This window comes from Mesorhizobium silamurunense (genome assembly GCF_014843905.1).
Taxonomy (GTDB): Bacteria; Pseudomonadota; Alphaproteobacteria; order Rhizobiales; family Rhizobiaceae; genus Mesorhizobium; species Mesorhizobium silamurunense.
On the sequence record NZ_LPVS01000023.1, the window covers coordinates 1 to 53,544 of the forward strand.

The 53,544-nt window shown below is 63.2% G+C and carries 67 protein-coding genes and 2 pseudogenes (1 of these 69 only partly in view); 35 read left to right on the forward strand and 34 right to left on the reverse strand.

The annotated features are described in order from the left end of the window. Window positions 1-989: 989 nt before the first annotated feature. Window positions 990-1,529 carry an imm11 family protein gene (locus tag AU465_RS05185; protein WP_192244614.1) on the forward strand — a complete coding sequence of 180 codons (540 nt, stop codon included), beginning with the start codon at window positions 990-992 and terminating at the stop codon, window positions 1,527-1,529. Window positions 1,530-1,578: 49 nt separating this feature from the next. On the opposite strand, the gene AU465_RS05190 is transcribed toward AU465_RS05185, so the two are convergent. The 6 genes from AU465_RS05190 to AU465_RS05210 form a co-directional block, all read right to left on the reverse strand. Continuing rightward, the gene (locus tag AU465_RS05190) at window positions 1,579-2,538 is read right to left on the reverse strand and encodes a DMT family transporter (RefSeq protein WP_192244616.1); all 960 of its coding nucleotides are present in this window, start codon (window positions 2,536-2,538) and stop codon (window positions 1,579-1,581) included. Between the two features lie 141 nt (window positions 2,539-2,679). Continuing rightward, entirely contained in the window at window positions 2,680-3,024 is a 345-nt protein-coding gene (locus AU465_RS05195) for an EF-hand domain-containing protein (protein ID WP_246505882.1), read from the reverse strand. A 40-nt stretch (window positions 3,025-3,064) separates the two neighbouring features. Next, window positions 3,065-3,253, reverse strand: a complete 189-nt coding sequence (locus tag AU465_RS36305) for a hypothetical protein (RefSeq protein ID WP_246505883.1) — start codon at window positions 3,251-3,253, stop codon at window positions 3,065-3,067. Window positions 3,254-3,400: 147 nt separating this feature from the next. Next, window positions 3,401-4,504 (reverse strand): NAD(P)/FAD-dependent oxidoreductase, encoded by a 1,104-nt coding sequence (locus AU465_RS05200; RefSeq protein WP_192244618.1) that lies wholly within the window; start codon window positions 4,502-4,504, stop codon window positions 3,401-3,403. A gap of 24 nt (window positions 4,505-4,528) precedes the next feature. Beyond that, window positions 4,529-5,848, reverse strand: a complete 1,320-nt coding sequence (locus AU465_RS05205; RefSeq protein ID WP_192244620.1) for an aspartate aminotransferase family protein — start codon at window positions 5,846-5,848, stop codon at window positions 4,529-4,531. Between the two features lie 170 nt (window positions 5,849-6,018). Continuing rightward, a complete protein-coding gene (locus AU465_RS05210; protein ID WP_192244622.1) occupies window positions 6,019-6,693 on the reverse strand; it encodes a hypothetical protein in 675 nt (224 codons plus the stop codon). A 248-nt stretch (window positions 6,694-6,941) separates the two neighbouring features. Here AU465_RS05210 and AU465_RS05215 point away from each other — a divergent pair, with 248 nt between their 5' ends. The 3 genes from AU465_RS05215 (at window position 6,942) to AU465_RS05225 (ending at window position 9,379) form a co-directional block, all read left to right on the forward strand. Beyond that, on the forward strand, window positions 6,942-7,667 hold the full coding sequence (locus AU465_RS05215) for a hypothetical protein (protein ID WP_192244625.1): 726 nt from the start codon (window positions 6,942-6,944) through the stop codon (window positions 7,665-7,667). Between the two features lie 117 nt (window positions 7,668-7,784). After that, a complete protein-coding gene (locus tag AU465_RS05220; RefSeq protein WP_192244627.1) occupies window positions 7,785-8,204 on the forward strand; it encodes a hypothetical protein in 420 nt (139 codons plus the stop codon). A 26-nt stretch (window positions 8,205-8,230) separates the two neighbouring features. Then, window positions 8,231-9,379, forward strand: a complete 1,149-nt coding sequence (locus tag AU465_RS05225) for an amidohydrolase (protein WP_192244630.1) — start codon at window positions 8,231-8,233, stop codon at window positions 9,377-9,379. 25 nt (window positions 9,380-9,404) lie between these two features. On the opposite strand, the gene AU465_RS05230 is transcribed toward AU465_RS05225, so the two are convergent. Next, complete coding sequence (locus tag AU465_RS05230) at window positions 9,405-9,572, reverse strand: hypothetical protein (protein WP_192244632.1); 168 nt, start codon at window positions 9,570-9,572, stop codon at window positions 9,405-9,407. A 103-nt stretch (window positions 9,573-9,675) separates the two neighbouring features. Here AU465_RS05230 and AU465_RS05235 point away from each other — a divergent pair, with 103 nt between their 5' ends. Both AU465_RS05235 and AU465_RS05240 read left to right on the forward strand, forming a co-directional pair. Beyond that, the gene (locus AU465_RS05235) at window positions 9,676-10,062 is read left to right on the forward strand and encodes a VanZ family protein (RefSeq protein WP_192244634.1); all 387 of its coding nucleotides are present in this window, start codon (window positions 9,676-9,678) and stop codon (window positions 10,060-10,062) included. An 82-nt stretch (window positions 10,063-10,144) separates the two neighbouring features. Further along, on the forward strand, window positions 10,145-10,714 hold the full coding sequence (locus AU465_RS05240) for a DNA-3-methyladenine glycosylase (protein ID WP_192244755.1): 570 nt from the start codon (window positions 10,145-10,147) through the stop codon (window positions 10,712-10,714). A gap of 84 nt (window positions 10,715-10,798) precedes the next feature. On the opposite strand, the gene AU465_RS05245 is transcribed toward AU465_RS05240, so the two are convergent. Next, window positions 10,799-12,283 (reverse strand): winged helix-turn-helix domain-containing protein, encoded by a 1,485-nt coding sequence (locus AU465_RS05245; protein WP_192244636.1) that lies wholly within the window; start codon window positions 12,281-12,283, stop codon window positions 10,799-10,801. Next, window positions 12,231-12,524: a hypothetical protein gene (locus AU465_RS05250; RefSeq protein WP_192244638.1), complete on the reverse strand. Its 294-nt coding sequence runs from the start codon at window positions 12,522-12,524 to the stop codon at window positions 12,231-12,233. The genes AU465_RS05245 and AU465_RS05250 overlap by 53 nt, the downstream gene beginning before the upstream one ends. A gap of 125 nt (window positions 12,525-12,649) precedes the next feature. Between AU465_RS05250 and AU465_RS05255 the strand changes: the two genes are divergently transcribed. From AU465_RS05255 to AU465_RS05285, 6 genes are all read left to right on the forward strand, one after another. Continuing rightward, on the forward strand, window positions 12,650-12,940 hold the full coding sequence (locus AU465_RS05255; RefSeq protein WP_376774822.1) for a DNA-3-methyladenine glycosylase: 291 nt from the start codon (window positions 12,650-12,652) through the stop codon (window positions 12,938-12,940). Window positions 12,941-13,619: 679 nt separating this feature from the next. Then, complete coding sequence (locus tag AU465_RS05260) at window positions 13,620-13,937, forward strand: hypothetical protein (protein WP_192244642.1); 318 nt, start codon at window positions 13,620-13,622, stop codon at window positions 13,935-13,937. A gap of 133 nt (window positions 13,938-14,070) precedes the next feature. Then, the gene (locus AU465_RS37390) at window positions 14,071-14,607 is read left to right on the forward strand and encodes a hypothetical protein (protein WP_312891209.1); all 537 of its coding nucleotides are present in this window, start codon (window positions 14,071-14,073) and stop codon (window positions 14,605-14,607) included. 2 nt (window positions 14,608-14,609) lie between these two features. After that, window positions 14,610-14,879 (forward strand): DUF1488 family protein, encoded by a 270-nt coding sequence (locus tag AU465_RS05275; protein ID WP_192244644.1) that lies wholly within the window; start codon window positions 14,610-14,612, stop codon window positions 14,877-14,879. A gap of 147 nt (window positions 14,880-15,026) precedes the next feature. After that, window positions 15,027-15,299, forward strand: coding sequence for a 30S ribosomal protein S21 (gene rpsU, locus AU465_RS05280; protein ID WP_192244759.1), 273 nt, complete (start codon window positions 15,027-15,029; stop codon window positions 15,297-15,299). Window positions 15,300-15,399: 100 nt separating this feature from the next. Next, window positions 15,400-16,425: an IS110 family RNA-guided transposase gene (locus tag AU465_RS05285; protein WP_192244761.1), complete on the forward strand. Its 1,026-nt coding sequence runs from the start codon at window positions 15,400-15,402 to the stop codon at window positions 16,423-16,425. Between the two features lie 317 nt (window positions 16,426-16,742). Here AU465_RS05285 and AU465_RS05290 read toward each other — a convergent pair whose 3' ends face one another. Beyond that, window positions 16,743-16,946, reverse strand: coding sequence for a hypothetical protein (locus AU465_RS05290; RefSeq protein WP_192244646.1), 204 nt, complete (start codon window positions 16,944-16,946; stop codon window positions 16,743-16,745). Between the two features lie 11 nt (window positions 16,947-16,957). Next, window positions 16,958-17,296, reverse strand: coding sequence for a hypothetical protein (locus AU465_RS05295; protein ID WP_192244648.1), 339 nt, complete (start codon window positions 17,294-17,296; stop codon window positions 16,958-16,960). A 222-nt stretch (window positions 17,297-17,518) separates the two neighbouring features. Between AU465_RS05295 and AU465_RS05300 the strand changes: the two genes are divergently transcribed. Continuing rightward, complete coding sequence (locus AU465_RS05300) at window positions 17,519-17,860, forward strand: hypothetical protein (protein ID WP_376774823.1); 342 nt, start codon at window positions 17,519-17,521, stop codon at window positions 17,858-17,860. Window positions 17,861-17,863: 3 nt separating this feature from the next. On the opposite strand, the gene AU465_RS05305 is transcribed toward AU465_RS05300, so the two are convergent. From AU465_RS05305 to AU465_RS05340, 8 genes are all read right to left on the reverse strand, one after another. Next, complete coding sequence (locus AU465_RS05305) at window positions 17,864-18,259, reverse strand: dihydrofolate reductase family protein (RefSeq protein ID WP_192244652.1); 396 nt, start codon at window positions 18,257-18,259, stop codon at window positions 17,864-17,866. A 210-nt stretch (window positions 18,260-18,469) separates the two neighbouring features. After that, the gene (locus tag AU465_RS05310; RefSeq protein ID WP_192244654.1) at window positions 18,470-19,018 is read right to left on the reverse strand and encodes a cupin; all 549 of its coding nucleotides are present in this window, start codon (window positions 19,016-19,018) and stop codon (window positions 18,470-18,472) included. A 59-nt stretch (window positions 19,019-19,077) separates the two neighbouring features. After that, window positions 19,078-20,289, reverse strand: a complete 1,212-nt coding sequence (locus AU465_RS05315; protein WP_192244656.1) for an arabinose transporter — start codon at window positions 20,287-20,289, stop codon at window positions 19,078-19,080. Window positions 20,290-20,329: 40 nt separating this feature from the next. After that, window positions 20,330-20,668 carry a lipocalin-like domain-containing protein gene (locus AU465_RS05320; protein ID WP_246505885.1) on the reverse strand — a complete coding sequence of 113 codons (339 nt, stop codon included), beginning with the start codon at window positions 20,666-20,668 and terminating at the stop codon, window positions 20,330-20,332. Between the two features lie 155 nt (window positions 20,669-20,823). Beyond that, window positions 20,824-21,840 carry a zinc-dependent alcohol dehydrogenase family protein gene (locus AU465_RS05325; protein WP_192244658.1) on the reverse strand — a complete coding sequence of 339 codons (1,017 nt, stop codon included), beginning with the start codon at window positions 21,838-21,840 and terminating at the stop codon, window positions 20,824-20,826. 27 nt (window positions 21,841-21,867) lie between these two features. After that, entirely contained in the window at window positions 21,868-22,263 is a 396-nt protein-coding gene (locus AU465_RS05330) for a (R)-mandelonitrile lyase (protein ID WP_192244660.1), read from the reverse strand. Between the two features lie 19 nt (window positions 22,264-22,282). Continuing rightward, the gene (locus AU465_RS05335) at window positions 22,283-22,753 is read right to left on the reverse strand and encodes a cyclophilin-like fold protein (RefSeq protein WP_192244662.1); all 471 of its coding nucleotides are present in this window, start codon (window positions 22,751-22,753) and stop codon (window positions 22,283-22,285) included. Continuing rightward, window positions 22,750-23,940, reverse strand: coding sequence for an MFS transporter (locus tag AU465_RS05340; protein ID WP_192244664.1), 1,191 nt, complete (start codon window positions 23,938-23,940; stop codon window positions 22,750-22,752). The genes AU465_RS05335 and AU465_RS05340 overlap by 4 nt, the downstream gene beginning before the upstream one ends. A 158-nt stretch (window positions 23,941-24,098) precedes the next feature. Here AU465_RS05340 and AU465_RS05345 point away from each other — a divergent pair, with 158 nt between their 5' ends. Beyond that, a complete protein-coding gene (locus AU465_RS05345) occupies window positions 24,099-24,992 on the forward strand; it encodes a LysR family transcriptional regulator (RefSeq protein WP_192244666.1) in 894 nt (297 codons plus the stop codon). Between the two features lie 93 nt (window positions 24,993-25,085). Here AU465_RS05345 and AU465_RS05350 read toward each other — a convergent pair whose 3' ends face one another. After that, window positions 25,086-25,556, reverse strand: coding sequence for a hypothetical protein (locus AU465_RS05350; protein WP_192244668.1), 471 nt, complete (start codon window positions 25,554-25,556; stop codon window positions 25,086-25,088). 295 nt (window positions 25,557-25,851) lie between these two features. On the opposite strand from AU465_RS05350, the gene AU465_RS05355 reads away from it, so the two are divergent. The 3 genes from AU465_RS05355 (at window position 25,852) to AU465_RS05365 (ending at window position 28,647) form a co-directional block, all read left to right on the forward strand. Then, window positions 25,852-26,430 (forward strand): TetR/AcrR family transcriptional regulator, encoded by a 579-nt coding sequence (locus tag AU465_RS05355; RefSeq protein ID WP_192244670.1) that lies wholly within the window; start codon window positions 25,852-25,854, stop codon window positions 26,428-26,430. A gap of 39 nt (window positions 26,431-26,469) precedes the next feature. Next, window positions 26,470-27,768 (forward strand): beta-ketoacyl-ACP synthase II, encoded by a 1,299-nt coding sequence (gene fabF / locus AU465_RS05360; RefSeq protein WP_192244672.1) that lies wholly within the window; start codon window positions 26,470-26,472, stop codon window positions 27,766-27,768. Window positions 27,769-27,831: 63 nt separating this feature from the next. Beyond that, entirely contained in the window at window positions 27,832-28,647 is an 816-nt protein-coding gene (locus tag AU465_RS05365) for an oxidoreductase (RefSeq protein ID WP_192244674.1), read from the forward strand. Between the two features lie 77 nt (window positions 28,648-28,724). On the opposite strand, the gene AU465_RS05370 is transcribed toward AU465_RS05365, so the two are convergent. Next, a complete protein-coding gene (locus AU465_RS05370; RefSeq protein WP_312891211.1) occupies window positions 28,725-30,668 on the reverse strand; it encodes a putative bifunctional diguanylate cyclase/phosphodiesterase in 1,944 nt (647 codons plus the stop codon). Window positions 30,669-31,241: 573 nt separating this feature from the next. On the opposite strand from AU465_RS05370, the gene AU465_RS05375 reads away from it, so the two are divergent. Continuing rightward, window positions 31,242-32,777: an FAD-dependent oxidoreductase gene (locus AU465_RS05375; protein ID WP_192244678.1), complete on the forward strand. Its 1,536-nt coding sequence runs from the start codon at window positions 31,242-31,244 to the stop codon at window positions 32,775-32,777. A 104-nt stretch (window positions 32,778-32,881) separates the two neighbouring features. Here the strand turns inward: AU465_RS05375 and AU465_RS05380 are convergent, their stop codons facing one another. Then, window positions 32,882-33,220 carry a hypothetical protein gene (locus AU465_RS05380; protein ID WP_192244680.1) on the reverse strand — a complete coding sequence of 113 codons (339 nt, stop codon included), beginning with the start codon at window positions 33,218-33,220 and terminating at the stop codon, window positions 32,882-32,884. Window positions 33,221-33,375: 155 nt separating this feature from the next. Next, on the reverse strand, window positions 33,376-33,576 hold the full coding sequence (locus AU465_RS05385) for an SDR family oxidoreductase (RefSeq protein WP_192244682.1): 201 nt from the start codon (window positions 33,574-33,576) through the stop codon (window positions 33,376-33,378). Between the two features lie 127 nt (window positions 33,577-33,703). Between AU465_RS05385 and AU465_RS05390 the strand changes: the two genes are divergently transcribed. From AU465_RS05390 to AU465_RS05400, 3 genes and pseudogenes are all read left to right on the forward strand, one after another. Continuing rightward, entirely contained in the window at window positions 33,704-33,979 is a 276-nt protein-coding gene (locus AU465_RS05390) for a nuclear transport factor 2 family protein (RefSeq protein WP_246505886.1), read from the forward strand. Between the two features lie 164 nt (window positions 33,980-34,143). Then, a complete protein-coding gene (locus tag AU465_RS05395) occupies window positions 34,144-35,076 on the forward strand; it encodes an NAD(P)-dependent alcohol dehydrogenase (protein WP_192244684.1) in 933 nt (310 codons plus the stop codon). Between the two features lie 44 nt (window positions 35,077-35,120). Next, a pseudogene (locus tag AU465_RS05400) lies at window positions 35,121-35,820 on the forward strand (helix-turn-helix transcriptional regulator). A 51-nt stretch (window positions 35,821-35,871) separates the two neighbouring features. On the opposite strand, the gene AU465_RS05405 reads toward AU465_RS05400, so the two are convergent. Beyond that, a complete protein-coding gene (locus tag AU465_RS05405; RefSeq protein WP_192244686.1) occupies window positions 35,872-36,603 on the reverse strand; it encodes an SDR family oxidoreductase in 732 nt (243 codons plus the stop codon). A gap of 36 nt (window positions 36,604-36,639) precedes the next feature. Next, window positions 36,640-37,125: a VOC family protein gene (locus AU465_RS05410; RefSeq protein WP_192244688.1), complete on the reverse strand. Its 486-nt coding sequence runs from the start codon at window positions 37,123-37,125 to the stop codon at window positions 36,640-36,642. Window positions 37,126-37,260: 135 nt separating this feature from the next. Between AU465_RS05410 and AU465_RS05415 the strand changes: the two genes are divergently transcribed. The 12 genes from AU465_RS05415 to AU465_RS05470 all read left to right on the forward strand — a co-directional run bounded on the left by AU465_RS05415 (window position 37,261) and on the right by AU465_RS05470 (window position 47,378). Beyond that, a complete protein-coding gene (locus AU465_RS05415) occupies window positions 37,261-38,148 on the forward strand; it encodes a transcriptional regulator GcvA (RefSeq protein ID WP_192244691.1) in 888 nt (295 codons plus the stop codon). A 54-nt stretch (window positions 38,149-38,202) separates the two neighbouring features. Next, window positions 38,203-38,433: a hypothetical protein gene (locus AU465_RS05420; RefSeq protein WP_192244693.1), complete on the forward strand. Its 231-nt coding sequence runs from the start codon at window positions 38,203-38,205 to the stop codon at window positions 38,431-38,433. 91 nt (window positions 38,434-38,524) lie between these two features. Next, complete coding sequence (locus tag AU465_RS05425) at window positions 38,525-38,686, forward strand: hypothetical protein (RefSeq protein ID WP_192244695.1); 162 nt, start codon at window positions 38,525-38,527, stop codon at window positions 38,684-38,686. A 116-nt stretch (window positions 38,687-38,802) separates the two neighbouring features. Beyond that, window positions 38,803-39,108 carry a hypothetical protein gene (locus tag AU465_RS05430; protein WP_192244697.1) on the forward strand — a complete coding sequence of 102 codons (306 nt, stop codon included), beginning with the start codon at window positions 38,803-38,805 and terminating at the stop codon, window positions 39,106-39,108. A gap of 349 nt (window positions 39,109-39,457) precedes the next feature. Next, window positions 39,458-39,763, forward strand: a complete 306-nt coding sequence (locus AU465_RS05435) for a DUF982 domain-containing protein (protein ID WP_192244699.1) — start codon at window positions 39,458-39,460, stop codon at window positions 39,761-39,763. A 25-nt stretch (window positions 39,764-39,788) separates the two neighbouring features. Next, window positions 39,789-40,073: a DUF982 domain-containing protein gene (locus tag AU465_RS05440; protein ID WP_192244701.1), complete on the forward strand. Its 285-nt coding sequence runs from the start codon at window positions 39,789-39,791 to the stop codon at window positions 40,071-40,073. Window positions 40,074-40,426: 353 nt separating this feature from the next. Next, complete coding sequence (locus tag AU465_RS05445) at window positions 40,427-41,425, forward strand: L,D-transpeptidase (protein WP_192244703.1); 999 nt, start codon at window positions 40,427-40,429, stop codon at window positions 41,423-41,425. Between the two features lie 147 nt (window positions 41,426-41,572). Beyond that, entirely contained in the window at window positions 41,573-44,011 is a 2,439-nt protein-coding gene (locus tag AU465_RS05450; RefSeq protein WP_192244705.1) for a GcvT family protein, read from the forward strand. A gap of 45 nt (window positions 44,012-44,056) precedes the next feature. Then, window positions 44,057-45,142, forward strand: a complete 1,086-nt coding sequence (locus AU465_RS05455) for an alcohol dehydrogenase family protein (protein ID WP_192244707.1) — start codon at window positions 44,057-44,059, stop codon at window positions 45,140-45,142. Window positions 45,143-45,246: 104 nt separating this feature from the next. Then, a complete protein-coding gene (locus tag AU465_RS05460) occupies window positions 45,247-45,570 on the forward strand; it encodes a DUF2934 domain-containing protein (RefSeq protein WP_192244709.1) in 324 nt (107 codons plus the stop codon). A gap of 218 nt (window positions 45,571-45,788) precedes the next feature. Beyond that, window positions 45,789-46,739, forward strand: coding sequence for a S1/P1 nuclease (locus AU465_RS05465; RefSeq protein ID WP_192244712.1), 951 nt, complete (start codon window positions 45,789-45,791; stop codon window positions 46,737-46,739). Window positions 46,740-46,910: 171 nt separating this feature from the next. Beyond that, window positions 46,911-47,378, forward strand: coding sequence for a methyltransferase family protein (locus AU465_RS05470; protein ID WP_192244714.1), 468 nt, complete (start codon window positions 46,911-46,913; stop codon window positions 47,376-47,378). A gap of 58 nt (window positions 47,379-47,436) precedes the next feature. On the opposite strand, the gene AU465_RS05475 is transcribed toward AU465_RS05470, so the two are convergent. The 4 genes from AU465_RS05475 to AU465_RS05490 all read right to left on the reverse strand — a co-directional run bounded on the left by AU465_RS05475 (window position 47,437) and on the right by AU465_RS05490 (window position 49,736). Continuing rightward, window positions 47,437-47,709, reverse strand: coding sequence for a PilZ domain-containing protein (locus AU465_RS05475; protein ID WP_192244716.1), 273 nt, complete (start codon window positions 47,707-47,709; stop codon window positions 47,437-47,439). 186 nt (window positions 47,710-47,895) lie between these two features. Further along, window positions 47,896-49,221, reverse strand: coding sequence for a cation diffusion facilitator family transporter (locus AU465_RS05480; protein ID WP_192244718.1), 1,326 nt, complete (start codon window positions 49,219-49,221; stop codon window positions 47,896-47,898). 7 nt (window positions 49,222-49,228) lie between these two features. Next, window positions 49,229-49,486 (reverse strand): metal-sensing transcriptional repressor, encoded by a 258-nt coding sequence (locus AU465_RS05485; RefSeq protein WP_040973109.1) that lies wholly within the window; start codon window positions 49,484-49,486, stop codon window positions 49,229-49,231. A 100-nt stretch (window positions 49,487-49,586) separates the two neighbouring features. Further along, entirely contained in the window at window positions 49,587-49,736 is a 150-nt protein-coding gene (locus AU465_RS05490; protein WP_095770090.1) for a hypothetical protein, read from the reverse strand. A gap of 421 nt (window positions 49,737-50,157) precedes the next feature. Between AU465_RS05490 and AU465_RS05495 the strand changes: the two genes are divergently transcribed. Beyond that, window positions 50,158-50,340 (forward strand): hypothetical protein, encoded by a 183-nt coding sequence (locus AU465_RS05495; RefSeq protein WP_210324999.1) that lies wholly within the window; start codon window positions 50,158-50,160, stop codon window positions 50,338-50,340. 59 nt (window positions 50,341-50,399) lie between these two features. Here AU465_RS05495 and AU465_RS38125 read toward each other — a convergent pair. The 5 genes and pseudogenes from AU465_RS38125 to AU465_RS05515 all read right to left on the reverse strand — a co-directional run. Further along, a pseudogene (locus AU465_RS38125) lies at window positions 50,400-50,576 on the reverse strand (sulfite exporter TauE/SafE family protein); the annotation flags it as partial. An 8-nt stretch (window positions 50,577-50,584) separates the two neighbouring features. After that, window positions 50,585-50,992, reverse strand: a complete 408-nt coding sequence (arsC, locus tag AU465_RS05500) for an arsenate reductase (glutaredoxin) (protein ID WP_192244720.1) — start codon at window positions 50,990-50,992, stop codon at window positions 50,585-50,587. Beyond that, a complete protein-coding gene (locus tag AU465_RS05505) occupies window positions 50,989-51,702 on the reverse strand; it encodes an aquaporin (RefSeq protein ID WP_192244722.1) in 714 nt (237 codons plus the stop codon). The genes arsC and AU465_RS05505 overlap by 4 nt, the downstream gene beginning before the upstream one ends. Further along, window positions 51,699-52,049, reverse strand: a complete 351-nt coding sequence (locus AU465_RS05510; protein ID WP_192244724.1) for an ArsR/SmtB family transcription factor — start codon at window positions 52,047-52,049, stop codon at window positions 51,699-51,701. The genes AU465_RS05505 and AU465_RS05510 overlap by 4 nt, the downstream gene beginning before the upstream one ends. A 511-nt stretch (window positions 52,050-52,560) precedes the next feature. Next, complete coding sequence (locus tag AU465_RS05515) at window positions 52,561-52,779, reverse strand: hypothetical protein (RefSeq protein WP_192244726.1); 219 nt, start codon at window positions 52,777-52,779, stop codon at window positions 52,561-52,563. Between the two features lie 247 nt (window positions 52,780-53,026). Here AU465_RS05515 and AU465_RS05520 point away from each other — a divergent pair, with 247 nt between their 5' ends. Further along, window positions 53,027-53,544, forward strand: partial view of a sensor histidine kinase gene (locus AU465_RS05520; RefSeq protein WP_192244729.1) — the 5' end (the start) only. Its footprint extends 883 nt past the window's final position; 518 of the gene's 1,401 nt are visible here — the first part of the coding sequence; the start codon lies at window positions 53,027-53,029; the stop codon falls past the right edge of the window.

Here is a 53,544-nt window from a genome sequence, read left to right on the forward strand (position 1 = left end):
ATGGGCCAGAACGAACTTCAAACCGGATTAGATCAAAGGGGCAAGGTCACCAGGACCCGACACTACCTACCTAAGGTGGCCCGCTTCGTCCTTAGGGATGCGTTCCAATTGTATTAGCAGAAGCGCATATTTCTATCAGCCGGTGCCCTCTTAGCGAAGTCCCCGTACTAGGTCCCGCCGGTCAGGCCCGGTGGCCCTTGCCCACGCCACCAAACCCAACAAGGGCTCCGGGCCGCTCCCGTGTCAGGGATGTCGACAGGCCGTAAGGCACCGCCTAGTGGCTCTGCGCGATAGAGCCCGTGCTCATAGGCGCAAAGAAGCACATCCACCTCATCCTGTATCTGCCGACGCGAGCTGTTGGGATCAAAGTCTCGCAGATGTGATACCGTTCATCCGGTGCAGCCTGGACGCGTCCTCTGGGGATAAACCACATTCCTGTAGGGGGATCATTCCGATAGTAGGGCTGAGGTTGCCTTACGAGATAGCCGTCTCTAGTAGGACTAACATTGCTGGAATCGATCGGTTGACAATCTTTGTTGCCGCAGCACTTAAGATGAAAAACCGGGTCAGTCTTGTTTGAGTACCAGTCGTGAGCGTCCGCATTGCTGGCTAAGACCAGCCAAGCCAACGCGATACGTCTTCGCGGCTGACACATGGAAATCGCCTCATGCCCCTGCACATCATATTAGAGATGTCTAAATATTGGAAGTCGTGTTGCGGGCCGCAAAGGGCCCAGTGCTGGAACTTGCCTCGTGACGGCGGCGCGGACTGGGCACCGGCGGCTGCTTCATGGCATGCAGCTGGCAAGAGGCCGCCGGCGCGAAGCCCATGCTGGTCGCCTGCCGCGGCGCCGGCGCACCCAGCCACCCGCAACATGTATTACGGCGTCGTTTTTCGCGCGTTGACCCGCGACCTGCCGCGGATCAAGGTCGCGCGATAGCACGCGGGCCACAGTCGAACGCCTCGGTCAAAATGAGGAACATCGAGCGATGACGACCATCTATGAGTTCGCTGTCGTGGAGGGGCAGGAATGGGTGCTCCCGGTCGATGACAGCTATTTCGAGGTTTTCTTCAGTCTGGATGGAACGCCCCTGGGCAGTTGGGAGCCGCCGGTCATGCAGCGCGTGTCGGACGGTGACCCCGTCTATTCCGACTTCCCCTGGCTCGGCGAGCACGTGCCGCTTCTGCGCAAGCCGGCCGTCGACGCGCTGGCGGCGTCGCTGGCTCCCTATGGCGAGCTGATCCCGCTGCGCGGCGAGAAGGTCTGGCTCTTCAACGTCACCAATGTGATCGATGCGCTGGACCGGGAGCGGTCCGAGATCGTCTATTTCGACGACGGCGACATTCTTGCGATCGAGCGCTACGCGTTCGACGCGGACAAAATCGGCACCGCCGAGGTGTTCAAGCTGCCGATGCGAGCGTCGCCGGTGTTCGTCAACGACATGTTCGTTGGTCGGGTTCGCACGGCGGTGCTGCGGACCGTCTCGTTCAAGCCTCGATGGACATCGGACGGAAGCCTCCGCGATTGAACGGCCGTCGGCATATACCGACGCGCCGCCGCTGCCGGAGAGCCGCAGCCTATGCCGCGCGCACGGCACTCGGCTTGGGCTTCAGCGCCGTGGCGAGCACGATGCCGGCGACGATGAAGGCGGCGCCGAGCAAATCGTAATCGTGCAGGCTCTCGCCGAGCAGCAGATAGGCGAGGATGGCGACGAACAGCGTCTGCAGGTAAAGCAGCATGCTCGCCCGGCTGGCGCCCAGCGTCTCCACGCTGCGGTTGTAGAGATAATACATCAGCGCGCCGCCCGGGCCCGCCAGATAGGCGAGCGCAAGCCAGCCATGCACATTCATGGCCGAGCGTTCGTCGTTGAACAGTTCCCACAAATGGAAAGGCAGCGCGACCAGCGCGCCGGCGCCGAGCAGGAGCACGACCAGCGGCAGGAGCTCGATGCCGAATTTGGAACGGCGCACCAGCACGGTGTAGAGCGCCCAGCAGAAGGCGCTGCCGACGATCCACAATTCGCCGAGGTTGAAGCGCAGTTGCACGAGCGCCGTCAGGTCGCCATGCGCGACGATGACCAGCATTCCGGCGAGAGCCGCCAGCGCGCCGAGCGCCTGCCAAAGCCCGAGTGGCTCGCCGAGCGCGAAACGGGCGAGCACCATCGTCATGACCGGCGACAGCGCCATGATGATGCCGGCCGTGGTCGCGTCGGTGTCGGCGAGGCCGCGGTAGATCATGCCCTGGCAAAGCGTCAGGCCGATCGCTCCCACGGCGGCGATCTCCAGGGGCCGGGATTTGAGAAGCGCTACCATCGCGCCGTGATGGCGATGCACGATCGGCAGCAGGATGGCGCAGGCCAGCGCAAGCCGCCAGAAGCAGAGCCCCCAGGGCGGCATTTCCGGCGCCACCCATTTGGCCGCGATATAGACGCCGGCCGACAGAAGCCAGCACAGCACGGCGGCCGGATAGCCGGAGAGTGAAGGTATCGAGGCGACGGCGGACTGTTCCGCCGGATGAGCTATCGGCACCGCCTGCATGTCATGCCCCCTCGCGCAAAACGCCAGCCCAAGGCCGTAGCCGCAATATATCTCAACCCATGGCCGTCACATATGCCTTTGGCTTGTAGGCGCGAAGGCGCTTGCCGCAGGGTTGGGACGTCCGGGTTGCTTGGGGGGTTGCTACCGCATGCGCCCGCCCCCAGAACCGTGCATGAAGGACTGGATCTCATCCAGATCGACGCTGCCGTCGCCATCCTCGTCGGCAGCATTGAAGATCCTGCCGACCAGATCCTGAACTTCGCTCTGCGACAGTGCGCCATCGCCATCGGCATCCATGATCGCGAACATGATCTGCATCCTGGCGCCGTGCATCATGCGCGGTCCCATCCGATCGGGCCTTCCAGCCATTCTGTCGCCAGCGTGCCGGCCCTCTTCGTCTTGGCGATGCCAACGTCCGCCGTGCCGGGGTCCTTGTTCAGCCGCACGATCCTCCTGCAGCTTTTCCTGGAGCGCCTCGTCGACCATCCGGCGGATCATATCGCGCGTCGGAACTGCGGGTTGAGCGTCAGTCTCCGATGTTGCGATCGGTCCAGGCTTTTGCGGCATCGGCGTGGGCTCCGGCGTAGGGCTTGTCTGGGCCAGGGCCGGGAAGTTCATGAATATCAAAGCAGCGGCAACGGCTGCCGTTCGGTGTGGAAACTTCATCGGTTTCTCCCTTGAGCTGTGCTTCAAACTGAGATGCACAGCTCAACATGCTCTCGGTCCTATGGTTCCGGCCCGAGTGCCGACGGCCTCGAAAAACGTTTCAAGTATTCGGCTCGGCAATAGGTGTTGGCGCAAAAGGAGGTCGCGGCGCTGCTACGCCCGTGACGCGGACACCCTGCGGAGTTCCATCGCTCAATTACTTGAGCGCAACGCTTCGCCCTGCCGACGGCGACAGGCTCTCCGTGCCGGGCGCGGAAACCGGCGCGCCGTGAAGAACCCAGTCGGCCGCGATCTGCCCGATCACAGGAGCCAACTGGATGCCGTAGCCTCCGGCGCCGGCGGCAGTCACCAAGGTCGGCTCGGAAGCATCGATCGGCCCCACGAAAGGCCGATGGTCGGCGGTCACAGGATAAAGACCCGCCCAACCCCGGCCGAGCCGCGCGTCGGGCAGATCGGGCAGCCGCTCGAGGAGGAGTTCCGCGAGTCTGACCTTCGATTGTTCCACCTTGTGGATCTCGGCAATCAGTTCGGTGCGCTTCTCGTGGCGGAAATTGAGGCCGCTTCCCTCGCCGTTCACGAGATCCATGACCATCGGCATTGTGTAGTCTAGCGGCTGGTCGAGATGCACGACGACCGCCTCATGGCGCTCGGGCCAAATATGCAGGCGCTGATCGAAAAGTTCGGCCACCTGAGGCGCCCAGGCTCCGCCGGCATTGACCACGACATCGCAATCGATCGAATCGCCGCCGGTCTCCAGCGTATAGCCGCCGGACCGCCGCTTTACCCCAAGCAGCTTGCGATACTGGCGGATTTCGCCACCCTGGGCGCGGACCATCCGCGCCAGGAAATTGCACATCTCGTGAGGATCGAGAAAGCCATTGTCAGGCCCGAACAGCCCGCCCTCCAGCCCATCCGGGCTGATGTGAGGAATGAGTTGCCTCAGTTCGTCCGCACGATAGAGGCGCGACCGCAGGCCGGCCTCCTCTTGGATTTCCGCCGACTTCGCAAACAGCTCCATCTGCTTTTGCGTCCGTGCCAACCGCAGGTAGCCGATATGATTGAAGCCAAGCCCCTGGCTCTCCCATTGGCGGAAGCGGCGCAGCGAATGAACACGAAGCATGATCTCGAATGGATCGGTGAATTGCGATCCGACCACGCCGACCGCCCTGCCGCTCGACCCGGAGGCGATTGACTGGGCTTCAAGCACCGTCACGCGCGCGCCCTGTTCGACCAGGGTAAGCGCCGAGCACAATCCCAACGTGCCGGCGCCGATCACCACGACATGAGGCGAGGCTGTCATTCTTAGTCCTCCTGGCTGGTTGTCTCAGGACTGCCCGGCGATATCGCCCAAGGTCTCGTCGATCGCCTGCAGAATGTTTCGGGCGTCCTCCTCAGTCATGGGCGTCGATAGCGCGAACAGGCCATAGCTGGCGGACAGGACGCCACGGCCGAGCAGGCCCTTGTGGAAGGCGTCGAGCTTCCTGCGCTCAGCCTGGCCGGGATAGACGGACCTGTAATCCGTGACGGGATGCGACGTGAAATGGACCTTGAAGAGCGAGCCCAGGCCGACGCACTGGCCGGCAAGACCATGCCTGCCGAGCGAGGTGGCGACCCCGTCGCGCAGCAGCGTCCCAAGGTGATCGAGATGGGCAAAGCTTTCCTTGGTCAGCACCCGCATCGCGGCAAGTCCGGCGCGCATCGTCACCGGATTGGCGGTGAATGTGCCGCCGTGCGGAAGAGCGGGCTTGCCCCGGGTCGGATCGAACACCGCCATGATGTCGGCGCGGCCGCCCACGGCGCCCACGGGGAAGCCCCCGCCGATGATCTTGCCCAGGGCGGTCAGGTCGGGCGTGATGTCCCACAGCCCCTGCGCGCCCGAATAGCCGAGGCGAAACGAGATCACCTCGTCGAAGATGACCAGGGCACCCGCTGCGTGGGCGATCCCGACCATGGCGCGCAGATAGTCCTGCCGCGCCGGGATCAGTCCGGCACGGTTCGGCATGGGATCGATCAGCACGCCGGCGATGGTGTCGCCGTGAGCGGCGAAGACCGCGCGCAACGCCTCAATGTCGTTGAAGGGCACGGCGATCACGTCGTCCAGCACCCCGCGCGGCGTGCCCCTGGCGTAGGGCGTCGAGTTCGGCAGGTCGCCCCAGTTGGCGGGAGAACTGTCCAGGCTGACCTCGGCGAAGTCGTAGGAGCCATGGTAGGCGCCCTCGATCTTGACGATCTTTGGCCGTTCGGTAAAGGCGCGCGCGGCCTTTATGGCCATCATCACGCCCTCGGTACCGGAGTTGGCGAAGCGGATCTGGTCGACCGAGGGCAGCCGCTCGACAAGCAGTTCGGCAAGCTCGATCTCGCTGACCGTCGGAGCGCCAAAGGCGGTGCCGAACGGCAGCTGGTCAACCACGGCGGCGGCCACATCGGGTTGCCTGTAGCCATGGATCATCGCGGTGAAATTGTTGATGCAGTCGTAGTAGACGTTGCCGTCCACATCCCACACCCTGCAGCCCTCGCCTTTCGAGGCATAAATCGGAAAAGGGTCGACAAAGACCGTGGTGCGCGTATTGCCGCCCGGCATCACCCTCCTGGCGCGCTCGAACAGGGTCTTCGACAGAGGCATTGCGTCTGGATAATGCGGCATGGCTCGATCGTATGGCTTTGTCGCGCAGCTGCGCAATCGGCCAGGCGGGGCATGCAACGTGACCACATTCGTGCTGTCCGCGCGATCGAGCGCCAGGGCAAGGCCTCAAGGCGAGTTACGGGTAATAGGCTCGCGCTCCAGCCCGGACCAAGTGCAGTTGCAAAGCGCGATCAGGCATTGATGGGACCAGGAGAGGCCTGCTGAACGCGTCGGGAATTTCGATCTCGCAATGATCCGAGCCGTCGTCGTAGACAAAGCGTCCCTCGCGAAATCCGTAACACAATATTCGAACCGCGCTGTGGTTCATCGGACCACCTATCCAGAGCGGCTATGCTGTCCGGCATGGCAAACCCTTGAAACGCTTGGATCTCCGGAATGATGTGCTTGGCTCCCAGCGTTGCATCCCAAATCCAATGAGGAAGGTGCGTGATAGAAAAATAATCCTTGTTTTCCAGGGCTTTGACATGACCCGCCACTCGCTGAAGCCAGGTCATGTGACTGCGCAGAGCGCGATGGAAATTTGGGAGCCATGGCGAGAAAATGAGGTGGCCAGGCAGCTTGAAGCGCATATTGCCCCTTTTTGTTCGGGCCCATGGCCAAGGGTACTCCTGACCTGTGTCAGTCGATCGAACGAGAAGCAGGCCTTTTGTCTCGCGGATTACCGGCCAGAAATTCCTCGCAGCCGAGCGACGAATTGCTTCGTGAAGCTGCGCGATGGCCAGAGCAACTGGAACGCCGTTGGCCAACACTTCGATGGCTGAGGACACGTGATGGCTTTTCTTGCGTATATATTCTTCCGCCAGAGGGCGGTTTATACTTCGAAGATAGTCGCGATAGTCCCACATATGCGCGTCATATGTGTCGGATGTCCGATTAGGCACCAATCACCCACCTTCCAGCTAAACGTCACTTAACCAATTGTGCGATTACTCGACCGCACACGCGAATACAGATAGTCCATTTTCAATTCGTCAAGCGGACTCTCCGAAGCGAAGATGCGCGAACGTCGGCGATCTCGGAAGACTAGCGTCCGCGGCCAGGAACGAATTTGTCGCCAAACGATTGATGGGCGCGAGCTAGCCGAGGGCGTCGCATGCCAAGGTTCAATGACAAGTGGAAGGTTGGGCCGCACGGCCAGCTGGAAAAGCTGGACGAGGGTCTGCTGACTGTCGCGGGCGAAATCCATATGCCGCTCGGTTATTTTCCCCGTCGAATGACCGTGGTCGGACTGAGCGGTCAACGAACGGCGATCTGGAGCGCCATCCCGTTGGCGGAGCCTCAGATGCGAGAAATCGAAGCGCTCGGCGCGCCCAGCTTCCTCATAGTCCCCGGTCCCGGTCACCGCCTCGACATAAGGCCATGGAAGGCTCGCTATCCAGAGGCGAAGGTCATCTGTGTGCCGGGTGCGCGGGATGCAGTGGAGAAAGCCGTGAAAGTCGATGCCACGAGCGCCATCTGGGCCGATCCCTCCGTCGAGCTGGAGACCGTGCCGGGTATAGAAGGCAAGGAAGCTGCGCTTCTCATCCGCCGCGAGAGTGGCATCACGCTTGTCATCAACGACCTTCTCGCAAACGTACGGCACCCTCATGGGATCGGCGCTCACATAATGGCGCGTCTGCTTGGGTTTGGCGTGTCGCAACCCCAGATACCGCGCGTCGTCAGATGGATGTTTGTCAAAGACAAAAAGGCGCTGGCGACGGCGTTCCGGAAATGGGCCGATGAACCGGATCTCAAGCGGGTCATCGTCAGCCACGGCGATGTCATTGCCGATGAGCCGCGCAAAGTGCTTCAGCGCGTTGCGGCCGACTTGGATGGTTGAGCCGATTGAGAAGCGGTAGCAGAAATTCCGGGTGCCCGCTTTCCGCCCAAATCGAGACCCGACGGACATTGACTTGCTTCTCCGCTTGATGACTTTTGCTTTCCTCGGAGGATCGACATGGGTCTCGACGTAGCGGTTTTCAAAGGTGTCTCGGCGATGGAACGGGAATTCCCCGGGTATCGCTTTCAGCGGGAGCCGATAACGGGCGAATGTTGGGTTATCCATCCCGAGGGCGTGAATCTCGACTGGGACGGTGTTACGGCGCGCTCGTGGCGAGTTGGAAATATCCTCCACGTCGCCGCGCTTCGCGACACGATTGCCAGCCACCGCGGCGAAGGGTTGAGCCTAGAACGGATCGTCCTTTTTTCAAACAGCGGTGTCGGAGACGTGATCGAGGAGTCGAGCTTCGGTGAGCTCGAACGCGAATTGAAGTTCATCGAATCCAGCTCCGATGCATGGGTTGGGGAATTCGCCGATGGACTAACGGAAATGATCCGCATGGCACGGCGCGAGAAAAATCCTATCGTGTTCGTGTGACTTACAGCGCCAGCGGAGCCCCATCCATGACCCTCACCAACCGAGACCTCATCGAGTTGACGGCATGGCGCCGCAAGCTGCACCGGCAGCCGGAAATCTCCAACGAGGAGGAGAAGACGGCCAAGGAGGTCGTCGATTTCCTCGCCGATACGGGGCCGGACAAGGTGCTGACCGGACTGGGCGGCCATGGCGTGGCGGCGGTCTATGACAGCGGGCAAGCTGGGCCGACGGTGCTGTTCCGCTCGGAGCTCGACGCACTGCCGATCCACGAGCTTTCCGGCGTCGAGCATTCATCGCAAGTGCCCGGCAAGTCGCATATGTGCGGCCATGACGGGCACACGGCGATCCTGGCCGCGCTTGGCCGCCAGCTCGGGCGCCAGAGGCCGGCGCGCGGCCGCGTCGTTTTGATGTTCCAGCCGGCGGAAGAGACCGGCAATGGCGCGGCCGGCGTCGTCGCCGATCCGCGCTTTTTCGAGATCCAGCCTGATTTCGCCTTCTCGCTGCACAATCTGCCGGGCGTGCCGTTCGGCGAGGTAAGGCTCAAGGCCGGCGTGGTGAACTGCGCCTCGCGCGGCATGCGGATCATCTTGGAGGGCAAGACCGCGCATTCCTCCATGCCCGAAACCGGCGTGTCGCCGATGCTGGCGGTGAGCCAGCTGATGCCGCAACTGCCGGCGCTCGGGCGCGGCGCCTTCGCCGACGACGATTTCGGCATGGTGACCGTCACCCATTGCTCGATGGGCGAAGCGGTGTTCGGCATCGCGCCCGGCTACGCCGAGGTGTGGGCGACGCTGCGTACCCGCCGCGACGAGCGGATGGCGGAGCTGGTCGCCGCAGCGGAGGCGCTGGCGGCGAAGATTGGGGCCGAGCATGGTCTTTCCGTGCGCTGCGACTACCACGAGATTTTCGTCGCCAGCGTCAACGCGCCGGACGCAGTGGAGCATCTGAACCGGGCGCTGGACGAGGAAGGTGTTTCGCGCGGCGAGGAGGCGCTGCCGATGCGCGCCTCGGAGGACTTCGGCATCTTCGGCCACAATGCCAAATCGGCGATGTTCTTCCTCGGCGCCGGCGATCGCTACCCGGCGCTCCACAACCCCGATTACGACTTTCCGGACGACCTGATTCCGATCGGCTCGCGGATCTTCATGCGCACGGCGCGCAATCTGCTCGGCTGAGGCCCCCGAAGGAAGGGCGCGATCCTCACTTCTCACTCGTATCCTTGCCGCTGTTCGGAGCCCCCTTCTTGCGCGGCCTGCGGAGATTGTCGAAACCCATATAGTGGTCGGCATCCGACGTATTCCATCTGCCGGCGAGAACGATGATCGCGATGACCGCGACGAACAGCAGCAAGGCAAAGAGCGTATCCATGCCTGCTATCTAGTGCGCAGGGGCGGCCGGACACCCTTTCGTCGGCGCGCGCGCCATAACGCGCCTGTATTGTTATGCCGGCTCAGCGCTTGTATGAGCGGGGATGACCTTGATCTCCCGTTTTGCCGCGCTCGTGCTGTTTGCGGCCATCACGTTCGCCACGCTCTCACCTATTCAACTGCGGCCGCACCTGGGTGACGCGAATACGGAACGCGCCCTCGCCTATGCTCTGTTCGGCCTTGCCTTGGCCTTCGGATTCCGCGCCCGCCTGGCGCAAGCAATGCTGTTTGTCTGCGCCGTGGCCGGCGTATTGGAACTGCTCCAGGCGTTCGATCCCGGCCGGCATGCCCGGCTCCAGGATGCCCTCTTGAAAGCGGCGGCCGGCCTCATAGGCATCGCCCTCGGACGGATTATCCTTGCAGTCGCGACCGCGGTGGTCGCGCGCCGCAAGCGGGAAAACAGCGATCGCCCGCTAGGCTCGAAGGTTTAGGGCCTTCCAATGATTGGCTTTTGGCGGCGAGGCGCCTGCAACAATCGAACAGGCTCGGTGTCTCGGCGATGCGGTGGCGCTCGTGCCGCCTAGCGCCGGCTCCGGTACGGCGCGCGATTTCTTCGCCCGCGACGCCCTTGCGGTCGCGCGCGAGCTGATCGGCGCGCGGCTCGGTCTCGCCGGCATCGGCGGCGTCATCGTCGAGACCGAGGCCTATCGCCCCGACGATCCGGCTTCGCACAGCTATCGCGGCCGCACGCCGCGCAACGCGCCGATGTATGGCGCTCCCGGCAGCGCCTATGTCTACCGCTCCTACGGCCTGCACTGGTGCCTGAACGCAGTGTGCCTGCCGGGCAGCGCCGTGCTGATCCGGGCGATCCAGCCGCAATCCGGCATCGCCGCCATGCGCGGCAGGCGAGGAACCGACGACGGCAGGCTGCTTTGCTCCGGTCCGGGAAAGCTCTGCCAGGCGCTCGGCATCGACGGCTTGCACAACGGCCTGTCGCTCACCGCCCCGCCCTTCGAGTTTGCCCGCTCCGAAACCGACGAGGCCGCTATCTTGACCGGACGCAGGATCGGCATCACAAAGGGCGTGGAGGCAGAATGGCGGTTCGGCCTCGGCGGATCGCCTTATCTTAGCCGCAGGTTTTGAGCGCGGCGCGCACCGCGCGATAGCGTCGTCATCCGACCTTTCAAAACCTCGGTTTGATCAAGTGGCCGAAAAACCATCTCTCATTCAGCAATTGCGGCGGCGATTTCGAAGCCCTCGACGAGATGATCGCTGTCTTCCGGCTTCTCGAATTCGATACTCGCGCGCAAGTGGCTTACCGGCGAGAAGCCAGGGTCCGATTTGCGGATGTGCATGACGCATTCCCGCGCGCCGGCCCTGTCGCCGGAGCGCGCCAGCGCAGCCGCAAGCAGTGACCACCGTCGAGGCCCGTAAGGCAGGCGCTGTATCGCCGTTGCGGCGCCGCCATAGTCGCGGGCAGCGTAAAGCGCGAGGGCTCGATCGCAATGATACCATTCGGCATGGAGAGGATTTACCGCGAAACTCCAACCCGTCGCGCGGTCGTCCGCGCAAAGACAGCACATGACCCATCTGCATCATCGTGTCGGCGTCGTAGGGGTTGATGTCGAGCGCGCGTCGCATGTGGTGCTCGGCCGCCTTGTGGTCGCGCGCGGCAAGCCGCGCCTGTGACAGGATGCGATGGCAACGGGGTTCGTCCGGCGCCAGCGCCACGGCAAGCGAGGCACGCTCGATGCAGCTTGCGATCACATCCTCCGGCGCGCTTCCGTAATCGGCAATCGCCAGTTCCACCAACGCGATATAGGCGTGGGCTAGCCCATAGTCCGGGTCGCGTGAAATCGCTGCCTTGAGCAGGTTCAAGGCTTCGCTATTGTCGTCGGGACGATAGCCGCGGAAGCGCACGATCGCTCGCGTCACCAGTTCATAGGCCGCAAGGTCCTGCGTCGGCTTGCCGGCGGTTCGCCGCAACGCCGCCGCCTCCAGATTTGACACCAGCCGGTTCACGACACGGTAGGCAATCTCATCCTGAATCGCGAACAGGTCAGGCGCGACCGCCGTGTAGCTCTCGCCCCAGACCAGCGTTCCGGCTTGCGCGTCGACCAGCTTGGCACTGATCTTCAACTGGTCGGCGCTGCGAATGACGGAGCCTCGCACAAAATAATCCGGCCGCACCGCGATCGGCAGGCCATGGCCTTGCGCCTGGCGGAAGGCGGCGAGCGCCGTCTCCCGGTTCAGGATCGTCACCGTGTGGAAGCGGGCAAGCCTGTCGGCCACGTCGTCCGCGAAGGCGCCGATCACTGGATCCGAAGTCTCGCCGGGCGCCCGGCCGTCCTCGAACGGCACGACCGCGACGACCGGTTGTGAAGCCGAAGGCTTATGACAGGGAGCCGAAAGCACATAGCCGCGCTTGGGCACGGCCTTCAGGATCGCCTGGTTGTTGTCGTCGAGGGCCTTCCTTATGTCCCGCACCGCCTGGGTGAGGGAATCTTCGGTGACGGCTATGTTGCCCCAGACCGCGGAGATCAGATCGGATTTGGTGACGACCTTGCCGTCGTTTCGAGCCAGATAAGAAAGCAGGCTGAACGCCTTTGATCGCAGCGGCACCGCTGCCCCATCCCGCAGCAGCAGGCCGCGCTCCAGATCAAGCTGGCAGTCGCCGAGTTGCAAGACCCCCTGCGATGCGGATTCCGCCATGGAACAGCGACCTGCCCTTGCACAACATCCAATGACCTATTCGGCTATCATTCTGCGCCGTCAAGATATCCGTTGGACTGGGCTGCTGCTGCGCGGCGCGATCGCCCTTCAGGTCCGTGGCGGCGATCTCGAGCATCTCAATCAGCGCGCCGGGCGGCGCATAGCCGGGGTTGACGATTCCACTGGCGACGATCTCGAAGAGTTCCTGGCGTGCGCGGGTGCGGGCTTGATCGTCGAACATGGCTGCCTCCGTCTATTGGATCAGCATGCCTGAGATTGCCCGCGCCGTACCGACGGAGTTCTGAAATTCTGCTGAAATCCGCATTTCACTGGTGCCTGAACGCGGTGTGCCTGCCGGGCAGCGCTGTGCTGATCCGCGCGATCCAGCCGCAATTCGGCATCGCGGCGATGCGCGTCAATCGGGGAACGGACGACGGCAGGCTGCTTTGCTCCGGTCCGGGAAAGCTCTGCCAGGCGCTCGGCATCGACGGATTGCACAACGGCCTGTCGCTCACCGCCCCGCCCTTCGAGTTTGCCCGCTCCGAAACCGACGAGGCCGCTATCTTGATCGGACGCAGGATCGGCATCACAAAGGGCGTGGAGGCAGAATGGCGGTTCGGCCTCGGCGGACCGCCTTATCTTAGCCGGAAGTTCTAAGCGATGCGCGGTACCCACCAGAGCCGGCTATGCCGGCTCCGCCTGACCTGGCCTCGAAGGTGACGCGGGCCGTTCGACATCATGTTCGCCGGCAAGCGCCGTCTGTCAAAAAGGGCGAGCACACCCACCTTGTAGAGCTGCGGCTACCGGTCCACTCGCCGATGAACTGGTCCGGCGCCCAGAGGTGGCGCGTTTAGACATCATGTTGCGACGTTATTGACTGACCAGCGGCAAGAAAATCCCGCGGAAGGCAAAAATAAAAACCGGAATAAGCCTTGTTTAACAGGCAATTCGGGTCTAGATATAAAACCCGTCGATTTGGCCGATTTGGCTTGAGCGGTGTCAGAGACCCGCCATTTTACTCCGAATTCTCGATGAGAGTGCATCGCCCGGCCGGCACAACCGCTCGCACGTCTCGACCTCGGAACAAATCCCTGCTGACCAAGGTCGGGCGGAATGACTTGGCGCACGCTTTCCGGTTTCGGGAGGACCATGCGCACGAATACCCGCACCGCACAGAGGCTGGCGCGTTGTTTTATTGAGTTTGCTGCCGGCGGACTCGGGTGCTGCTACCTTGGCAATGACGTCTCGTCGATTACGACTACCCGATCGAAGGGGCTCGAAGCTGATCGATCCGGCTTCCCCAGGAGCGCAGTGGAACAGTGGAGGAACAACAGCCATGATCTCGATACGCTCTGAAAGGCTCAATAGCCGTCCGACGCGCCGCGAGGCCGCAACCCATCGCTATTCCTTGGGGCAAAGCGTCCGGCTGAAGCGCAGCTTCAATACGATTCAGCAATCCCACGAAATCTATCAGATCACCGCAAGGCTGCCGCCTCGGGGAGACTCCCTCCAGTATCGCATTCGAAGTGAGGCCGAAAACCACGAGCGCATGGCGACAGAGGACAGCCTCGAACCTGTGCACGCGTCGCGGGATGATGAAGATGCAGCTCTTCTCAAAAGGACATTCGGCAATGGCCAAGGGACAAAAGCGTAGCAATCGCGAGATCCGATAACCGAAACAGGCCAAGGCATCACCGAAGGCCGACAGCCCGTTCGGCAACCTGGTCAAGCTTGCGGCGAATACCAATGGCCCTCGCGGCAAGGGCCAGAATGAAGAGCGACAGGCGGTGAAGATCGTGATCGAGTTCTACCGCACCCGCGCGCAGGACGACGCACACGCAGTCGTCGCACGAGAGGTGCGCGAAGCATCCGATCTCGATGAGGCGATTTGTATCGCGCGGATTCTTTCGCTGACGCTCGACATGCCGCAGTTTCCCGATGTCATGTCGATCGCCGACGCCCGTGGCGGCAGGCTTTATTCCATCCAGCTCGGCGCGAACGACAACTCCAAGAAAGATGCCGCCATGAATGGCCCTGAAGTCGAATCGCTGACGGCTATTGTTCTCGAAAACGAAGGCGGAGCACCCGAGAGAGACTCTATGGATTACCTGTATGGCCGACGGGTCGAGCAGGATGGCTCCTGGAGCATCTATCATGTCTTCACCGGCGTTCCGGCGGTGATCCAGGGCCGTCGCATGACCGGCATGAGCCGTTCGAATGCCACGCATTGTATGCTGTCCCTCAATCGCCGCGACGAAGGGCAGCGCGCGAACGCGGGCTGCCGAGTTGTGGTCCGACCGATCGCCGCGATCGATGGAGAGTGACCATGCCGCTCGAATTTCCCAATCCAAGTCGAAGCTTCGACGAAGCGCGCAACGCGGTCCGTTTCATCGGTCACGACGGCATGTTCGAGGTGCCGTTCTTCATCGAAGGCGATGCATTGGCCGCGACCGGCCGCAGGGGGCTGGAAACGGCGGAAGCCGCATGCCTGGCGGCCTTCGACGCGGCGCGGCATTCCATCCACACCAGAGCACGGAAACTCTACGCGGCTGGGAGGCGGACCACCTACACCATAACGGCCGCCGATATGCGCTGACTAGATTTACGCTGCGCGACATGAGCGATGAACGGAGCAGATGCCCGTCCATCCGTTCGTATTTGTTGGAAGTAATCGGACCAGGGTGGGCCAGTCCCGGATAACAGCCGTAGCCCTTTTTGGGTGTATGGCAGCAGAGGAGACGAATTGCGAGTTGACGTGCGGAACAATGACGTCGATCAGGCCCTGCGGGCGCTGAAAAGGAAACTGCAGCGCGAGGGCCTTCTTCGCGAACTGAAGCGGCGCCGAGCCTACGAGAAACCTTCGGAACGACGCATCCGGGAAAGGGGCGATGCAATCCGAAGGGCGCGTAAGCTCGCCCGCAAGCAGGCGCAACGTGAAGGGCTGCTTCCTGCTCCGAAGAAAAAGCTCCCGCCTGCCGCCCGTCAAGCAAGAAACGGTCCTGCCCGATCCGGCTGAAGCGGTATCCTGTCAATCCGTCGGACAACTTGGTAGATGGGGTATTCGGCTTGCGCCCCTTCTTCAACGGTGATGCAAGAAGGTGCTGCGCTTCGAGCTGATGATAGAACGTGGCGCGGTGAAAGAGACTGCGGTTTGCATTGTCGATGAATCCGGCAGGATCTGCCGCGAGGTGAGGGTCGTCAGCCACTCCGACGATCTCCTCGCCGTCCTGAAGGATCCTGCCTTGAACATTGAACGGGTCGGTCTCGAGGCCGGGCCCTTGTCGCAATGGCTTTTTGAGGGGCTGGCGTGCGCCGGGTTGCCGGTCATCTGCATCGAGACGCGTCATGTGAAAGCGTTCCTGAAGGCGCAGCCGAACAAGACCGATCGCAATGACGCGCGTGGCATCGCGCAGATGATGCGGGTCAACCTGTACCGCCCGGTGCATGTGAAGACGCTCACGAGCCAGAAGCGGCGGGCACTCTTGACGGCCCGCAAGCTGCTGCAGGGAAAGGCGATCGCCATCGAGAACGACATCCGCGGTCTTCTGCGCAACTTCGGCCTCAAGGTCGGTGTTGTGGGAACGGTGAAGTTCGAGGAGCGGATTTGCGAGCTCGTCGAAGGCATGCCCGATCTCGAAGAGATCATGGAGCCGCTGCTGGCCGCCCGGCGGAAGCTGCGTGCCGAATTTGCTCGCCTGCACAAAAAAGTGCTCACGATCGCCAGGAATGATGCGACATGCCGACGCTTGATGACGGTTCCCGGTGTCGGCCCCATAGTGGCGCTCGCCTATGCCGCGACAATCGACATTCCGCAGCGGTTTAGAAGCTCCAAGGCGGTGGGGCCTATCCTGGGACTGACGCCGAAGCTCAACGAGTCCGGGGAAAGCAAGCGCGTTGGATGCATATCCCTGTGTGGGGACGGCATGATGCGGACGTTGCTTTATGAGGCTGCCCAAACGCTGATGACTCGCGTGACGAAATGGTCGTGGCTCAAGGCCTGGGCGATGAACGTCGCCAAGCGGCGCGGGATGCGCAAAGCAATTGTCGCGCTCGCACGTCGCCTGGGAGTCGTCATGCATCGCATGTGGCTGGACGGCACCGAGTTCCACTGGACGCGGGAAACCATGGCGTCAGCCATCTGATCCAGAAGGCTGGGAAGGAGAGAGACAGAGAGTTCCGCTCGCTGGCGGACGGACGTCCTTCGCAGGACGATGGATGAGGCGAGTTCGCTGAGACACTCGTACCGATTGCAACATGCGATCAAGACGCTTGGTAGATTGTGCCGCCTCATTCTCCTGACCCCATACTGGGAGGGCGAAACGCCGATCCCGGAGAGAAGCAAGGCCCTGCGAAAGACGTCAAAACGCCGGAGACACGGAAAGGCTCGATAGCGCTTGACCTCAACATGCCGAATAGAGAAGTGTCTCGGGCGCCGTTTCACGCTTTTTCTGGAACTGCTTTAGTCTTCAGCCTCTGAGGCCGGCACTCCGTTGGCGGGGATCTTGCGGAAGTTTCTGCTCTCGACATCGATAATGGCTCCGCAGCCCGGGCATTCCACCTGCGTGTGCGCGCGCAGCCAGCCGACGCTCTTGCGCGACTCATAGGCGCAGTCCGTGCAAACGACGCCTATCTCGTCGTCCTCGAGCGATCTGTCGGTCTCCACGGATTTGCCGCTCAGATCAACAGATGGCGCGCTACCGTCTCGCGGTCGCGCCGTCGCATTCCGCTCGTGTCGTTGTCGATCCAGCGCCGCGCTTCGGTTCGCGGTTCTGTTCCGACGGCGCCACCCTCATTTTTCCATTGAGCGAGTGCGTCCTGGTACGAGTCCAAGCGTTTTACGTATGCGCTCAGGATCGCGCGCAAATGCGTTTCCGAATCTCCATCGAAGCGTTCGGCAAGAAAGCGTGCGGCAGCCGTTCGGCGGCGGCTGCCGTGGATCAAAGTTGGGCGAACCTCGGCGAGAATTTTCTCGATCGCCGTTATTTGCTCGGTTGTCGGGTAGGCGGAAGACATGGCGTCCTCCTTCTTGTTGGGGCTAGGGCACCCTGGCCGCCCTCTGTCGGCATCGCCCATTGCAGAAGCTGCTGACGCGTGACGATACGCCTGTTGCGGATGAATGACGATGGCCAGTCGGGAAATAGTTGGCGGATGCCGGTCCAGCCGTCTCCTTGCCCGAAGAAGCGTTCTGTGTTTTCTCCCCCGAACATTAGGAAAGGCTTGTGGATGAGAATCGCAATGATCGTCGCGCTGGCCGCGACGCTGGCTGGATGTGTGACCTCTCCGGTCGACTACGGAACGAAGCTTTCGCAGCAGGACCCTAAATGGGCGTCGCCGGGTTGCCAGCAGGCCCGCATGGCGGCTTCGGACTACGACGCGCGCGAAAAGGAGCACCCCGGCTGGGGTTTTGGCGTCCTGCTCGGCCCGTACAGCATGGGGCTGGTGGCGTCCATCAAGGAGCACGAGCAGCAGCAACGCAAGCTGTTCGCCCGCCAGGTGCACTTGCAGTGCTCAAGCCTGCCGCTGCCAAAGGAACTGGAGGGCGCGCCAGAGGCCATCAAGCCGACGAAATATCCCTAAGCGTCACGACCCGCGCGCTGACGCGCAGGAATAGGTGAGGATCGCGACGCCGGTATCGGTCGCGACCTGGTTCGACAATTCGAGCTTCGCCAAGGCCGGCGCGGCATCGAAAAAACGGAATCCTTCGCCTAGGACCAACGGATGGATCATCAGCACGAGTTCATCGATCAACCGGTCCTGCATCAGCCAACCCACCAGCCTGCCGCTGCCGAAAACGATCAACGGCCTCCCATGGCTTGCCTTGAGCTCGCCGACCGTCTGCCCGGCCTCGCCGGCGAGCAGCGTCGAATTCTCCCAGCGCGGCTCGTAGCCAGGATCGTGGGAAGCGACGAATTTCCGCACGCCAGTGAGCGCCCGCGTCATCGGACTGGTGGGCTGCCTGACGAACCAGGCCTTCATAGAGGTCTTCGTAGGTGGTTCTGCCTGCTAGCAGCGACCATCCTGCGCTCATGCAGCGGCCGATGATCTCCTGCATCTTCCGGTCGCTCCCGGGAATGGACCAGCCGCCATGCCCGAAGCCATTGCGGGTGTCCTCATCGGGACGTGCGGGCGCCTGGTACACACCTTCGAGGGTCAGATGCTCGATGGCGACAATCCGTGCCATTTCCGTCAGTCTTCGTCCCATGCGGTCAGCAGCGGGCCTTCGCTGCCGTAGACCGGGTCCTTCTCCGGGCGGCCGACCTTCGGGATCGTGCGCAGCGCCTCGGCGTGCTGTTCGGCGCGCGTGCACAGATCATAGGTGCCGAAGGGCGGATAGGCGCCGACGACGAGCAAATCGGATGACGAGGACAGGCGCTGGTGGCCGGTGCCGGCCGGCAGGATGGCAACGTCGCCGGCCTTGACGGTCAGCACCTCACCCTTGTCGCCGCCGAAGCGTACTTCGGCCGTGCCTCGCGCGATGCCCAGCACTTCGTGGATGCGCGAATGGTAGTGAACGTAATCGTAGATGCCGTTGCGCCAGCCGTCGCCCCAGCCATTCGTGCTGAAGAGATCCTCGAACACGGAAGCCAGATCGACACCGTTCGGCAGCCTCACGGCGCCAGGATAGACGAGCATCGGCCAGCGGGGATTGTTGGGCACAAGGCCGTCATCCGCGAAGCGGAAGGTGAGCGGTTCCCGCCGCTCGACAAGCTCGGTCAGCTTCGCGTGTCCTGGCATGCCGTGACCTTTCCGCTTCTTCGCTCGAACCCGCTCCAGCCAGCCGGTGCCGACCGGTCTCAACCAGCGGCGGCGCGCTTTGTTCCCGGACTTGTCGCGCGCGCCTTGGCGCGGAGCACGAGCGCGATGGAGAAATCGGGAAGCGCTGCCGCCGCGACGGCGAAGAAGACGAACTGCAGCCCGGCCGACGCGGCGATGAGCCCGAGCGCCGGACTGCCGAAGCCGAGCGCCACGTCGAGGAAGGCAGTGTAGAGTCCCATGGCAAGGCCGCGGCTGCCTGGCGGAAGATGGCTTACGGCCTCGGCCCCGAGACCGGGATAGACCAGCGAGTAGCCGAGGCCGGTCAGGCCCGCTCCGATGGCGGCGAGAACAGGCCCGGGCGCAAGCCAGATCAGCACGAGGCCCGCCGCCTCGACCGCCACGAAGATCGCGGCGACGCGCGCGCCCCCAAACCTGTCAGGCAGGTGGCCGAAGCACAGCCTTGCCGCGATCAGCGAAGCGGCATAGGCGGTGAAGGGAAGCCAGACCGGCTGCCAGCCGCGTTCGGCAAAGAGCAGCGCCCCGAAGGACAGGATCGCGCCATAGCCGAGGCTGCTGAAAGCTGCTCCGACGCCAGGAAGCCAGACCGCTTGCGCCACGCTCGTCCATGATTGCCGGGCGGCGCTGCCGGCCAACCTGATGCCGCGCATCGGCAGGGCGGCAAGCAGCGTTGCAAGGGGCAGGACGATCGTGGCGAGAGCGATCGCGGCGAAGCCGCCGGCCGCGTAAAGCGCGGATCCGATCGGGGCGCCGAGCGCGAGTGCGGCGAACATTGCGGTGCCCACCCAGGCGATCACCTTTCCGGAGTTCTGTCCGCCCGCAAGCGCAAGGCCCCAGGCCGCGCCGCCGGTGATGATGAAGCTCTCGGCCGCGCCCAGCACCGCCCGACGGACGAAGAGCGCCGCCGCGGACGCTAGCGGCCGGCCCAGCAATGCCAGCGAGCCGAGATAAATGAACCCCGCCAGGGCGGCGGCGATGAGGCCGACGACGACGGCCCGCTTGCCGCCGCGCCTATCGGCATAATTTCCGGCGCCGATGCGCGACAGCAGCGAGGCGACGAACTGGCTACCCGTCACCAGTCCGACGGCGAAGGGGCCGAAGCCGAGCCCCCGGTGAAGATGCAGCGGCAGGACGGGCAGCGCCAGGCCGATCAGCAGGAAGCCAGCGAAGACAGCCGCCATGATCGGCAACAGTTCCGCCATTGCGCCATTTCGGTCCGATGTCCGCGCCATTGTGGCCACCGATAAAACCTTCGCAGCCGGGCTGTTCAGATCAGTAGCGCTCGTAGGTCACGCGCCAGCCTTCGGCCGGATTGTCCGGCGTGAGGACCAGTTTGTTGTCCGAGACTTCGAATTTGCGCTTCATGCTCTGCCCGACAAGGTTGCGGACCAGAGAAGACTCGACGGTGATGACGAAGGTCTTGTCCTGGTCGTTGATGGCGACTGGCCCATAATAGGCCTCGTAGCCGTTCGCGGTGTAAGGCGTGTCCGGCGCCTTGGCGTCGGGGTTCTGCGCCTGCACCGACAGAGTGCCGGCCTCAGTGAAAATGACCTGGCCGGAATATGGCACGGGCTTGAGGTTTCCCTCGGCGCCGACCTCGAGCGACGTCATGCGCGAATGCACCGACGATCGGGGACTCCCCGGAAAACGCCGGCGTGGCGGCCGAAAGCGCAAGCGCAAGGGCGGCGATCTTCAACCTCATCGTCATATGTCGTTTTTCCTTTCCTGACTTGCGAGTGCGGACAGAGCGCCCTCCCAATTTTCGCTCACACCGAAAGCATGACCTTAATGGCGCGTCGCTCGCCCATGGCGCGGTAGCCTTCGGCGACCTCCGCCAGCGGCAGCTGGAGGTCGAAGACCTTGCCCGGCTTGATCGTGCCCTGCAGCACACGATCCATCAGATCGGGCAGGAAGCGGCGCACCGGCGCCGGGCCGCCCAGCATGCGCTTCTGGCCGAAGAACAGGCGCTGGCCGTCGAAGCTCACGCCATGCGGCACGCCGACATAGCCGATGGTGCCGCCGGGCCGCGAGCAGGCCAGCGCCTGGTCGAAGGATTCCGCCGTGCCGACGCATTCCAGCACCGAATCCGCGCCGACGCCCTTGGTGAGCTCCTTGATGCGGGCAATGCCTTCCTCGCCGCGTTCGGCCACGATGTCGGTCGCACCGAATTCGCGCGCGAGTTTCTGGCGGCTCTCGTGCCGGCTCATGGCGATGATGCGCTCCGCGCCCATTTCCCGGGCCGCCAGCACACCCATCAGGCCGACCGCGCCGTCGCCGACGACGACCACAGTCGATCCCTCGCGAACCTCGGCAGCGTCCGCCGCATACCAGCCGGTTCCGAGCACGTCCGAGACGGCCAGGAGGTCGGGCACCAATTCCGCCGGCGGCACCTCGGCGGTGGCGACCAGGGTGCCGTCCGCCAGCGGCACGCGGGCATAGGGCGCCTGCGCGCCCGACATGAACTCGCGCTGCACGCAGGAGGACTGGAAGCCGAAGCGGCAATGCGGGCAGGTGTTGTCGGAGAGGCAGAAGGAGCCGACGACGAACTGGCCGGGACGCACCGTGCGCACCTCTGCGCCGACCTCGACGACGATGCCGCAATATTCGTGGCCCATATGCATCGGGCTGTCGACCGGCTGCAGTCCGCGATAGGGCCACAGATCCGAGCCGCAGATGCAACTCGCCGAGAGTTTGATGATGGCATCCGTCGGGCGAAGGATTTTTGGGTCTTCGATTTCCTCGCAACGGATATCGCCCGGCTTGTGCAGAACGGTTGCTAGCATTTTGGTTTTCCTTTCGTTCCATCTGGGTCAGGCGCCGTAGTCGGCGTTGCTGACATGTTCCAGCCAGTCCACGACCTTGCCGTCCTTGACCTCCTGGAGGGCAATGTGGGTCATGGCAGTCTCGGGTGACGCACCGTGCCAGTGCTTTTCGCCGGGGGCGAACCAGACGACGTCGCCCGGCCGTATCTCCTCGACCGGGCCGCCAGAGCGCTGCACGCGGCCGCGGCCGGAGATGACGATCAGCGTCTGCCCGAGCGGATGCGTGTGCCAGGCGGTGCGGGCGCCAGGCTCGAAGGTCACCTGCGCGCCCTGCACCCGCTCGGCGTCGAAGGGGTTGAAGAGCGGGTCGATCCGCACCGTGCCGGTGAACCAGTCTGATGGGCCTTTGCCGGACGGCCGCGTGCCTGCGCGAAGAATGTCCATAGCGATCTCCTTTGTGCCCTCAAATGCGCTCGATGCGAAGCGGGAACTCGCCGCGTGTATGCAGCGCCTCTTCGCCCTCGTCGAAGCGGCCGAGCCTGATCAGCCCGGGGTGGCGATAGTCGGCGTAGAACATGGCCAGATTGCCCCAGGGCACAAAGTAGCAGAGGTCGTAGGGCCGCTCGTTGCCGAACGGACCGCTGCCCTCCTCGGTCAGCTTGCGCGGCAGGTAGGCGATCTTCTCATTGTGCGCATAGTCGTCGATCGTGAGATGGAGCGGCAGCATGGAAAAGAAATCCCGCGCCGACGGGTTGTCATAGAGCGTGGCCGTCATGGTCCGGCCGTTGAAAAACATCCTGATCCTCATGCCGGTGGGCTCCTGGCTGGCTGGGTCCCTGCCCTGCTGGCTGCGGGCGGCCCGCGGCAGGATCGCTGTCGCGAGCGCGGCGCCGAGCAATGTCCGGCGGCTGAGCTTCGAGCGGTCGAACGTCATGACACGGACCTCCCGGCCATACGCCATGCGGCCAACGCGGTGAGCGCCGATCCACAGAGAAGCGCAGCGCCAAAGGCGAATGCGCCCCACCAGCCGACCGTGTCGACGAGCGTGCCGCCAATGGCGGCGCCGCCGGTAATGGCAAGCTGGATGACGGCCACCTGCAGCCCGCCGCCGGCCTCCGCATCCTCCGGCAGCGTGCGGCTGAGCCACGTGCCCCAGCCGACGGGTGCGGCCGTGCCGAAGAAGCCCCAGGCGAAAAGCAGCAGCGATACCGGGACCGGCTGCGTTCCGAGAAAGATCAGCCCGACGGCCAGCGCGGCCATGACCAGCGGAATGACGATAAGGACGCTGAACAGGCGGAAACGCAGTAGCCGGCCGATGCACCAGGTGCCGATCACGCCCGCCAATCCCATCGCGAGCAGGATCGCCGAGAGCGCCGCGATGTCGAGCCGGGTGACGATCTCGAGGAACGGACGCAGATAGGTGAAGAGCGCGAACTGGCCCATGAACAGCATCATGATCGACGCCATGCCGATCGCCACGGGAGGACGGCCGAGCAGCGCCAGTGGATTGCCCGGACGCTTCCTTCGGCGCGGGGGCAGCGCTGGCAGGCTGATCCACTGCCAGACCAGCGCCAGAACCCCTAGCGGCACCACGAGGAAGAAGGCGCCGCGCCAGCCGACATAGGCCCCGAGGAAGCTGCCCAGCGGCGCGGCGATGGTGGCCGCGATAGCGTTGCCGGCGTTCAGCATGGCGAGGCCCCTCGGCACCATGTCCTGCGGCACGAGGCGCATGACGATCGCGGTCGACATCGACCAGAAGCCGCCGATCGCGACGCCGAGCAGAGCCCTGCCGACCATGAGGAACGCGTAGTTCGGGGCGAAGGTGACGGCGAGCCCGGACGCGATGAGGAGGACGGTGAAGCCGGTGACGACCAGCCTGCGGTCGACCTGGCGCGTGAGGCCGACGACCAGCAGGCTGGTCAGCACGGCGAAAATGCCCGAAATCGAGATGGCCTGACCTGCGCGGCCGTCGGTGATGCCAAGGTCGGCCGCGATCGGCGACAGTAGGCTGACCGGCATGAATTCCGATGCGATGAGCACGGCAACGCACAGCGCCATCGAGAGCACCGCGCCCCATGCGGCGCGGTCTTCGACAAGCCTTGTGTCGTAGGTCGTTTCCATGAATGGGCATCCTTGAAGAGCGGCAGGGCGGAACCACGGCCGCCAAGACGGAATATCAAGACATGCCGGGAAGATATCGCAGGGGAGCCCATTCGATTAGATCGAATAATCCGCATGGACTTATCGTTGTGTGATATGAATGATCAAGAGGACTCCCGATGCAGCGCGACGACATGAAGGATCTGCTGTGGTTCCTTGCGGTCGCCCGCGAGCGCAGCTTCACCAAGGCGGCGGCAGAGCTCGGCACCTCGCAGTCGACGCTCAGCCACACCATCAAGGAGCTGGAGGCGCGGCTCGGCGTTCGCCTGCTCACGCGCACGACGCGCAGCGTGGCGCCCACCGAGGCGGGCGAGCGGCTTTTCCAGTCGCTCGCGCCGCGCTTCGAGGAGATCGAAGCCGACCTCGCCAGTCTGGTCGCCTTTCGCGACAAGCCCTCGGGCACGGTTCGCCTCACGCTGTCCGACCACGCGCTGCAGACGGTCGTCTGGCCGAAGCTTAAGCCGGTGCTCGGCAACTATCCGGATCTCCGCGTCGAGCTCTACAGCGACAACGGTATGCGCAACATCGTGGAGGAGCGCTTCGACGCCGGCGTGCGGCTCGGCGAGAGCGTCGACAAGGACATGATCGCGGTGCGGATCGGTCCGGACTGGCGGCTGGTGGCCGCCGCCTCGCCCGACTATTTCTCGCGCCGCCCGGTGCCGAGGACGCCGCAGGACCTGGTCGGGCACGATTGCATCAGCCTGCGGCAGGCGACGTTCGGCGGGCTCTATGCCTGGGAGTTCGAGAAAAAGGGCCGCGAGCTTAGGGTGCGCGTGGATGGCCAGCTGACCTTCAACTCGACGATTCCCATGGTCGATGCGGCGCTAAGCGGTTACGGCATCTGCTACGTCCCGGAAAACCTCGTCAGCCACCACATCGCGGAGGGGCGGCTGACGCTCGTGCTCGACGACTGGAGCCTGCCCTTCCCGGGCTATCACCTCTACTATCCAAGCCGTCGGCAGCTTTCGCCGGCGATGGCGGTGATCGTCGAGGCGCTGCGGCATCGGAGCTGAGGCTGGGAACAGATCGGAGCTGGCCTTCGACGAGGTCCTCCAGTGGCCTTGCGCGCAGACCTGCCGCGGCAGGCTGCGATCTGCGCCGGCGAGTCAGCGCGTTCGTGCGTCGACGCGCTGATGCATGTCGGTCCCAGTCGAGACCGTGACCTCATCACCAGACCTCGAGAACGTGTAGAGCAAGTCTTGGTAGCCGGGCATAGAGAAGGCCACGGAGTCGCGGTCGGCGAGGCCCATGACGACCCGATGCGGATCGCCTCCGTCCTTTGGCGCGAAGGTAGCGGTGACCTCCAGGAGGTCGCCGTCGACTGGGACGTAATAGACCACCATGTCGAGACGTCCCTTGTGCAGGCTGCCGGCTTCGATGGGGCGTCCGATGGTTGCCTCTTCGGCGACGGCCGGCGCCGCCATAAACAGCGCGGCCAGAAGCGATGCGCCCAGGGCCCTGCGGAACTTCGTATCTCCTCTTGTTAGATTGCGATCGAACTCTATATTATATAGATGTCGGATGCAATCTAAAAAGAGAGAGGCATTCAGTCCGCGGCAAGCCGCCGCACCGATCAACGGGCGAGCCGTCTATTTCGCCACTGAAATCGGCTCAGAGGGCAGTTGCCGGTTCGCTACAGCACCGACACTCGAAGCCGCTCTCTGGCCCCGCCAGGAAAATTCGCAGATCAGGGGTCTCGCGTGTGACCTCACCATGCCCTTTCCTCCAGCAAACAACGGGGTCGCCAGAAACAGCGTGGCCAGGTGACGCGCCCGGCTTCCGTGATCGTCCCGCATCCTCTCTTGATAGATTGCGTTCGATCTCTATATTGGTGTATAGATGTTATACGAAATCTAAATATGGAGGTCGACGATGCGCGTGAGCCGCATTCAGGCTGAGAAGAACCGGCAAACGGTGATCGACGTGGCCAGCCGCCTTTTCCGGGAACATGGCTTTGACGGCATAGGCCTCAAGGATCTGATGAAGGGTGCCGGGCTGACCCAAGGCGCCTTTTACAAGCAGTTCGCGTCAAAGGAGGACTTGGCTGCACAGGCATCCAGGCGGGCGATGGAGAGCGCTGCCCACCGATGGGCGGCTGCGACCGCAGCGAATCCTGGCGATCCGCTTGGGGCGGTGACCGCGTTCTACCTCAGCATGGATCATCGCGAAGAAAGGATGGACGGCTGCCCGGTCGCGGCGCTCGGCTCGGATGCCGCTAGACAAGGGACCGACGTGAAAGCGTCGTTCGAAGCCGGCATCAAGGAGTATCTCGAAATCATCGGCCGTTTGATTGCCGCGACCGACGGCGAGGAGCCCAATAGCAAGGCCATGGCCATTCTCTCGACGATGGTCGGTGCGCTGATGTTATCGCGCGTGGTCAACGACCCCGACCTCGCTCAGGCCTTCCTGGATACGGCGACCGAACAGGTTCGCGACGTCGTCACCGCATGAACGGCGCCGGGCTGGCGTCTCGGATCGATAGGAGCATGGATGAGAAGGATTGTTGTCACGGGCATGGGCGCGGTCACGCCGCTTGCCGCCGATGTCGAGACTTCTTGGTCGCGTCTCCTGGCCGGCCGCTCGGGTATCCAAAGGCTTGCGGACGACGTCGTGGGAGATTTGCCGGCCAAGATCGGCGGCGTGGTTCCCTCCCTCGAGGAAGACCCCGAAGCCGGCCTCGATGCGACTGCCTTCGTGGCCCCGAAGGATCAGCGTAGGATAGACCGCTTCATTCTCTTCGCGCTGGCGGCGGCAGAGGAGGCGCTTGCTCAGGCGAGATGGAAGCCGGCCTCGGAAAGCGACCGGGTTCGCACCGCGACGATCATTGCTTCAGGCGTCGGAGGATTCCCCGCCATAACCGAGGCGGTACGGACAGTTGACCAGCGCGGCGTTCGGCGTCTTTCGCCGTTCACGGTGCCGTCTTTCCTTGTGAACCTCGCGGCGGGCCACATCTCGATCCGCTACTGCTTCAAAGGCCACATCGGCGCGCCGGTGACGGCGTGCGCCGCCGGTATTCAGGCGATCGGCGATGCGGCTCGTATTATCCGCGCCAATGAGGCCGACATCGCGGTGTGCGGTGGAACTGAAGCATGCATGAATGTCGTCAGCCTGGGCGGTTTTGCGGCGGCACGCTCTCTTTCAACCTCCTTCAATCACCGCCCTGATCAGGCTTCTCGCCCGTTCGACATGTCGCGCGACGGTTTCGTCATGGGCGAAGGCGCTGGCATCCTGGTCATTGAAGAATTGAGCCATGCGCTTGCGCGCGGTGCGAAACCGCTCGCCGAGGTCGTCGGCTACGGCACGACGGCGGATGCCTATCACGTCACTTCCGGTCCGGAGGACGGCGATGGCGCGCGTCGCGCGATGGAGATCGCGATTGCCCAAACCGGTATTTCCCCGCGCGAGATTCGCCATCTCAATGCGCATGCGACCTCCACGCCGGTGGGTGACCTGGGAGAAATCGAAGCGATCAAAAGCGTCTTCGGCACCGATTTCTCCATAGCCGTCAGCGGAACGAAGTCGGCGACCGGACACCTGCTCGGGGCCGCCGGCGGGCTTGCCGCGATCTTCACTATCCTGGCGCTCCGGGACCAGGTGGCACCGCCCACTCTCAATTTGAGCGCTCCCGATCCGGCCGGTGAAGGGATCGACTTCGTCGCGAACCGGGCCCGGGCAATGGAGATGGATTACGCGATCTGCAACGGTTTCGGTTTCGGAGGCGTCAATGCCAGCGCTCTATTCCGGCGCTGGACTGAACACGGCGCGAACGCTGGAGCCGCTCATGATTGACGCTTTTGCTGCGACCTTTCCTGCTTCGCCCAACTCACATTCGACCCAAAGAAAGTGATCTCCATGGATAAGCCCAGTCCTGGCGTCGCCCTCGTGACGGGGGCATCCTCCGGCATCGGGCACGCGACAGCCAACACCCTGCAGAATGCGGGCTTTCGTGTCTTCGGAACCAGCCGTCGCGCGGTCGTCGGGAGATCCGACGGCGTTACCATGCTGAGCTGCAACGTGACCGATGACGCATCCGTATCGAATCTGGTCGAGGAAGTGCTGACCGAAACCGGGCGCATAGACCTGCTCGTCAACAATGCCGGCATTGGGCTGCTCGGCGGCGCGGAAGAATCATCGACTGCGCAGGCCCAGGCGCTTTTCGACGTGAATGTCTTTGGCGTTATCCGAATGACCAACGCCGTCCTGCCGGCGATGCGACGCCAACGGAACGGTAGAATCGTGAATTTGAGTTCCGTGTTGGGGCTGATCCCGGCTCCCTACTCCGCTCTCTATTCGTCGACCAAACATGCCATCGAAGGCTATTCCGAATCGCTTGACCATGAACTGCGCTCGTTCGGAATTCGCGTGGTGTTGGTCGAGCCCGCCTATACGCGCACGTCATTTGAAGAAAATCTCGCCAGGCCCGATCAATTGCTTGATATCTATGGCACTGCGCGTGCCGATATGGATGTGATCCTGCGCAAAGCGATCGAAACAGGCGATGCTCCCGAGGTCGTAGCCAAGACGGTCTTGCAAGCAGCGACCGCCCCAGATCCAAGGAGGCGCTATGCAGCGGGGAAAATGGCTCGCCAGATCAGTCTTCTGCGCCGTTTCGTTCCCGAATCCGCTTTCGACAAAAGTCTGCGAAAGCAGAACGGCTTGCCGGTCTGATATCCGAGCGGGCGACAGCTGTCGGGGCTGAGCGGCTTCGGTCGTATGGCCGTCGAGCCGTCGCAACCGCCCGCCGCTCAGGCAGCGCTGCCGGTTCGGCGCGACGGGAGCCCCGCAGGATCGAAGGAGGCGGCGGCAGGACTGTCCAAATGCCCTGGTTCGAAGGTAAGCGCATCATGCATGGGTAGCGCTGCCGAGAAGAGAAATCCCTGGGCGATCATGCAATCGAGCGAGCGCAGGATCAGGCGATCGGCGTCCGTTTCGACCCCCTCGGCCATCACTTCTATTCCCAATGTCCGTCCGAGATCGATGACCGCCTTGACGAGCGCCTGATCTTCCACGGACTTGGCCAGATCGCGAACGAAGTCCTTGTCGATCTTGATCTTGCGGATCCGGCTGTCTTTCAGCGAAACCAGGGTCGAGAAGCCGGTGCCGAAATCATCCAGCACGATCGATATGCCCGCGTCCGCCAGGCGTTCCAGTTTTTCGTCAACCCTGTCGCGATCCACGGGCGCCTCTTCCGTGATCTCTATCTCGAGCATGGCCGCGGGAACGTTGTTTGCCCTGAGGCCGTCGAGGATCATGTCGTCGACATTGCCTGCCTCGAGCTCGCGGGGCGAGAGATTCATCGCCACGCGCACATCCTGGCGGCCCTTCCTCGCGAGCCCTTCGATCATGGAACAGCAGTTGAGAAATACGGTCTCCGTCAGCAAGGAAAGCAGACCGGTTTCACGCGCCGCTGTGACGATCTCCGGCGGCGGAATAGCCCCATGGACCGGGTGCTGCCACCGCAGCAGCGCTTCGAAGCCGACGACCGCATGGGTGTCCAGCCGCACGATCGGCTGGAACCATGAGCAAAGAGCGCCTCTCTCGATGGCCGCGCGCAGGTCGCGCTCGATGCAATGCTTGCGTTCGAGCCCGTGCTCGAGTTCGGCATCGAAGAGACAGTATTCGTTCCTGCCGCTATGCTTGGCCGCATAAAGCGCGAAGTCCGCGCGCAGCAGCATCTCCGTTAGTTGTGGTTTCTCCGACGCGTAGATGCCGATCGACGCGCCGACACGCACCGAATTCAGCGCCGGATCAGGATCCGCGATGGCCGCGATGATCAAGGATGCAAGCTCTTCCGTCGAATGCAGGGACCTCGGGGCGGGAAACAGCAGCACGAACTCGTCGCCGCCGATGCGCGCAATTGTTGCCCCCGGCGGGGCATGGTTCTCTATCCGGCGCGCGACCCTGACCAGCAGGTCGTCGCCGATGTTGTGACCATAGGTGTCGTTGACGGATTTGAAGCCGTCCAGGTCGATCAGCATGGCCACGAACGGGCCGTCGGAACGCCCGAGCCGGGAGATGGCCTGCTCAAGCCCGTATCTGTTGAGCAAATTCGTCAGCGGATCCCGCCTGGAATTCCGTTCCATCTGGGCGGCGAACGCCCTCGCCTCGTATTTGAGGCGGCTCGTCTCTTTGAAGCGGGCCTGTCCGAGAAGCGAGCTCCTGATCATTCCTCCGAGAAAAAGCAGGACCGTGAAACCGAGGACGTAATTCTCGATATTGCCTTTCGCCAACACGCATCCGGCAGTGATCAGCAGCGGCAGCGTCATGAAGTTGATTGAAGCCGGTGCGTATGACGCTCCGTAGGTGACCGAACCGGCCGACAGGCCCGCAAGAACGACCAGATAAAGCGGCGCCTGGGGCGTGGTGTACCCATCCGACAGCACGGCCAAAAAAGACCACGCGATGCCGGATGCCAGAGCCAACAGCCCGTAGAGGGAAAGTCGGACATCGACCGGCTTCCGCCCACTATCGGGCCCACTATCGGGAATGTCCGGCTGGGCAAGCGCCAGTCCTATGCGGGCGCCATTTATGATGCTGACCGCCGCAAACCACAGCACCGCCGCAAGGCCGCCGCCCGAGAGCATCTGCACGGCCAGGATCAGGGCCGAGAGCACCGTGCCGATGGGCATCGAAATGAAGAGCCCCGTCCTCAGGTCAGCGAACTGATCCCTGAGGATACCGGCTTCCACGGATTCGCTTTCGCCCTGTGGGCTGGGTCCAGGGCCAGGCTGCTTGAGATGTCCCATAATGCCAAATGGCTAAATGAGCGGGATGAAAATCACGTTAAGGATTTCAGCAGCTTACGGCGCATCAGGCAGAGATAGGCAGGCGCGACGTCCGCGGACTCTCCGTCATCGGAGTTGAGGCTGCCCACAGGTCCGGCCGAATGGACCGTCCTGACCCCGCCCCGCCGCTTCGATCTGATAGGATAGGACGCCGTCGATCGCTCGAAAGGCGCATCCGCATAGCGCAAGCCGGCAGGTTTGCACAAGCAGAGATCCCAGACCCGATCCGACGGTGCGGTCAGAACTGCGAAAATTTATCGGTCCGTTGGAAACCGATCTGAGGAAACTTCATCAAATCATCCGTCGGCCTCTACGGCCGGAGGAAAGGATGGGCGCGCCGATGTCGCGACATGGCCTCGAACCTTTCTTCACCGATTGGAGTAAGGCAGGCCAAGCGATCGTGTGATTGCCCAAAACATAGCCGGGAGTCAGTCTGGCATGGGGCAGGCTCCAATCGAATAGCGCAGGGAGAAGAAGATGGCTCAATACCAATCTAAATCGAACGGACCGGATTTGACCCAAGGCATCGCGCTATCCGACCTTCCCGATGGCGGAAAGCTGGTCGGTCACTGTGGCGATGAACAGGTGCTGTTGGTGCGCCGCGGGACAGAGGTCTTCGCAATCGGGGCGACGTGCACGCATTACGGCGGGCCGCTGGTTGACGGTCTTGTCGTGGAGGATACCGTTCGATGTCCGTGGCACCATGCATGCTTTGATTTGCGCACTGGCGAAGCCGTGCGCGCGCCCGCCTTCAATCCACTCGCCTGCTGGTCGGTGGACCAGCGGGATGATCGGATATTCGTGGGCGAGAAGCGCAAACGGATGGCTCACAAGCCCGCCAGCGGAGGCACTGGTCAGTTTGCCGGTAAAGTCGTGATCGTCGGCGGCGGCGCGGCTGGTTTCGCAGCCGCCGAAAGACTACGTCGCGAAGGCCATCAGGGCAGCATCCTCATGCTCAGCGACGACGAGGCGCCGCCCGTCGATCGTCCCAACCTTTCCAAGGACTACCTCGCCGGCAAGGCGCCGTCGGATTGGGTTCCGCTGCGTGGGGCAAGCTTTTATGCAAAGAACGACATCGATCTGCGTCTCAAAACCAACGTCGCCGACATCGATGTCCGGTCCGGCGAGGTCGTACTCGCGGATGGAAACCGGACTGCTTACGACCGATTGCTGCTTGCAACGGGAGCCGAACCGGTCCGCCTGACCATCCCCGGCGCCGATCAGCCACACGTTCATACGCTGCGCTCGTTCGCCGACTGCAGCACGATCATCGACCAAGCCAAGACTGCCCGCAGCGCCGTCGTGCTGGGCGCCAGTTTCATCGGTCTCGAGGTTGCCGCGTCCCTGCGCGCGCGGAACATCGAAGTTCATGTCGTCGCTCCCGACGAACGCCCCATGGAACGGGTCCTCGGGCCGCAAATGGGCGACTTCATCCGCAGCCTCCACGAGCAGAATGGCGTCGTGTTCCATCTCAAGGACACCGCGACCGGCATCGACGGCACGAACGTGCAACTGAGCAGCGGCCTTGCTTTGGCCGCGGATGTCACCGTCGCCGGCATCGGCGTGCGGCCGCGGCTCGGGCTCGCCGAAAAGGCTGGGCTCAGCCTCGACCGCGGCATCATCGTGGACTCCTTTCTGGAGACGAGCGTGCCGGGCATTTTCGCGGCCGGCGACATTGCGCGGTGGCCCGATCCCCACACTGGCGAAAACATCAGGGTCGAGCACTGGGTGGTCGCGGAAAGGCAGGGGCAAACGGCAGCACTGAACATGCTCGGGCACCGCGAGAAGTACACTGCCGTCCCGTTCTTCTGGAGCCAGCACTATGACGTCCCGATCAATTACGTCGGACATGCGGAGCCATGGGACGAGATAGCGGTGGAAGGCGACATCGCCGCCAAGGATTGCCTCCTGCGTTTCAAGCGCAAGGGACGCACACTGGCGGTCGCTTCGATTTTTCGCGACATCGAAAGCCTGACGGCCGAAATGGAAATGGAACGCCAGACAGCCAACTGATGAACCATGCAGGAGCAGGTTAGAGCACTGGTCTTGCCGCGGCGCGACCGGGTTTATCACAGCTGCGCTCATCCTGGTGTCGGACCTGGCAGAGACGGGCTGTATTACCTTGGCGTTGGGAGAAATAGAGAGACCTTCAACCGCGGCGCGAAGAAGCAACGCAAATAGGGCTGATTGGTTATGACGTAATTATTCTCGCAGATATGGTATTGGTCGTCTGGCGATTCCTGCACCCGGTCTCGCGGGATGTTGAAATCATCGGGCAAATAAGTATAGCCACCGTCACCCTTGGACCGCACCGACGACTGAGGTATGGCGCGGCAATCATGACCGCCGCAACACTTGAATTTCGTCACCGGATCAACCTTGTTTTCATACCAGTCATGGGCGTTGGCGCCTGTTGCGGCGGCAACGCACATGGCTATGAAGATGACCCTTCGCACGGCATTCCTCCTATGCAGAGGCGCTGCTCATTCGAGCATCATGTATATTAGCGTTCCGCTGAAAATGCCATTGGTCCGCGAATGCCCGGCAAAGCCCTAGCGAGCGATGTTCGGCCCTGGTGAGACCAGGACACCAGGTCTTCCGCCTTCGCCACTCAGATCAGCCTCTGCCCGCCATCGATGTGGATCGTCTCCCCCGTCATAAACTCGTTCTGCATCAGATAGAGATAGGCGCCACATCGGCTGGCGTAGCCTCGCCGACGATCTCGTCCCGTGTCCACCCAGCCGGACCAGACGATTTCTTCGGTGCTCCTGATCGGGTTGCGCATCATGCTGACAAAATCTGTCACTGCCATGCGCTATCTATGCTCATCCAAACCAACCAACAAAGGACAAGTAAAATGAGCAGTGACCCCAGCCTCGCACTCCAGGTCGCTTTGGCCTACCACGACGCCTGGAAGACCCAACGATCATGCGACAGTCATGAAAGTCGTGGCGGACGACGTTGTGTCTGAAACGCCGTTCGGCCTCATCGAAGGCGGCGCCGCTCTGCATAGGTCCGAATCGGATTTCGCCGGCATGCTCAAAGGGGCAACGATGGTGGCCGCGTTCGGCGACGAGACCACGGCACTCCTCATGTATTACACCCACACCCATCCCCTCCCCAGCGTCCTCTCGGCGAAGTACTTCACGGTCGAGAACGGGAAGATCACAGCGATCAAGGCGCTCTTCGACAAGAGCGTGTTCGGCGCACAGTGAAAACGGCTCAGCCGCACTGACGCGCACAATCCTACAGAAAGTACTCTCATGATTACCAACAATGCTACGACGGGCCGCTACGGGCGGCTCGTCGCTGACGCCTTGCTGCGCCCGGCTGGTGCCAGCGATGTCGCAACCGCCACACTCAAGGGGAGCGGCGTGCGATGAAACGGATCCAATACCATCAGTATGGCGGCCCGGAAGTGATGCGGCTCGAGGACTTCGAGCTTCGCACGCCGGGCAAGAGCGAGGTTGCGGTGAAGGTCAGCTTCGCCGCCATCAACCCGATCGACTGGAAGATTCGCGCCGGTCACCTGAAGATGGTGACCGGGAAGAAACTCCCGCGCGCCCTTGGCAGCGACATCTCCGGCATCGTGATTGCGATCGGCCCGGGCGTCACCCGCTTCAAGGTGGGCGACGCCGTGTTCGGATCCGTCCAGATCAAGGAGGGTGGCGCAATTGGTGAGGGTGCGATCGCACTAGAGACCTTTCTCGCCAAAAAGCCTGCCTCCGTGTCCTTCGAGAAGGCCGCGTGCCTCGGCACGCCTGGGATAACGGCTTGGAACGGCCTTGTCGGCAAAGCCAATCTCAAGGCGGGCGCTCAGGTCTTCATCAACGGCTGCACCGGTGCTGTCGGTGAATCCGCCGTCCAGATCGCGCGGATGCTCGGGGCCAAGGTCTCGGGAAGCTGCAGCCTGCAGCAGAGGCAACGCGCTGAGGAGATGGGTGTCAGCCGCATCTATGACTATCGCACGACCGATCTCTCGCAGATCAGCGATCGGTTCGACGTCGTGTACGACACAGCCGCCACGATGACAGTTGCAGTCGGGCTCGGTCTGCTCCGCAAGGGTGGCGTGTATCTCGACATCAATCCGACACCGGGCAAGTTCATCCGCGCGATGTTCGACCGCAGGCTCAAGCCGATCGTCTGCACCGCGCGGGCCGACATCATGGAAGGGCTTGCCCACGCGGCTGCCGACGGAAAGCTCCGGCTTCCGGTCGCCGAGATCGTTCCGCTCGAAGATGCGATCGCGCTGGTCGCTGCCCTGGAGCAGGGGCGCAAGCTCAACGGAAAAGCGCTCGTGTCGATGTCTTGAGCAACCCCCTGCCAAAATCTGTCATTGGCTTGTAAGATTGTCTCATGTCTAAGAGCAATCGGCTTTTCGATCTGATGCAGATGCTGCGCCGGCACAATGGTCCCGTGCCGGGCACCGAACTCGCGCGCGAGGCCGGCGTTTCCTTACGCACCATCTACCGCGATATCGGCACCCTCCAGGCAATGGGCGCCGATATCGAGGGGGAGCCAGGCTTCGGATACGTGCTGAAGCCTGGCTTTCTGCTGCCGCCGCTCATGTTCTCGCAGGACGAACTCCATGCGCTCGCGCTCGGCGCGCAATGGGTCGGGCGCCAGACGGACGACGGCCTTGCCTTCGCAGCCCAGAACGCAATCGCCAAGATTGGTGCGGTGCTGCCGACGGAATTGCGGCACCTCCTGACAGACAACGCCTTTTCACGTCGGGCGCAACCGGCCAGAGACGCCAGCCGTGGATCCGGGGCTGCTTCGTCAAGCCATGCGCGAGCAGATCAAGCTTCAGATCGTCTATCGGGATCCGCAGGGCAACGAGACCCTGCGCGTCATCTGGCCAATCATGCTGGGCTTCATCGAGTCGAAGCGGTTCGTGGCCGGCTGGTGCGAGCTTCGGGCGGATTTCCGGACGTTCCGGGCTGATCGTATTGAACGAGTTCAGTTGATCGAAGAACGTTATCCCGGTCGACGCCGGGACTTGGTGAAGAAATGGCGGGAACAAGTCGCAGACGCCGCAAGCCTGTCTGACGTGTGACCCATCCGGCCGATTTCGCGCTTTCGGAGATCGCGCCGTTTCCCGCAAAGGTCACATCAGCCTCTGCCCGCCATCGATGTGGATCGTCTCCCCCGTCATGAACTCGTTCTGCATCAGATAGAGATAGGCCGGCGCCACGTCGGCCGGCGTCGCGACCTTTCCCGCCGGAATACGCTCGCCCATCTGGTCGAAGTAGCCGGCCTTGGCCTCGCCGACGATCTCGTCCCACATCTCGGTGTCGACCCAGCCAGGCGAGACGATGTTGACCCGCGTCGGGGCAAGCTCCAGCGCCAGCGCACGGGCGAAATAGGTGAAGGAGCCGGCTACCGCCGAGACGACCGAGCCGCCGGGGACCGGCGGCCGGTCCTTGTTGATGCCGGAGGTGAAGGTCATGGAGCCTCCTTTCCTCAGCGTACGCACGGCATGCTTGGCCAGCATCACCGCGCCGATCAGCTTGCCGTCGACGAACTGGCGTACGAACGCCATGTCCGTCTTGCCAATCGGGAAGTTGGGGGGCGGCGTGCCGGCCGTCGCGACCAGATGATCGAAGGCGCCCACCGCGCCGAACAGGCGGGCGACATCCGCCTCGTTCGCCATGTCAGCGGCAATCGCCGTCACCCGCCCTGCCCCGGCGAGCCTTTTTTCGGCGGCCTTGAGCTTCTCCGCCGAGCGGCCGACGATTGCCACCTCCGCGCCGCTTTCCAGCGCGGCCGCCGCCACGCCGAAACCGATGCCGGAGCTGCCTCCGACGACAATGATCCTGCTTCCCGTGAGCGCAGCCATGGGGTTCCTCCGTCTTTTCAGCTATGGGGTTGAGAATTACGCGCGGCCGGCGTGGGCCGCCTCGATATCGGCGAGGATGATCTTGCTCATCGAGTACATCGCCTGCCGCGCCCGGTCGGCCTTCTCGCGGTCCGGATCGTTCATCAAGCGCAGCGCCGGTTCCGGGATGATCTGCCAATAGACGCCGAACTTGTCCTGCAGCCAGCCGCAGGGTTTTTCCGAGCCGCCGCCCGCAGTCAGCGCGTTCCAGTAGTAGTCGGTCTCGGCCTGGTCCTTCGTCTCGATATAGAGCGAGATCCTCTCGTTGAAGGACGGCATCGAGCCGGCGTTAAGCGCGGTGAAGCGCTGGCCTTCGAGCTCGAAGTCGAAGATCGCGTGCGGCACGGTCTTGTTGGTGCCGCCGACGAAATCCGTGAACTCGATCGACCCGAGCGCCCGGCCGTTCCTGAAGACCGACAGATAGAAGTCGCGCGCCCCTTCGGCATTGAGGTTGAACCACAGGAAGGGATGAACGGTAGCCATGTTGTCCTCGCAGGTTTGATCGTTGGGGTGAGCTTTGATCACAAGTGCTGTGAGGATTTTTGACTGGAAAATGCCCGGTAGACAAACCAAAATTTGGCAAGTATTTGTTACTAACGCTCACAAATAGATTTCGCCATGGCCCGCGGACTGCCGCCACTGAATGCATTGCCGGCCTTCGAGGCCGCCGCCCGGCATCTGAATTTCTCCAGGGCGGCGGACGAGCTCAACGTCACGCATGGCGCCATCAGCCGGGCGGTAAAACATCTCGAGGACCAGCTCGGCGTGCAGCTCTTCGAGCGCGCGACGCGTTCGGTGCGGCTCACCCCAGTCGGCGAGCCTTACGCGCTGGCCGTGCGCGAAATGCTCGACCAGCTTGCCTTGGCCACCCGGACGGCGACGTCGCGTCTTTCGGGCTCGACCTTGAATGTCAGCACCTCCGACGGTTTTGCCGGAAAATGGCTGGTGCCCCGGCTCTACCGCTTCCATCGCGCGCATGGCGACATCGACGTGCGCGTCTCGACCACCGGCAAGCTCACCAATTTCCGTGGCGACGGCATCGATGTCGCCATCCGCTATGGCGGCGGGCACTATCCCGGGCTGACGTCGGAATTCCTTACCGGCGAGGAGGTGTTTCCCGTCTGCAGCCCGAAGCTCTTGGAGGGGCCGCATCCTCTCAGGAAGCCCGCGGACCTCAAGCATCACACGCTGATCCGCGACGGCTACCGGATCGACTGGGCGGCCTGGCTGGCCAGCGCCGGCGTCGAAGGCGTCGACCCGAACAGCGGGCTCACCTTCGATTCCGCCACCTTCGCGGTGGAATCCGCCGTTCAGGGCGAAGGCGTGGTGCTCGGCCGCACCATGCTCGTTTCGGCCGACCTCGCCACTGGCAGGCTGGTCCGGCCATTCGACCACGCGCTGAAAGCCGTCTCCAGCTTCCACCTCGTCTACCCGCCGGAAGCGATCCGCCAGCGCAAGGTCAAGGCGTTTCGGGATTGGCTGTTTTCGGAGATCGAGCCGGGCTGAAGCTGCCGAAAATCCGCAGCTTGCGCGGACATGCCGGTTGCGCGATGGTGGGCAATGATCGTCGGTGCGTATCTGAACCACAAATTGGAATGCCCGTTTTGCGGTGTGATCCGGTTGCAGATTCCGGCCGATGCTCAGCCCGCCACCCGAATCCATTGCGCCGAGTGCGGCGAATATCTGGGTACGTGGGATGAACTCCAGACTGACTTCGAGCGCCAGGGCGGCACTGACGGAGTATTCCGTCTGGACAAGGGACGTATCCAGAAGCTCGCTTCCAGCAAATGACGAGCCGCCGCCCGCAAGGCCACGCCGGGGTCCGTGAATTGACGGGAACAAACCCCTGACTTGAACGTTGCGCCGCCATAGGGGACTCGCCATGGCGCACAAATCTGAAAATCAATCACAGGAATCCGTCGTCCAACGGCTTGTTCAGGAGATCGGCATTACCGAAGCGCAGGCTTTGGAACTCATTTCTTTCCTGGGCCTGAACTGGGGTTCGCTCGTTCGCGAAGCGAAGGCGCTGTTGCGCAAGCTGTAGCCTGTTCGAGCCGGATTCGGCTTTCTCGACCCCATTCCAAAACGCGCGCTGAAAAGCTTCGCGGCGATACATTAGCAACCGCTTGACAAAGCAGACGGCCGCGCCACCCTTCCTTCATGGCCACAGGCATCAAGGTCGGCGACGAGGTCGCCATTACAGCAACTGTTCGGCGGCGGGTGACGGAGGACCGTGTCAGCGTGTCGATCCCATCCTACGGCCAGCCGCATTCGATCGTCGACCGCACGTCAACCGTGAAGAGAGGCCAGCCGATCGAGCTTGTCGGAGATGTAACCTGCGTCAATGGGGACCGAGTGACGGTGAAGCTCGGCGTGCCGGTCACAGTGGACATCGATAAGGTCAGGCTGGTGACCGCCCATAAGCCTCCCGCGCGAAAGGCGCCGCTGATCGACCGGCCGGAGTGAGGAAGACTTGGGTCTGTCGGCAATTCCGCACGGAAACCGTTTCACGCTTTTCCTGAAAGTGCACCCAGCCAAAGCCCGCCCGGGGAGGACTGCGGGCGGGCTTCTGCAATTGAGCGAGACGAATGACTCGCTCGCGGACCATGGCCCTCATTCAGAGCAGAGGGAGTTTGCCGTTTCGCTACGCACCGAACTGCAAAGGCAGCAGAAAGTTCCCTATTGCGCCGGGACATTCCCGCACGCCCTGATCTTGACGGCCAAAACCCATAAACCCATATCGCAGCCAGGCGCGGACCGCTGTGAGCCCCTGCCTATCCCAAACTCAAATTGTTCGTTCGACTTGGAGGATCTTATGAACGATCGGATGTTTGACAGCCCTGTTTTCGTGAAGAGCGGCAACGGCCTTATCCAGGAAATCGCGTGCCTCGAAGACGCCCTGGAATTTCTCTACGAATGGCCCAGGAACAGACGCGGCACCATCTACGAGACCGCCCTGCGTGCCTGCCAGCGAGCATTCGACAGCAGTTATCCGCTGACGGCCGCTAGAGATGCGTTTTGCGGTTTCGCAAAGTCCGTCAAAATCCACGAGGAAGTGAACGTCGCCTTGCCTTGGATGACCGGCAAAGGCGGCGGTCGCGGCGGCGGAGTGGTTGCGTAGAGCGTCGCAGAACGGAGCAGTCGCGATGCTTGCCGAACCGTTCGAAAAGCCCATCCGCGTCTGGGTCGGACTGGGATTCCCGCGTCAGTTGAATACTGTCGCAGACGCCTATCAATTTGTCGTCGACTGGTGTGGCAACAGCCCCGAGCAGAAGGCGGCAATCCGTGCTTGCAAGGCCGCGCTGGCAGGGGATATCGACGCAGAGACAGCGAGAGGTGTCTTCGTTGCCTTTGCTCGCAAGAAGGACATCCTTATCGAGGATGGAGCAATTCCTCCCGCAACAGGAAAAGCCCGGCCGAAGCATGCTTGATGTGACTGAGGCGGCGACTGACGCCGCCTCGTTCATCTGGCGGGCCAGCTGCCTTTCGGCTGGCTCTGCGGGGCTTTGGGCCCTCAAATGGGGCAACCGACGGCATGGGCGGGGGGCGTTGGGGAGCCGCCGGTCACCAGGACGAGGGGCCATGGAATCAGAAAAATGCATAGGCCCTTATACAATCATGCCAGCAATTCGCGTTCTTGGGAACTGGTTCCGGCTTAAAATTCAAACTCATATGCCCAAGAGTGCACATTCGCGGTGATCTTCGCACGACTCTCGTGACAGGAACCAGATCGGCCGCGCCGCGTCATAGAGACAGGTCCTGTCGAAGTTCCGGAGTGACGTCGATGGTAAGGCTCCTTCTCGTCGTCGCGGTGGCCCTCACGCTCGCATGCAGCGGGGCGCAGGCTGCCAAGCTGGAGTTCGACGCGGTCAATCAGGCGCAGTTCAGCGAGGGCGAGCCGAAGGGCGTCGATCCGATGCTGCTCAAGGCGCAGATTCTTCTCGATCGCGCCCGCTTCTCGCCCGGCCTGATCGACGGCCGCCTTTCCGACAATTTCGCCAAGGCCGTCGCGGCCTTCCAGGCGGCGAACGGGCTGCCGTCCGACGGCAAGCTCACGCGCGAGACCTGGAACAAGCTCGCGGCAACCTTCGCCGGCCCGGTGCTGACAAATTACGAGGTCACGGCCAAGGATGTGCGCGGGCCCTTCACCAGGCGTATCCCTGCGCGCATGGAACGAATGGCGCATTTGAAGCGGCTCGGCTACCGCAACGCGCGGGAGAAGCTAGCCGAGCGTTTCCACCTCAGCGAACAAGTGCTGAGAATGCTCAATCCCAAAACCGGTTTGAGGAAGGCCGACACAACGCTGGTGGTGTCTGATGTCGGCCGAGGCGATCCTCCCGCAGCAGTCGCCAGCGTCGAGGTCGACAAAGCGTCCCGCCAGGTGCGCGTGCTCGATCCTTCGGGCAAGCCGCTCGCGGTCTACCCAGCCTCGATCGGCAGCGAGGAAAAGCCGGCGCCGAGCGGCGCGGCGGAGGTCAGGCGCGTGGTCCACAACCCGACCTATCACTACGATCCGAAATTCGCCTTCAAGGGGATCAGGACCAAACGGCCGTTCACCATTGCCAAGGGGCCGAACAATCCGGTCGGATCGGTCTGGATTGACCTCTCGATCGAAAGCTACGGCATCCACGGCACGCCCGATCCCGGCAAGATCGGCACGACCTTCTCGCATGGCTGCATCCGCTTGACCAACTGGGACGCCGAAGACCTCGCCGCCATGGTCAAGCCGGGCACGAAAGTCGACTTCAAGGACGAGACCGCGCAGGACGGGCAAGCGCAGTGAAATGCCGCCAGTTTGCCACTCCGCCCAAGCGGACCGCTGCATAAGCCCAGCTTATCGTCACCCCTAGTTTTTCAGAACGTTACATGTCCTTCCGTCGCCTGTAGCTTCGGCGGCGCTCTTTGAAAACGGTCCGGATTTGGTGATTTGATGCAGACACATGCGAGAGTGGTGATCGTCGGCGGAGGCTGCGTCGGCGCCGGCATCTTGTATGGCTTGGCCAAGCGCGGCTGGACCGACGTGGCGCTGCTCGAGCGCACCCAATTGACGGCCGGCTCGACCTGGCATGCGGCAGGCCTCGTCCCGTCCTATGCCCGCAACATCAATGTCGGGCGGATGATCAAGAAGACCATCGAGATCTATGAAGGGCTCGAGGCCGAGACCGGGCAGCCGGTCGGCTGGCACAAATGCGGCCAGTTGCGCATCGCCAATTCCAGGGATCGGCTCGACGAGTTCAAGAGCTATATGAGCGTCGCCGACGTCCAGGGCATGCGGGCGCAATTGCTGACGCCGGCGGAGGCCAGGGAGCTCTGCCCGCTTCTCGACAACGACCATATGCTCGGCGCGCTCTATCATCCGGACGACGGCCATATCGCGCCGGCCGACGTGACCCATGCCATGGCCAAAGGCGCGCGGGATCTGGGCAGCAAGGTCTATCTCAACACCGAAGTCACCGGGTTCAAGCGGACGCCCGGTGGCGAATGGCTCGTGCAGACGAACAAGGGCGACATAACCTGCGAGCACGTGATCTGCGCCACCGGCAACTATGCGCGCCAAACCGGCGCGTTGCTCGGCCTCGACATCCCGGCGATCCCGATCCTGCACCAGTACTGGATCACCGAAGCCGTGCCGGAGGTCGTGGAGCGCAAGCGGCAGGGACGTCCCGAAATGCCGATCCTGCGCGACGAGGGTTTTGAGGGGTATCTGCGCGAAGAAGGCGACGGCCTGATGTTCGGGCCTTATGAGCGCACCGAGCACCTCAAGCTATTCGCGGAGGACGGCGTCCCCGCCTGGTTCGGCGCCGATCTTGTCGAGGAGGATTTCGAGGCGGTGTCGTGGAACTGGGAGCAGGCACTGCAGCTGGTTCCGGAGCTGGGACGAGTGGGCATCAAGGCCAATGTCCGCGGCCCGTTCCAGATGACCGCGGACGAGCTGCCCTTGATGGGGCCGGCCTGGGGCCTGCCCAATGTGTGGCTGGCCGAGGGCGTGCCGGGCGGTATCCTGTGGGGCGGCACGATCGGCTACTATCTGTCGGAGCGGATCGTCGAGGGCGGCAACAGCCTCGACACGTCCGATCTCGACCCGCGCCGCTTCGGCGACTATGCCAACAAGGCCTGGACGCGCGAAAAGGTCCGCGAGGCCTGGGGCACGCATGCGGAACAAAAATATCCCGGACAGGACATGCCCGCCGCCCGGCCGCAGAAGACCGCGCCCTCCTATGCGAGGCTGACCGAGCTCGGCGCGGTCTGGGGCGTGCTCAACGGCTGGGAAATGCCCAACTGGTTCGCGCCGAAGGGCGTCGAGGCCAAGGACCAGTATAGCTGGCGCTGGACGCCCAAGGGGAATTTCGTCGCCGAGGAAGTCCAGGCGGTGCGCAACGCCGTCGGCCTGGTCGAGATGACCCCGATGACCAAGTTCGAGGTTTCGGGGCCGAACGCTGCCGCCTGGCTCGACAACATCCTCGCCAACCGGCTGCCAGCGGCCGGCCGGGTGACGCTCGCGCATCACCTCACGGTGGGAGGCGGCGTGCAGGCGGAATACATGATCGCTCGCCTCAAGGACGATCTCTTCTACCTTATCTCGACGCCGCGCGCGGAGCGCTGGAATTTCGACGATCTCTCAAGACTGCTTCCCGCCGACGGCAGCGTCAGCCTGAGGAACGTCACCAACGACCGCGGCTGCTTCACGGTCGTTGGCCCCAAGGCGCGCGAGGTGCTGCAACCGCTGTCGGAGGTCGAACTTTCGAACGAAAGCTTCCCATGGTTCAGCGTGAAGACCGGCAGCGTCGCTCTGGCCAGCGACGTCAGGCTGCTGCGCGTCAACTATGAAGGCGAGCTCGGCTGGGAGCTCTATCATCCGCTACACTACCAGCGGCAGCTGCTGGACGCGATCCTGAAGGAGGGCGAGAAGCACGGCATGCGGCTCGTCGGGCTGCATGCGCTGGAGTCGCTCAGGCTCGAAAAATCCTATCGCGCCATGTATCGCGACATGAATCCTGAGCTCAACGCGCTGGAGAGCGGGCTCGAGCGTTTCATCCGCCTCGACAAGGGCGATTTTGTCGGGCGCGACGCGGTGCTGAAATACAAGGCAAGGGGCGACCAGCGCCGGTCGGTCACGCTCAGAATTGAAACCGACGGCGCGAGCACGCTCGCTTCCGAGGGCCTCTACATCGACGGCGCGCTGGTCGGGCGCATCACGTCGGGCGGCTATGGCTACGCGCTCGGGCATGACGTGGCGCTGGCGCTCTTGCCGGAGCGTCTCAGCAAGCCCGGCACGAAGCTGGACGTCGCGATCCTGGGGGAATGGAAGGTCGCCGAGGTGATCGCGGATTCGCCTTACGACCCGACCTCGGCCAGGGCGCGGATGTAATCAGACCATCGAGCACGGGAGATGGGAAGCTTGATACCGGAGACGATGAAAGCCGTTCTCCTGACCGGACATGGCGGTTTCGACAAACTCGTCTACCGCGAAGTGCCGGTGCCGAAGCCTGGCGAGGGTGAACTGCTGATCGAGGTCGCCGCGGCCGGGATCAACAACACCGACATCAACACGCGCATCGGCTGGTATTCAAAAACGGTGACGTCCGAAACCGCCAGCGGCGGCGCGGGAGGCTTTGCCGCCGTCGACGACGCGGATGCGGGCTGGTCCGGCACGGCTCTCGAGTTCCCGCGCGTCCAGGGCGCGGATGTATGCGGCCGCGTCGTCGCCGTCGGCAATGGCGGCACGGCCGAACGCATCGGAGAACGCGTCCTGGTGCGCAACATGCTGCGCACCTATGTCGGCTATCGCCCCTACGGATGCTGGACGCTCGGCAGCGAGTGCGAAGGCGGCTTCGCGCAGTTCGTGGTGGCTCCCGCGCGGGAAACCTACACCGTGCGCTGCGACTGGAAGGACGAGGAACTGGCCGCTGTGCCATGCGCCTATTCGACGGCGGAGAACATGCTGCACAGGGCACGCGTGGGGACCGAGCGCGTGCTGGTCACCGGTGCTTCGGGCGGCGTCGGATTGGCGGCGGTTCAACTGGCCAGGCGCCGTGGCGCGACGGTCATTGCGGCCTGTTCGGCGTCCAAGGCGGCGGCGGTGCTGGCGCAAGGAGCGGATCGGACGATCGATCGGGACGCCGACCTGAGAGAAACTCTCGGCGCGGGATCGGTCGACGTTGTCATCGACGTCGTCGGCGGACCTCGGCTCCCGCAATTGCTCGATACGCTGCGGCGCGGCGGCCGATATGTGGTGGCGGGCGCCATCGGAGGCCCGATCTCCGAAATCGACCTGCGTACGATCTATCTCAACGACCTCACCCTTTACGGCTGCACTTTCCAGGAAGACGAGGTTTTTGAGAACCTCGTCGGATACATCGGGCGGAACGAGTTCAGGCCACTTGTCTCGCGGGTCTACCCGCTGCGGGAGATCGTCAAAGCCCAGCAGGACTTCCTCTCGAAAGCGTACCCCGGAAAGCTCGTCCTAGTGCCTGAGCGCGACAGCTCGACGTCAGGCTGACGCGATTTTGTCGTAGCGACGACGCAGGCGACCGGTCATCTTTGCACCGCCACGGATCGTTCCGCCCTGCCCTGCGTTGATCACCACGCACGGAGGAAACAGCAATGGACGACGATCGGATCGAGAAGATCAGACAGCGCGCCTACGAGATCTGGCAGCGCGAGGGCAGCCTCGATGGCGACCATGAGCGGCACTGGCATCAGGCCGAGATGGAAATCGATCGCGAAGCGGCCCTGCCGCTGACGGCGGACGACGCGCTGCCTGAAACGCGAGGGTCCGGCAGCGCTGATGTGCTGACGGTCGAGGCGCTGGCTGAGCGCACCGGGATCAGCAGCGGGCAGGCGCAGGAACTGCTCGATCGGCTGGGCAACGACCGGGCCGCGATCGAGCAGGCGGCGCAGAGCATCCAGGCGCGGACAAGGCCCTAAAGCGCGTCGCGATCTTTCAGATTCGCTCCATGTGCTTTAGGTTTTCGATTTTACGCATGTCTTTATCCCGTAACCGGTTCCCACTTTCGGGAGACATGCTTTAACCGCGAAGCGCCAGACAACAGCCTCTCCGCACGATAGCGGCATGGGAAGCCGCTTGTTTGTGACACGCGCCTGCATTGTACTTTCCAGGATCCAAACCTTGGGGAGGCAAGGCGATGACCTGGAAAGCGGCGGCGGTTTCCTTGGCGGCGGCGATGTCGATGGATGGGGCGATGTGTGGCCAGGCGCTGGCCTGGGGCCAGGAAGGCCATGCCGTGATTGCCGAGATCGCGCAGCACAGGCTGAGCAAAGACGCCTATGGGGCGATCGAGCAGCTCTTGCGTTCGCATCTCAAGCTGAAGCTGCCGGCGACGGTCTCTCTGGCCTCGGTCGCGAGTTGGGCCGACGACTATCGCGCCGAGAACCACAAGGAGACGTCGAACTGGCATTTCGTCGACATTCCGCTGGCGTCGAAGCCCGGCGACACGACGGCCGGCGCCACCGCTTACGACCCGGCACGCGATTGCAAGGACGATGCGAGTTTCGGCACCTGCCTGATGAAGGCGCTGCCGGCGCAGGAGAAAATCCTTGCCGATCCGAAGAAGAGCGACGAGGAGCGCTGGAAGGCGCTCGCCTTCGTTGTCCATCTGGTCGGCGACCTGTCGCAGCCGCTGCACTGCGTCGAGCGGATGGACAACAACCAGGGCGACCAGGGCGGCAACACGCTGACGGTCACCTTCAACGTCTCGCGGCCGAAGCCGGACGGTTCCACCTACCGCGACCTCACCACCTTCCATGCGGTGTGGGGTTCGAGCCTGATCCTGTTCAAATACTATGATTGGGGCAAGGTCGCGCTCGACCTCGAGACCGAGGTCATCCCCAATCTCGCGCCGATGCCGGCGGCTGACCAGACGCCTGAGAAATGGCTGGCCGCCTGCCACGCAGCAGCGGAGGACGCCTATCGCGCCCTGCCCAAGGGCACGTCGATCAAGTCGGACAACCCGCACGAGGTGATCCTCGACCAGGCCTATTTCGAAAAATTCTCGCCGGTCGCCGTCGAGCAGCTCGCGCTCGGCGGACTGCATCTGGCCGCCGTGCTCAATGAGACGCTGGCGGTTGACAAGTAAGCGGCGGAGAAAGGCCACTTCTGGAGAAGTGCCGCTGACTTGGAGCGGCTCAGCTTTGATGGGGCTGACCCGCTCCAAGCCTGCCCCGCCAAGCGGCGATTGCCGCGCGGCCCGCGCGGATGCATAGTCGGGAGACGGCAATGGCGCCTGGCTCGACCGGCGGAAATGGCCATGAACGACGAAAAAGACAATCCCGGCGTCGCGGTGTTCCCGCCGCTGCTGTTCCTTGTAGCGCTGATCCTTATTCTGGCGCTGCGCTATGTCTGGCCGCTGGCGATCGGCGGCAGACCGCTGACCATGGTGCTGGGCATCGCGCTTGCGGCCCTTGCGATCGCCATCATCGCCTGGGGCCGCATGACGATGCAGCGCGGGGGCACCAATATCGACCCGACGAAGCCGACGCTGGCGATCGTCACCGGCGGCCCGTTCGGCTTCAGCCGCAACCCGCTCTATGTCGGCCTGATGGGGCTGCTTCTCGGGATCGGGCTCGTGTTCGATACCTGGTGGGGCGTGCTCGCTCTCGTCCCGATCTTCCTCGTCCTGCATTCCGGCGTGGTGCTGCGCGAAGAGGCCTATCTGGAGCGCAAGTTCGGCGAGCCCTATCGCGCCTACAAGGCGAGCGTGCGCCGCTATCTCTAAGGCGATGCCGCGCACCTGATCCATGCGATCGGCCCAGCAGGTGGGCGTGTTTCGGCCGTCAGCCCTTCATCGAGTTGCTGAATATCTGCACGCCGACGCGCTCGTTGCGCCGCCAGCGCACCACGGCGCGATAGACGGCATCGTCGTCGGGAACAATCAGCGTGAAGCGGTCCGGCAGTTCCACCTGCGGCCCGACGCGCAGTTCGGCGCCATGCTCGTGCTGGTTTCGGATGGAGCACCGGATGCTGGCGTCGCTGGTGACGATCGTGGCCTGCTTCAGCACGAATTCTCGTGAATGAAGACGGCGCTCTGCGTGGGGAAAGGTGGCCATGGTGCACTCGTCCCGGAACTCTTCGGCGGGCTCAGCTTCCCAACCGCGACGCTGTACCATAGCAGCGAGGCCTTTCCGATCCGTTAGCGGTTGCTAATCGCTGTCGGCTGGAGGCGAGCCCATTTCCGCAGACTTTGCAGCCCGAAGTTGGCGTCGGCAACAGGCCACCGAGCAGACGCCCTTTCTTCAATACGCATGCGCGTGGTGATGGCCTTCCGGCTCCATCATGGCGAAAAGCAGATTCTCGCTGTTGGTGCCGGCCGCGAGCTGCAGCCTGGCGCTGAACTCATGCGGCTCGGCCGGGGCGACGAGGCTCTGCAGATAGTGATGATCGCCGCCGACCGGCGACAGCGGCAGGCGCTCGACCCTACCGCCAGGCCGCTCGATGGCGACATGCGCCTGCAGCCCCTCGGCATGGCGCGACAGGCGCAGCCGCATGCGTTCGCCCTGCGGCGTGTCGACGATCTCCAGGAGCCCGCTGGCGAGCTTGCCCGACACCAGGAACGGATCGGGAGCGTGATGGTGGGCACCTTCGGCCTGCGGCCCGGCGAAACGGACCGTGGCGACGTCGAGCGCGGGAATGTGGACAAAGAGCTCGGCTTTCAGCGATGCGGCGATGTTGTTTGCCGCGGCGAGCAGCAGACCGTCATTGACCGCAATCGCCACGTCGACATGCAGCTTGTGGCCGAGCCAGCGGGCCTTCGCCTCGACCACCTTCTCGATGCCTACGACATGTTCGGCAGCATGATGGATCTCGTCGACCAACCCGGGCTCCACCCCGTCCAACATCCGGGTCAACACCGACCGCGCCGACTGCCACACAATGCCAAAGATGGCGACGGTGATGATGAGGCCGATGATCGGATCCGCAAGCGGATAGCCGATCCAGACGCCGATCGCGCCTACGACGACGGCGAGGCTGGTGAGCCCGTCGGTGCGGGCATGATAGCCGTCGGCGACCAGCGCGGCGCTGTTGATCTGCCGGCCGACGCGAATGCGGAACACCGCCACCGTCTCATTGCCAAGAAAGCCGATGACGCCGGCAGCGGCAAGCCAGCCAAGGAACCGCACCGGCTGGGGATTGAGCAGGCGGTCGATCGCCTCGTTTCCGGCGACAATCGCGCTCCCCAGGATGATGAGAACGATGACGATGCCGGCGAGGTCCTCGACCCGACCGAGGCCGTAGGTAAAGGTCCGGGTCGGCTTGCGGCGCGCCATCGCGAAGGCGATCCAGAGAGGTATGGCGGTGGTCGCGTCGGCAATGTTGTGGATGGTGTCGGCGAGCAGCGCCACGCTGCCCGAAATCGCGACGACGGTAACCTGCAAGGCAGCGCTGACCGCCAGGATGACGAAGGACCATTTGATCGCCCAAATGCCGCGATCGGTCGTCGCGATCGTGGCGTCGATCACGCCATGCGTATGACCGTGCGGACCGTGATGATCATGGCTGTGCCCGCCATAGGTATGTCCATGCGCCCCGAACCCGAACCAGTCCAGAATTCTTGCCCACATGGTGGCCTCACAGATATTTGGTGAGCTGCTTCAGCTCCTTGAGCGTGTCCCTGGTCGGCTCGCCGCCTTCGACCAGGCAATGCTCCATGTGGTCGTGGATCAGCTCGCGCTTGGCGTTGCCGACGGCGCTTTCGACGGCATGAAGCTGTTGCGCCAGATCGAGGCAGGAGCGCCCCTGCTCGAACATGGTGAGCACAGCGGCCAGATGGCCATGCGCGCGCTTGAGCCGGGCGATGATGTCGGGATGGGAGCTATGTATCGTCATGCGGGCTATCCTATCCCCCAGGGTAGGATATAGCAACGAGCGACGCGTCAAACGTGCGGGTTGGCTCTACGGGCCAATCCGGTCGATCTGCCTGAAGAAACTAATGCCGCTTGAAGTACTGCACTTCGCGTTCGTGCTTCTCGGCAGCCTCGCGCGACTTGAAGGTGCCGAGATTCCGGCGCTTGCCGGTCCTCGGATCCACCTTGCGCGAATAGAGACGGTATTCGCCGGACTTCAGCTTGCGGATCATGGCAACCTCCTGTGCGCAGATGATCCTAAACCCTTTGGAACCATGCCGGTTCCAGGTCAAAATTGCCAACGGGTCAGGGTTCCGCCGATCGATGCTCGCCCCGTGCATCCGGCTGGCAGCATCCCGAAACCGGGCGCGAAACGTGAGACCGCAGACTAGCAAAAAATCGAAGCAGGGTCGTGGCGAGGCGTCTTTCGTGGTTTGCTTGCCATCGGGGTTGCCTCCGGGCAGCGTCCGCGGCGCGAAACCGGCGGTAGGCCGGCCAACAGGCCCGACCGAAAGTGATCCATTTCACGGAAGCGCCGGGCCGAATGTCGGAATCGAGACGGCAGCGACACAATTCGGTCGGATTATTTGTACTCAAATGACTTCCGTAACGTTAGGGTAGCGTTGCGGGCATGCCGGACTGGAGGAGGATGAGATGGTGACGGCGAAGCTTCACGGCGTCGAACTCGTCAAGGGCCAGAAGTGGACGGTGCGCGTCACCGCCTACGGCACCACGCTGACCTTCCCCTTCGAAGCCGAGCAATATGCCCGCTCCTATGCCGACGGCCAGGCCTTCCGCCTCGGTGTCGAAGTGGTCGAACTGAAGGACTGCGCCTAAAGCGGTTCGCCGTTTCGATCACCGGCGCACGAGCGCAACCAGACCGGCGCAGGGCCCCAGACGATTCCCAGGCTTGTCGCCTTGTTGAGGATTACCGCTTCAAACGCTCCGAAGCGGAAGAGACCTATGAGCAGGGGCAAGCGGAACTCGGCTCCGTCCAATCCGGTAAGGCCACCAAGCGCGCCAATGCCCGCGCCGGACGCGAATGTCAGCGGTTTGTTGTGAGCCTGCTGTATCGCGCCCCTCAGCGTGGCGTGTAGGCGACCTTTTCGCCATCCTCCTTGATAAACTCCCGCACCGGATTGTCGAGCAGCGGCAGCACCGCCTCCGAAGGCCGGCAGAGTTTTGTCCCTTTCGGCGTCTCGACGATCGGCCGGTTGATGAGGATCGGATGGGCGAGCATGAAATCGATCAGCTCGTCGTCGCTCCATTTCGGATCGGCGAGACCAAGCTCGGCGTAAGGCGTTCCCTTCTCCCGCAACAACTCACGCGGAGTGATCCCCATCGCCGCAATCAATTCCAGCAGCCGCTCGCGGCTCGGCGGCGTCTTCAGATATTCGATCACCACCGGCTCCTCACCGCTGGCGCGGATCATGGCGAGCGTGTTGCGCGAGGTGCCGCAAGCGGGGTTGTGGTAGATCGTGACCGTCATGACTTGCCTTTGGATGGTTGGGCTTTCAGTGGCTCAGATTGCTGAATGATGTCAGGCCGTAGCAGCCAGCCCATCAGCGCCAGCGCGATCAGGGCGCCGAGCAGTTCGGCTACGATGAAGCCCGGCAGGTCGACCGGCCTGATGCCGGAAAAGCTGTTGGTGAGCGAACGCGCCACCGCGACGGCCGGATTGGCGAAGGAGGTGGAGGCCGTGAACCAGTAGGCGGCTGTGATGAAGAGGCCGACCAGCCATGGCACGGCCCGTCGGTCGAAGCGCAGGCCGGCGAGGATGACGGCGACAAGGCCGAATGTCGCGACAACTTCCGAGAACCATTGCGCCGGTCCGGCGCGCAGCTTCGTCGCGATCTCCAGAACCGGCAGGCCGAACATGAGGTGCGCGCCGATGGTGCCGGCGATGCCGCCGGCGAACTGCGCGGCGAGATAGGCCGGCAGATCGCGGGCCGGCAGCGATCGGTTCAAACAGAAGACGAGCGAGACGGCCGGATTGAAATGCGCACCGGAGATCTGCCCGAGGATGGTGATCAGCACCACCAGCATGGCGCCGGTCGCCAGCGTGTTGCCAAGCAACGCCAGCGCCGTGTCATGCGTCAGCGCGTCGGCCATGATGCCGGAGCCGACCACCGTTGCCACCAGCAGGCCGGTGCCCAGTGCTTCGGCGACAACCCGGCGCGGCAGATCGTAGGAGATCATTGCCGCCTCCCCTCGCCCGGCTGGCAGCAGGGCGTGGCAAGCGCCGGCGCGCAGATTTCCGGACGGCCCGAGCAGCAATCCTCCATCAGGAAGCGGATCAGGCCGGAAAGTGCATCATATTCCGCGCTGTAGACGATCGAGCGCGCGTCACGCCGCGCGGTCACGAGGCCAGCGCGCTCCAGTTCCTTGAGATGGAAGCTGACATTGGAAGGCGAGACCCCGACCTGTTCGGCAAGCGAACCGGCGGCGATGCCGTCAGGCCCGGCAACGACCAGCGACCGAAGCAGCCTCAGCCGCGTCTCCTGCGACAGCGCGCCAAAGGCGACCAGGGCTTGACGCTCATCCACGTTTCAATAATCCTTGAAATATTGAAATGATGGATAGCCGATATGTTTTATCCTGACAATCGGAAAATCGCCCCTGCCCCCCGTCGAGATCGAGCTGTCGCCGCGGCCGGCGCGCTGCAAGCCGCGCGACCGCCGGCTGGAAGACCGGAAGGCGGCCGGCGCATCATGTTCTCCGGCTGCGAGCGGCGAGGCCTGTTGCAGTTAACCGAATTGTCGGCGCCCCGGCGCAGGCAAATTAGCGATCTCTTGTATTTCTTGCAAATGAGGATCATGCTTGGGTCAATGCGTGGCAACCTGATGCGCAGCGGGGGTGGGTATAATAAAAAGGTAAGGCGTCATGGGATTGGCAGTCTGCTATGATCACAGCGGGATTGATCTGGCTTGGTCGATCTTCCTCGGCATCACCGCGGTTTTCATGCTCATGGCGCCATTGGCCGCTGCGCGGCTGGTCGCAATATCGCGCGCGGATTCAGTCGGACAGCTTCAGACGGCATAACGGCTGAGGGCCGCCCTACCCGGGGGTGACCTTTCGCATGGGAGCTTCGCCAAACAGCGCGGAGCAGTCGATTTCGTCGCGGAAATGCGCATCGGGATCGAGCACCAGCCATGACGTATGCGTGCGAAGGTTCCTTAGCCTGGCGTTCTTTTCCGCGCGCGCCTGGCGCTCCGCCTCGGCAAGCGAGGCAAGGCCCGGCCTCTCGGCGTTGTGAGGGAAAGAACTCTTCGGCATAGCGACACAAAACGCGGTCGCCCCGCTTTGCGTTCCGCCGGAAGCAGCGCGGCCAACCCCGCCTTTTTCTCTATCGCAAGCCGCCTGAATCCGTTTCAGCGCGACGCGCTTTAGAGCCTTCCAATGGCCATTCGCATCCGGCAGCCGCGATGGCGTTAACCCCTTCCCTGGACGCAGGACCAAGGTCGGTGTCGCAATCGCCGCGGCTGGCCTATAGTCTTTGCTCGTGGTGGGGTGAATCGCGCATATGCCCAGGGAGACTTTGAAGCGACTTGTGCAAATCTGGAGCGGGCTGTCGCTGGCCTGGCAGTTTGTGATTGCCGGCGGCATTGGACTATTGGCGGTGATGCTCGTGGTTGGCCTCTGGGTGACATCGCAGATCCGCCAAGGGGTGATGCACAACTCGGCCACCACGACAGCGCTCTATGTCGACAGCGTCATTGCGCCGCTGCTGCCGGACCTGCGCAAGAGCCGTCAGCTCGACGACACGGTCAAGCGGGCGCTGGACGAAACACTCGGCCAGGGCGCGCTCGGCAAGACACTGGTGTCGTTCAAGTTGTGGAGGCGCGACGGCACCGTGCTCTACGCCGACGACTCGGCGCTGATCGGCAAGACCTTTCCTCCCAACCCCAATCTGATCTCGGCCTTCGCCGGCAATGTCGTGGCCGAATACAACGATCTCACCGACGACCCTGAGACCCGCGAAGAGAAAGCGGTGAATGCGCCGCTGTTCGAGATCTACAACCCCGTGCGCGAGCCCTGGTC

Bases quoted from the DNA above. Each gene is read 5' to 3' on its own strand.
- AU465_RS05185 (WP_192244614.1), top strand. From the start codon at position 990: ATGACGACCATCTATGAGTTCGCTGTCGTGGAGGGGCAGGAATGGGTG.
- AU465_RS05190 (WP_192244616.1), bottom strand. From the start codon at position 2,538: ATGCAGGCGGTGCCGATAGCTCATCCGGCGGAACAGTCCGCCGTCGCC.
- AU465_RS05195 (WP_246505882.1), bottom strand. From the start codon at position 3,024: ATGGTCGACGAGGCGCTCCAGGAAAAGCTGCAGGAGGATCGTGCGGCT.
- AU465_RS36305 (WP_246505883.1), bottom strand. From the start codon at position 3,253: ATGTTGAGCTGTGCATCTCAGTTTGAAGCACAGCTCAAGGGAGAAACC.
- AU465_RS05200 (WP_192244618.1), bottom strand. From the start codon at position 4,504: ATGACAGCCTCGCCTCATGTCGTGGTGATCGGCGCCGGCACGTTGGGA.
- AU465_RS05205 (WP_192244620.1), bottom strand. From the start codon at position 5,848: ATGCCGCATTATCCAGACGCAATGCCTCTGTCGAAGACCCTGTTCGAG.
- AU465_RS05210 (WP_192244622.1), bottom strand. From the start codon at position 6,693: ATGTGGGACTATCGCGACTATCTTCGAAGTATAAACCGCCCTCTGGCG.
- AU465_RS05215 (WP_192244625.1), top strand. From the start codon at position 6,942: ATGCCAAGGTTCAATGACAAGTGGAAGGTTGGGCCGCACGGCCAGCTG.
- AU465_RS05220 (WP_192244627.1), top strand. From the start codon at position 7,785: ATGGGTCTCGACGTAGCGGTTTTCAAAGGTGTCTCGGCGATGGAACGG.
- AU465_RS05225 (WP_192244630.1), top strand. From the start codon at position 8,231: ATGACCCTCACCAACCGAGACCTCATCGAGTTGACGGCATGGCGCCGC.
- AU465_RS05230 (WP_192244632.1), bottom strand. From the start codon at position 9,572: ATGGATACGCTCTTTGCCTTGCTGCTGTTCGTCGCGGTCATCGCGATC.
- AU465_RS05235 (WP_192244634.1), top strand. From the start codon at position 9,676: ATGACCTTGATCTCCCGTTTTGCCGCGCTCGTGCTGTTTGCGGCCATC.
- AU465_RS05245 (WP_192244636.1), bottom strand. From the start codon at position 12,283: ATGGCGGAATCCGCATCGCAGGGGGTCTTGCAACTCGGCGACTGCCAG.
- AU465_RS05250 (WP_192244638.1), bottom strand. From the start codon at position 12,524: ATGTTCGACGATCAAGCCCGCACCCGCGCACGCCAGGAACTCTTCGAG.
- AU465_RS05260 (WP_192244642.1), top strand. From the start codon at position 13,620: ATGATCTCGATACGCTCTGAAAGGCTCAATAGCCGTCCGACGCGCCGC.
- AU465_RS05275 (WP_192244644.1), top strand. From the start codon at position 14,610: ATGCCGCTCGAATTTCCCAATCCAAGTCGAAGCTTCGACGAAGCGCGC.
- AU465_RS05285 (WP_192244761.1), top strand. From the start codon at position 15,400: ATGATAGAACGTGGCGCGGTGAAAGAGACTGCGGTTTGCATTGTCGAT.
- AU465_RS05295 (WP_192244648.1), bottom strand. From the start codon at position 17,296: ATGTCTTCCGCCTACCCGACAACCGAGCAAATAACGGCGATCGAGAAA.
- AU465_RS05300 (WP_376774823.1), top strand. From the start codon at position 17,519: ATGATCGTCGCGCTGGCCGCGACGCTGGCTGGATGTGTGACCTCTCCG.
- AU465_RS05305 (WP_192244652.1), bottom strand. From the start codon at position 18,259: ATGAAGGCCTGGTTCGTCAGGCAGCCCACCAGTCCGATGACGCGGGCG.
- AU465_RS05310 (WP_192244654.1), bottom strand. From the start codon at position 19,018: ATGCCAGGACACGCGAAGCTGACCGAGCTTGTCGAGCGGCGGGAACCG.
- AU465_RS05315 (WP_192244656.1), bottom strand. From the start codon at position 20,289: ATGGCGCGGACATCGGACCGAAATGGCGCAATGGCGGAACTGTTGCCG.
- AU465_RS05320 (WP_246505885.1), bottom strand. From the start codon at position 20,668: ATGACGTCGCTCGAGGTCGGCGCCGAGGGAAACCTCAAGCCCGTGCCA.
- AU465_RS05325 (WP_192244658.1), bottom strand. From the start codon at position 21,840: ATGCTAGCAACCGTTCTGCACAAGCCGGGCGATATCCGTTGCGAGGAA.
- AU465_RS05330 (WP_192244660.1), bottom strand. From the start codon at position 22,263: ATGGACATTCTTCGCGCAGGCACGCGGCCGTCCGGCAAAGGCCCATCA.
- AU465_RS05335 (WP_192244662.1), bottom strand. From the start codon at position 22,753: ATGACGTTCGACCGCTCGAAGCTCAGCCGCCGGACATTGCTCGGCGCC.
- AU465_RS05340 (WP_192244664.1), bottom strand. From the start codon at position 23,940: ATGGAAACGACCTACGACACAAGGCTTGTCGAAGACCGCGCCGCATGG.
- AU465_RS05345 (WP_192244666.1), top strand. From the start codon at position 24,099: ATGCAGCGCGACGACATGAAGGATCTGCTGTGGTTCCTTGCGGTCGCC.
- AU465_RS05355 (WP_192244670.1), top strand. From the start codon at position 25,852: ATGCGCGTGAGCCGCATTCAGGCTGAGAAGAACCGGCAAACGGTGATC.
- fabF (WP_192244672.1), top strand. From the start codon at position 26,470: ATGAGAAGGATTGTTGTCACGGGCATGGGCGCGGTCACGCCGCTTGCC.
- AU465_RS05365 (WP_192244674.1), top strand. From the start codon at position 27,832: ATGGATAAGCCCAGTCCTGGCGTCGCCCTCGTGACGGGGGCATCCTCC.
- AU465_RS05375 (WP_192244678.1), top strand. From the start codon at position 31,242: ATGGCTCAATACCAATCTAAATCGAACGGACCGGATTTGACCCAAGGC.
- AU465_RS05385 (WP_192244682.1), bottom strand. From the start codon at position 33,576: ATGGCAGTGACAGATTTTGTCAGCATGATGCGCAACCCGATCAGGAGC.
- AU465_RS05390 (WP_246505886.1), top strand. From the start codon at position 33,704: ATGAAAGTCGTGGCGGACGACGTTGTGTCTGAAACGCCGTTCGGCCTC.
- AU465_RS05395 (WP_192244684.1), top strand. From the start codon at position 34,144: ATGAAACGGATCCAATACCATCAGTATGGCGGCCCGGAAGTGATGCGG.
- AU465_RS05405 (WP_192244686.1), bottom strand. From the start codon at position 36,603: ATGGCTGCGCTCACGGGAAGCAGGATCATTGTCGTCGGAGGCAGCTCC.
- AU465_RS05410 (WP_192244688.1), bottom strand. From the start codon at position 37,125: ATGGCTACCGTTCATCCCTTCCTGTGGTTCAACCTCAATGCCGAAGGG.
- AU465_RS05415 (WP_192244691.1), top strand. From the start codon at position 37,261: ATGGCCCGCGGACTGCCGCCACTGAATGCATTGCCGGCCTTCGAGGCC.
- AU465_RS05420 (WP_192244693.1), top strand. From the start codon at position 38,203: ATGATCGTCGGTGCGTATCTGAACCACAAATTGGAATGCCCGTTTTGC.
- AU465_RS05425 (WP_192244695.1), top strand. From the start codon at position 38,525: ATGGCGCACAAATCTGAAAATCAATCACAGGAATCCGTCGTCCAACGG.
- AU465_RS05430 (WP_192244697.1), top strand. From the start codon at position 38,803: ATGGCCACAGGCATCAAGGTCGGCGACGAGGTCGCCATTACAGCAACT.
- AU465_RS05435 (WP_192244699.1), top strand. From the start codon at position 39,458: ATGAACGATCGGATGTTTGACAGCCCTGTTTTCGTGAAGAGCGGCAAC.
- AU465_RS05440 (WP_192244701.1), top strand. From the start codon at position 39,789: ATGCTTGCCGAACCGTTCGAAAAGCCCATCCGCGTCTGGGTCGGACTG.
- AU465_RS05445 (WP_192244703.1), top strand. From the start codon at position 40,427: ATGGTAAGGCTCCTTCTCGTCGTCGCGGTGGCCCTCACGCTCGCATGC.
- AU465_RS05450 (WP_192244705.1), top strand. From the start codon at position 41,573: ATGCAGACACATGCGAGAGTGGTGATCGTCGGCGGAGGCTGCGTCGGC.
- AU465_RS05455 (WP_192244707.1), top strand. From the start codon at position 44,057: ATGAAAGCCGTTCTCCTGACCGGACATGGCGGTTTCGACAAACTCGTC.
- AU465_RS05460 (WP_192244709.1), top strand. From the start codon at position 45,247: ATGGACGACGATCGGATCGAGAAGATCAGACAGCGCGCCTACGAGATC.
- AU465_RS05465 (WP_192244712.1), top strand. From the start codon at position 45,789: ATGACCTGGAAAGCGGCGGCGGTTTCCTTGGCGGCGGCGATGTCGATG.
- AU465_RS05470 (WP_192244714.1), top strand. From the start codon at position 46,911: ATGAACGACGAAAAAGACAATCCCGGCGTCGCGGTGTTCCCGCCGCTG.
- AU465_RS05475 (WP_192244716.1), bottom strand. From the start codon at position 47,709: ATGGCCACCTTTCCCCACGCAGAGCGCCGTCTTCATTCACGAGAATTC.
- AU465_RS05480 (WP_192244718.1), bottom strand. From the start codon at position 49,221: ATGTGGGCAAGAATTCTGGACTGGTTCGGGTTCGGGGCGCATGGACAT.
- AU465_RS05485 (WP_040973109.1), bottom strand. From the start codon at position 49,486: ATGACGATACATAGCTCCCATCCCGACATCATCGCCCGGCTCAAGCGC.
- AU465_RS05490 (WP_095770090.1), bottom strand. From the start codon at position 49,736: ATGATCCGCAAGCTGAAGTCCGGCGAATACCGTCTCTATTCGCGCAAG.
- AU465_RS05495 (WP_210324999.1), top strand. From the start codon at position 50,158: ATGGTGACGGCGAAGCTTCACGGCGTCGAACTCGTCAAGGGCCAGAAG.
- arsC (WP_192244720.1), bottom strand. From the start codon at position 50,992: ATGACGGTCACGATCTACCACAACCCCGCTTGCGGCACCTCGCGCAAC.
- AU465_RS05505 (WP_192244722.1), bottom strand. From the start codon at position 51,702: ATGATCTCCTACGATCTGCCGCGCCGGGTTGTCGCCGAAGCACTGGGC.
- AU465_RS05515 (WP_192244726.1), bottom strand. From the start codon at position 52,779: ATGCCGAAGAGTTCTTTCCCTCACAACGCCGAGAGGCCGGGCCTTGCC.